This window comes from Chitinophagales bacterium (genome assembly GCA_041392475.1).
Lineage (GTDB): Bacteria > Bacteroidota > Bacteroidia > Chitinophagales > UBA2359 > JAUHXA01.
Genome location: JAWKLZ010000003.1, coordinates 265,172 through 322,842, shown reverse-complemented (window position 1 = coordinate 322,842; position 57,671 = coordinate 265,172). Strand labels below are relative to the sequence as shown.

The 57,671-nt window shown below is 38.1% G+C and carries 42 protein-coding genes, 2 tRNA genes and 1 pseudogene (2 of these 45 running past the window's edge); 25 read left to right on the top strand and 20 right to left on the bottom strand.

Translation table 11 applies throughout. From position 1 onward, the window contains the following. Positions 1–2,346: the 3' portion of a right-handed parallel beta-helix repeat-containing protein gene (locus R3E32_24295; GenBank protein ID MEZ4887870.1), read on the top strand. It extends 429 nt beyond the left edge of the window; only the last 2,346 of its 2,775 coding nucleotides appear in the window; its start codon lies off the left edge, out of view; its stop codon occupies positions 2,344–2,346. Between the two features lie 90 nt (positions 2,347–2,436). Here the strand turns inward: R3E32_24295 and R3E32_24290 are convergent, their stop codons facing one another. Continuing rightward, a complete protein-coding gene (locus R3E32_24290) occupies positions 2,437–3,846 on the bottom strand; it encodes a thioredoxin family protein (protein ID MEZ4887869.1) in 1,410 nt (469 codons plus the stop codon). A 71-nt stretch (positions 3,847–3,917) separates the two neighbouring features. Here R3E32_24290 and R3E32_24285 point away from each other — a divergent pair, with 71 nt between their 5' ends. The 6 genes from R3E32_24285 to R3E32_24260 all read left to right on the top strand — a co-directional run bounded on the left by R3E32_24285 (position 3,918) and on the right by R3E32_24260 (position 7,544). Then, positions 3,918–4,709 carry a TatD family hydrolase gene (locus R3E32_24285; protein ID MEZ4887868.1) on the top strand — a complete coding sequence of 264 codons (792 nt, stop codon included), beginning with the start codon at positions 3,918–3,920 and terminating at the stop codon, positions 4,707–4,709. A gap of 236 nt (positions 4,710–4,945) precedes the next feature. Then, positions 4,946–5,032: transfer RNA gene (locus R3E32_24280), tRNA-Ser, on the top strand. Positions 5,033–5,079: 47 nt separating this feature from the next. After that, positions 5,080–5,904, top strand: coding sequence for a MotA/TolQ/ExbB proton channel family protein (locus R3E32_24275; GenBank protein ID MEZ4887867.1), 825 nt, complete (start codon positions 5,080–5,082; stop codon positions 5,902–5,904). A 178-nt stretch (positions 5,905–6,082) separates the two neighbouring features. Then, positions 6,083–6,421 carry a hypothetical protein gene (locus R3E32_24270; protein MEZ4887866.1) on the top strand — a complete coding sequence of 113 codons (339 nt, stop codon included), beginning with the start codon at positions 6,083–6,085 and terminating at the stop codon, positions 6,419–6,421. A gap of 20 nt (positions 6,422–6,441) precedes the next feature. Continuing rightward, on the top strand, positions 6,442–6,993 hold the full coding sequence (locus R3E32_24265; protein MEZ4887865.1) for a biopolymer transporter ExbD: 552 nt from the start codon (positions 6,442–6,444) through the stop codon (positions 6,991–6,993). 65 nt (positions 6,994–7,058) lie between these two features. Next, entirely contained in the window at positions 7,059–7,544 is a 486-nt protein-coding gene (locus R3E32_24260) for a biopolymer transporter ExbD (GenBank protein MEZ4887864.1), read from the top strand. A 140-nt stretch (positions 7,545–7,684) separates the two neighbouring features. Here R3E32_24260 and R3E32_24255 read toward each other — a convergent pair whose 3' ends face one another. The 4 genes from R3E32_24255 to R3E32_24240 form a co-directional block, all read right to left on the bottom strand. Further along, positions 7,685–9,721: a S8 family serine peptidase gene (locus R3E32_24255; GenBank protein ID MEZ4887863.1), complete on the bottom strand. Its 2,037-nt coding sequence runs from the start codon at positions 9,719–9,721 to the stop codon at positions 7,685–7,687. Positions 9,722–9,754: 33 nt separating this feature from the next. Then, positions 9,755–12,193, bottom strand: a complete 2,439-nt coding sequence (locus R3E32_24250) for a transglycosylase domain-containing protein (GenBank protein MEZ4887862.1) — start codon at positions 12,191–12,193, stop codon at positions 9,755–9,757. A gap of 69 nt (positions 12,194–12,262) precedes the next feature. Further along, positions 12,263–13,375, bottom strand: coding sequence for an MlaD family protein (locus R3E32_24245; protein ID MEZ4887861.1), 1,113 nt, complete (start codon positions 13,373–13,375; stop codon positions 12,263–12,265). Between the two features lie 23 nt (positions 13,376–13,398). Continuing rightward, on the bottom strand, positions 13,399–14,496 hold the full coding sequence (locus R3E32_24240; GenBank protein ID MEZ4887860.1) for an N-acetylmuramoyl-L-alanine amidase: 1,098 nt from the start codon (positions 14,494–14,496) through the stop codon (positions 13,399–13,401). A gap of 159 nt (positions 14,497–14,655) precedes the next feature. Between R3E32_24240 and R3E32_24235 the strand changes: the two genes are divergently transcribed. Beyond that, entirely contained in the window at positions 14,656–17,301 is a 2,646-nt protein-coding gene (locus R3E32_24235; GenBank protein MEZ4887859.1) for a putative LPS assembly protein LptD, read from the top strand. On the opposite strand, the gene R3E32_24230 is transcribed toward R3E32_24235, so the two are convergent. Beyond that, positions 17,240–17,836: an acyl-CoA thioesterase gene (locus R3E32_24230; protein MEZ4887858.1), complete on the bottom strand. Its 597-nt coding sequence runs from the start codon at positions 17,834–17,836 to the stop codon at positions 17,240–17,242. The two genes, R3E32_24235 and R3E32_24230, sit on opposite strands and share 62 nt — an antisense overlap. Before the next feature lie 261 nt (positions 17,837–18,097). Here R3E32_24230 and R3E32_24225 point away from each other — a divergent pair, with 261 nt between their 5' ends. Then, positions 18,098–19,384 (top strand): parallel beta-helix domain-containing protein, encoded by a 1,287-nt coding sequence (locus tag R3E32_24225; GenBank protein MEZ4887857.1) that lies wholly within the window; start codon positions 18,098–18,100, stop codon positions 19,382–19,384. 88 nt (positions 19,385–19,472) lie between these two features. Beyond that, positions 19,473–20,558: an SO2930 family diheme c-type cytochrome gene (locus R3E32_24220; GenBank protein ID MEZ4887856.1), complete on the top strand. Its 1,086-nt coding sequence runs from the start codon at positions 19,473–19,475 to the stop codon at positions 20,556–20,558. Positions 20,559–20,762: 204 nt separating this feature from the next. Here R3E32_24220 and R3E32_24215 read toward each other — a convergent pair whose 3' ends face one another. Continuing rightward, positions 20,763–21,881 (bottom strand): alkene reductase, encoded by a 1,119-nt coding sequence (locus R3E32_24215; protein MEZ4887855.1) that lies wholly within the window; start codon positions 21,879–21,881, stop codon positions 20,763–20,765. 275 nt (positions 21,882–22,156) lie between these two features. Here R3E32_24215 and R3E32_24210 point away from each other — a divergent pair, with 275 nt between their 5' ends. From R3E32_24210 to R3E32_24195, 4 genes are all read left to right on the top strand, one after another. Continuing rightward, positions 22,157–23,890, top strand: a complete 1,734-nt coding sequence (locus R3E32_24210; protein MEZ4887854.1) for a T9SS type A sorting domain-containing protein — start codon at positions 22,157–22,159, stop codon at positions 23,888–23,890. 438 nt (positions 23,891–24,328) lie between these two features. Next, positions 24,329–26,584, top strand: a complete 2,256-nt coding sequence (locus R3E32_24205) for an MMPL family transporter (GenBank protein MEZ4887853.1) — start codon at positions 24,329–24,331, stop codon at positions 26,582–26,584. 473 nt (positions 26,585–27,057) lie between these two features. Next, positions 27,058–28,383 (top strand): hypothetical protein, encoded by a 1,326-nt coding sequence (locus tag R3E32_24200; GenBank protein ID MEZ4887852.1) that lies wholly within the window; start codon positions 27,058–27,060, stop codon positions 28,381–28,383. Positions 28,384–28,448: 65 nt separating this feature from the next. Continuing rightward, positions 28,449–28,580, top strand: coding sequence for a hypothetical protein (locus tag R3E32_24195; GenBank protein ID MEZ4887851.1), 132 nt, complete (start codon positions 28,449–28,451; stop codon positions 28,578–28,580). A gap of 129 nt (positions 28,581–28,709) precedes the next feature. Here R3E32_24195 and metX read toward each other — a convergent pair whose 3' ends face one another. The 6 genes from metX to R3E32_24165 form a co-directional block, all read right to left on the bottom strand. After that, complete coding sequence (gene metX, locus R3E32_24190) at positions 28,710–29,738, bottom strand: homoserine O-acetyltransferase (GenBank protein ID MEZ4887850.1); 1,029 nt, start codon at positions 29,736–29,738, stop codon at positions 28,710–28,712. 123 nt (positions 29,739–29,861) lie between these two features. Continuing rightward, a complete protein-coding gene (locus R3E32_24185; GenBank protein MEZ4887849.1) occupies positions 29,862–31,184 on the bottom strand; it encodes an O-acetylhomoserine aminocarboxypropyltransferase/cysteine synthase in 1,323 nt (440 codons plus the stop codon). Positions 31,185–31,713: 529 nt separating this feature from the next. Next, the gene (locus tag R3E32_24180) at positions 31,714–32,109 is read right to left on the bottom strand and encodes an RNA-binding protein (GenBank protein MEZ4887848.1); all 396 of its coding nucleotides are present in this window, start codon (positions 32,107–32,109) and stop codon (positions 31,714–31,716) included. A gap of 316 nt (positions 32,110–32,425) precedes the next feature. Beyond that, positions 32,426–34,810 carry a CotH kinase family protein gene (locus R3E32_24175; GenBank protein ID MEZ4887847.1) on the bottom strand — a complete coding sequence of 795 codons (2,385 nt, stop codon included), beginning with the start codon at positions 34,808–34,810 and terminating at the stop codon, positions 32,426–32,428. A gap of 83 nt (positions 34,811–34,893) precedes the next feature. Beyond that, entirely contained in the window at positions 34,894–35,412 is a 519-nt protein-coding gene (locus tag R3E32_24170) for a DUF4199 domain-containing protein (GenBank protein ID MEZ4887846.1), read from the bottom strand. A gap of 67 nt (positions 35,413–35,479) precedes the next feature. Continuing rightward, positions 35,480–37,174 (bottom strand): DUF389 domain-containing protein, encoded by a 1,695-nt coding sequence (locus R3E32_24165; GenBank protein MEZ4887845.1) that lies wholly within the window; start codon positions 37,172–37,174, stop codon positions 35,480–35,482. 201 nt (positions 37,175–37,375) lie between these two features. On the opposite strand from R3E32_24165, the gene R3E32_24160 reads away from it, so the two are divergent. The 6 genes from R3E32_24160 (at position 37,376) to R3E32_24135 (ending at position 43,576) form a co-directional block, all read left to right on the top strand. Beyond that, positions 37,376–38,164: a hypothetical protein gene (locus R3E32_24160; GenBank protein ID MEZ4887844.1), complete on the top strand. Its 789-nt coding sequence runs from the start codon at positions 37,376–37,378 to the stop codon at positions 38,162–38,164. A gap of 143 nt (positions 38,165–38,307) precedes the next feature. After that, on the top strand, positions 38,308–39,012 hold the full coding sequence (locus R3E32_24155; GenBank protein MEZ4887843.1) for a ComF family protein: 705 nt from the start codon (positions 38,308–38,310) through the stop codon (positions 39,010–39,012). 272 nt (positions 39,013–39,284) lie between these two features. Continuing rightward, on the top strand, positions 39,285–40,016 hold the full coding sequence (gene gldF / locus R3E32_24150) for a gliding motility-associated ABC transporter permease subunit GldF (GenBank protein MEZ4887842.1): 732 nt from the start codon (positions 39,285–39,287) through the stop codon (positions 40,014–40,016). Between the two features lie 112 nt (positions 40,017–40,128). Then, positions 40,129–41,844 (top strand): gliding motility-associated ABC transporter substrate-binding protein GldG, encoded by a 1,716-nt coding sequence (gldG, locus tag R3E32_24145; protein ID MEZ4887841.1) that lies wholly within the window; start codon positions 40,129–40,131, stop codon positions 41,842–41,844. A gap of 21 nt (positions 41,845–41,865) precedes the next feature. Next, positions 41,866–42,897, top strand: coding sequence for a DUF4340 domain-containing protein (locus R3E32_24140; protein MEZ4887840.1), 1,032 nt, complete (start codon positions 41,866–41,868; stop codon positions 42,895–42,897). A gap of 121 nt (positions 42,898–43,018) precedes the next feature. Next, a complete protein-coding gene (locus tag R3E32_24135; protein MEZ4887839.1) occupies positions 43,019–43,576 on the top strand; it encodes a hypothetical protein in 558 nt (185 codons plus the stop codon). 63 nt (positions 43,577–43,639) lie between these two features. On the opposite strand, the gene R3E32_24130 is transcribed toward R3E32_24135, so the two are convergent. Continuing rightward, positions 43,640–43,707, bottom strand: a tRNA-Ala gene (locus R3E32_24130). Positions 43,708–44,038: 331 nt separating this feature from the next. Between R3E32_24130 and R3E32_24125 the strand changes: the two genes are divergently transcribed. Continuing rightward, positions 44,039–45,475 carry a hypothetical protein gene (locus tag R3E32_24125; protein ID MEZ4887838.1) on the top strand — a complete coding sequence of 479 codons (1,437 nt, stop codon included), beginning with the start codon at positions 44,039–44,041 and terminating at the stop codon, positions 45,473–45,475. A 144-nt stretch (positions 45,476–45,619) separates the two neighbouring features. Continuing rightward, positions 45,620–47,560 carry a bifunctional DNA primase/polymerase gene (locus R3E32_24120; GenBank protein ID MEZ4887837.1) on the top strand — a complete coding sequence of 647 codons (1,941 nt, stop codon included), beginning with the start codon at positions 45,620–45,622 and terminating at the stop codon, positions 47,558–47,560. Positions 47,561–48,109: 549 nt separating this feature from the next. Here R3E32_24120 and R3E32_24115 read toward each other — a convergent pair. Then, on the bottom strand, positions 48,110–48,259 hold the full coding sequence (locus tag R3E32_24115) for a DUF3871 family protein (protein MEZ4887836.1): 150 nt from the start codon (positions 48,257–48,259) through the stop codon (positions 48,110–48,112). A gap of 155 nt (positions 48,260–48,414) precedes the next feature. On the opposite strand from R3E32_24115, the gene R3E32_24110 reads away from it, so the two are divergent. Next, a complete protein-coding gene (locus tag R3E32_24110; GenBank protein MEZ4887835.1) occupies positions 48,415–49,914 on the top strand; it encodes an ISNCY family transposase in 1,500 nt (499 codons plus the stop codon). Positions 49,915–50,109: 195 nt separating this feature from the next. Here the strand turns inward: R3E32_24110 and R3E32_24105 are convergent. Then, positions 50,110–50,718, bottom strand: a pseudogene (locus R3E32_24105) (DUF3871 family protein). Between the two features lie 497 nt (positions 50,719–51,215). Here R3E32_24105 and R3E32_24100 point away from each other — a divergent pair. Both R3E32_24100 and R3E32_24095 read left to right on the top strand, forming a co-directional pair. Continuing rightward, the gene (locus tag R3E32_24100) at positions 51,216–51,419 is read left to right on the top strand and encodes a hypothetical protein (GenBank protein ID MEZ4887834.1); all 204 of its coding nucleotides are present in this window, start codon (positions 51,216–51,218) and stop codon (positions 51,417–51,419) included. Positions 51,420–51,548: 129 nt separating this feature from the next. Beyond that, positions 51,549–51,848 carry a hypothetical protein gene (locus R3E32_24095; protein MEZ4887833.1) on the top strand — a complete coding sequence of 100 codons (300 nt, stop codon included), beginning with the start codon at positions 51,549–51,551 and terminating at the stop codon, positions 51,846–51,848. Positions 51,849–52,220: 372 nt separating this feature from the next. Here R3E32_24095 and R3E32_24090 read toward each other — a convergent pair whose 3' ends face one another. The 4 genes from R3E32_24090 to R3E32_24075 all read right to left on the bottom strand — a co-directional run. Then, positions 52,221–53,621: a hypothetical protein gene (locus tag R3E32_24090; GenBank protein ID MEZ4887832.1), complete on the bottom strand. Its 1,401-nt coding sequence runs from the start codon at positions 53,619–53,621 to the stop codon at positions 52,221–52,223. 7 nt (positions 53,622–53,628) lie between these two features. Beyond that, on the bottom strand, positions 53,629–55,710 hold the full coding sequence (locus R3E32_24085; protein ID MEZ4887831.1) for a DUF87 domain-containing protein: 2,082 nt from the start codon (positions 55,708–55,710) through the stop codon (positions 53,629–53,631). Further along, positions 55,703–56,731 carry a site-specific DNA-methyltransferase gene (locus tag R3E32_24080; protein ID MEZ4887830.1) on the bottom strand — a complete coding sequence of 343 codons (1,029 nt, stop codon included), beginning with the start codon at positions 56,729–56,731 and terminating at the stop codon, positions 55,703–55,705. Before R3E32_24080 ends, R3E32_24085 begins: the two co-directional genes overlap by 8 nt. Positions 56,732–56,988: 257 nt before the next feature. Then, positions 56,989–57,671, bottom strand: partial view of a site-specific integrase gene (locus R3E32_24075; protein MEZ4887829.1) — the 3' portion only. 535 nt of this gene lie beyond the right edge of the window; only the last 683 of its 1,218 coding nucleotides appear in the window; its start codon lies beyond the right edge, outside the window; it ends in the stop codon at positions 56,989–56,991.

The following is a 57,671-nucleotide window of genomic DNA, read 5'->3' as shown; positions in this document are numbered from 1 at the left end:
ATAAACAATATTACTTGTAATGCGGGAACCAATGGCGGAGGGATTTATTTCAATGGGCCTGTTAATGCGCTTACTTTCAATAATATATCTGTCACAGACATCAATACTGCGGCTGGTGGTTTCCCTAGAGGAATTGTCGTTTGGAATGGTTTGAAAGAAAACATTACCATTACCAACTGTACAGTTTCTGATAATGAAGGTTGTTGTGGAATTGAACTGCAAGATGGTACAGCTACTGGAGTTACGATAACAGGAAATAATGTGTCTGATGTTGTAGATAGTGGTATGGGGCTGACAGGCATACAAGGCCCTGGTGTGAATGTAATTAGCGGAAATACGATTACTGATTGTGGTCGTTTTGGTATGGAGATTAAAAACCCTGACGGTTCGGGCGAGACTTCTGGGGCAGGTAGTATTGTAGTGGAAAACAACAATGTCACATTTACAGCTACTGTGGGAATGAATATTCGGGATCATGCAGGTATTGCTGTATTTCGTAGAGGTGTTTTAGCAGGGAATGTAGATGTTCCTACTGGCGTTGTGGTACAGAACAATACAGTATCAGGCTATGAACAGCAGAATGCAGGTGCTACTACAAGTGAAGGTTTTGGTATTGTCATTGAAGGAACGAATCATACTGTCACTGGAAATACGGTATCCAACAACGATATTGGAATACAAGAACAAGGAGGAGGACACCCTACTCCTAATTATCCTGGCGATGGAGGTCAAAATGATGGCCAATCTGATGATTACTTCGGTAGAGGAAACGCCCAAATTGCTTGTGGTAATACCGTAAGTGGAAATACCTTTAATACAAATGGAACAGATTTTAGACAAGTAGGTGCAGGACTTTCTACGACTTCAGGCGTTGTTCAAAATACCGATACAGGCGCAACTTTTTGTACCATTCAATCTGCCATTGATGCTACTGCAACGGATGCTGGGGATGTCATTGAAGTAAGTGAAGGAACTTATGATGAACAAGTGTTGGTTAACAAAGAAGTAACTATCAATGGAATCGGCGCTTCACAACCCATTATCAATTTTACAGGAACTGTTAGTGGAAAAGCTACGCTTTTTGATGTAAGTGCAGACAATGTGACCATCAACAACCTTCAGTTTGAAGTAGATTTCGTGAAACTAAGTAGTGCTATTATTGTAAGTGGAGCAGCAATTGACAATATTGATGTGACCAACAATACAATCAACCCGTATGGTTCTTCTGGTGCGGGTTCATTTGGTTCTTATGGCAATAGAAATGCTGTAAGTATTAATTATGGTGGTAGTACAAATTATCGAGTGGCTACTGGAGGGATTGATAATGTAGTATTCAATAATAATACAGTAACAGGATTGCCAAGTTCCGACGGAAATTCTGGAGGTGTAGATCGCTTTTTTCGTTCAGGGTTGTCATTAGATGAAGGAGGTGGAACTTTTAATGGAAACACAGGCCAAACGATAAATCACGATATATTGATTCGTTTTGGTAGTAATGGAAATATTACGATTCAAAACAACAACTTCAATGGAGGAGGATTGCAGCTTTCTGACCACAATGCAGGTGCAGGAACGATAGATATATCCAACAATGTTTTTGATGGTACTTTTGGAAATACTTATACTTCCTCTCTACGCTTGCAAAACAACCAACAGAACAAAGCCACAAACATTGCAGGAAACACCTTTACAGGACATAGGTGGGCTATTAGTTTGGAAAACTATCCTACTGCAACTATTGACAACAATGTATTCACTCCACTGGCGGGATTAACGGATTTTCGTCACATCACGGTCAATACCAAATCTATTTCTTCTAATTCAAACACTATTGTCCAAACAACCATTGATGCCAACATCATCAACAATACCTTCAATGGCAACGCAGCAACAGGAGGTATAGGCATTGGTTTTTATGACCACGATTCAGATAATGCCGCTTTCGGCACTTTCACCATTGGTACAGCAGGAAATGAAAATACCTTCAATATCAATTTGGAAACTTTTATTCTATTGGATAATACAACGGGTTCTACCGATGGAGCAGACGCTTTCTTTGGGTACGGATCAGGCGGAGGTTGGACAACGACAATGGCTTGTTGGACGACTGACATCAATGTAGAAGAAAACAACTTCAACACGCAAAATCTATCCACATTAGAAGGTGCCTTATTTCACCAACCTGACGATGCATGTACGGGCTTGCTTACCTTTGCAAATGCAACCATTGTTCAGGAAGTGCCTACCCTCTCCGAATGGGGCTTAATCATCTTGGCATTGTCACTGATGACATTAGGTGTTCTCTACATTACAGAAGAGAAAAATAAGTTGCAGTGGAATAGCTAAAATTGTCAATTAGATAAGATTATTCTTTCATAATAAAAGTCCAACTATCCTTAAAATAAAAATTTGAGAGTAGTTGGACTTCTTTTTATTTCACTTCTGCCTAATCCTAATATCATCAATCAGTTTCTTGATTTCTTGTGAATTAACCTGTCTCATTTCAGCAAGTTTAAGCGTATATTCTGCTACTTTCATCGCCATATCATAATCCCCCTTTCTATAATAAACATAAGCCAGTGTATAATTGCAGGGGTACTCATTTTCAATCTTTACAGATGTCTCAGCCCACTTTAGGGCATTTTCTAAGTAGCGGCTATCATCCAGATGTAGCGCAACCTTAGCTGCCAATTCAATGAGGAGTATGGGGTCGGTGATGTTTTTGGAGTCAATATATTCAATAGCAGTTTCGGCAAAAGCTTTCCAGTCAGCAACACCTTCGTAATACTGTTTTTTCATATCAAATTCAAAGGCATCCTGAAAGGGTAGGTCGGTTTGGTGTATGATGTCAATTGCATTTTTGAAGATGATTTTGTCGTGTTCTTTTATGGCAGTTTGGATGCTATTGTAGATAGCGGTTTTGATTTTTTGGTTGATTTTTTCACTGCCTTGAGTCGCTTTGAAGTATTGAATATCATTTATCAGCAGCTTAATCGCCTCATTTTCTATTGTTTCAGAAAAATCATACAAAAACTGACGGTTGGTGTTATTTTGCAGTTTTCCCCTTTGTGTTTTTAAATACTCATTGACAATTGAATGGTAAGATTGGCGGTTTTTTCTTAGCCAATAAGCATATTGAAGTAGTTCTTGTTCTCCAATAGTTTTATTGTAGTAGGATTTTTGCCATTCTTTTACCTGCTCTTCCATGTTCAGCATTTTAGTAGGGATGGATTGATTAGGCTGAGATTTTTGGGGTGTATTGTCGGAGGAGGAAGCATTGTAATCGGGAGAAGGAACGATAAGTTTATCATCGAACTTGCTTGTACTGTTGGAAGAAATACCTTCTATTACTGGTAAACTGTTCGATGTATCATGGATATTTTCGAGCAACTTTAAATAATCCATTGCAGACAATTTTTGAGGGGTATTGTATAAAAGTTGTCCTTTTTCACTAAAGAATAAAAAGGATGGAAAGGCAGTTACTTGAAAATGGGCTACAAAACTTTGACTAATATCTATTTTTCCGTCAATTTTGTAGTTAATAAAATTGCGGTTGTGGTAGGCTGCAATTTGAGAATCTTTAAATAAGTAGTTTTCAATTTGAGCGCAGGTCGGAGAATTGGCTTCAAAAACATAAATGAAAATCAGTTTGTGTTCCTTTTTTGCTTGTAGAACCAACTGTTCCATAGTCATCGGCGTATTTAAAAAATAAACCTCTTGATTTTGAGTAGTTGCTTTTGTAGAAATGAAAAACAAGAGAATACCTATACATATTCCGAAACGTTTGGTATATCCCCAACTATTCTTTTTTGTCTTGTGCGGCAATTGATTTGCATGCTTATTCATGATGGTAGTAGATAGTGGTTAAATAGATTATTTTTTTACCTTTACAGACACAAGTATAAGTTATATTTTATATGATTCAACTAATTGATACCCATGCTCATCTTTATGTAGAGCAATTTGACGAAGACCGAGTAACCATGCTTCAACGGGCGTATGATGCTGGCGTTCAAAAAATTTTTTTACCAAATATAGACAGCCGCTATATTGATTCGCTAAATAAATTGGCCGAACAATATCCACAACAATGCTATCCGATGATGGGCGTACATCCCTGCTCTATCAAAGGTGACTATAAAGTCGAACTTGACGGTGCTTACCAAGCACTGAAGGCAAATCCTACCCGTTTTGCAGCTATTGGTGAAATAGGACTTGATTTTTATTGGGATCTCACTTATAAAAGTGAACAAATTGAAGCCCTAAAAACACAAATAAGCTGGGCAAAAGAATTTGGCTTGCCAATTGTGCTACATTCTCGCGATTCCTTCAATGAGACCTTCGAAATCGTTCAATCTATGAACGATGAAAATCTCACAGGTATTTTCCATTGTTTTTCTGGCTCAACTGCTGATGCAGAAAAAGTAATTAGTTTGAATGGATTTTATATGGGGCTTGGAGGAGTGGTTACTTACAAAAATAGCAAAGAATTGTCAGAAACTATCGAAAATATCCCCCTAAAATATTTTGTATTGGAAACAGATGCACCTTATTTAGTGCCACATACCTATCGAAAGAAAAAACATAAAAGAAATGAAAGTGCATTCATTGTAGCGGTTGCAGAAAAAGTGGCGGAGATAAAAAAAGTATCCTTGGAAGAAGTTGCAGCTATTACTACCCAAAATGCAATAGAAATTTTTTGTAATTGATGGGGCAAAGGTTTTGATAATTATTTTTTTTTTTGAATTTTTGTCTATCAATTGGGATTTTGCGTATATTGGTGGCAAGTATGTGGCAAAATTGCGAAAATGAAGTTTTTTTGCATCTTTTGTTTCAGACTTTGTTCTAAACAAAAAATAGATTTTTTTGATTGAAGTATTTTTTTTGGCCTAAAAATCAGATATTTACTTCAATGTACACAATTCTTTGATAAACTTTTAGCTTTAGAGAGGTGACCGAGTGGCTGAAGGTGCACGCCTGGAAAGCGTGTGTACTCGAGAGAGTACCGAGGGTTCGAATCCCTTCCTCTCTGCAAATTTTTGGTTCTAACTAACTATTTTAATCATAAAAGGAATGAATATGAAAAAATTGTTTACGCTATTACTGATGTGTACACTCGCTGTATTCGGTGGTAGTACTGTTTCCGCACAGAACAACGATGTAACTACAAATGTGCAAAATGTTGTTGTTGATCAAATGACTTCAACGACAGTGGTTCCTCTTTCGAGTACAGACGAAGGAGAAGAGACAATGCAAGAGCTTTTAAAGCGTTACTTCATTGATGGTGACTGGCGTTTTATGAGTGTTGTATTGATTTGTTTAATTTTGGGTTTGGCTCTTTGTATTGAGCGTATTTTGGCGTTGAACTTGGCGACAACTAACACAAACAAGTTGTTGCAGAATGTAGAAGGTGCATTGCAAGAAGGTGATATTGAGAAGGCTAAAGAAATAGCTCGCTCTACAAGAGGCCCTGTTGCTAGTATTTTCTATCAAGGTCTGGATCGAGTAGATGATGGTATTGACATCGTTGAAAAATCAATCGTATCGTACGGTTCTGTTCAAATGGGACTGTTGGAAAGAGGTCTGGTTTGGATTTCTCTTTTCATTGCACTGGCTCCGATGTTGGGATTCATGGGTACAGTAATTGGTATGATTTCGGCGTTTGACTCTATCCAACAGGCGGGTGATATCTCTCCAAGTTTGGTAGCGGGTGGTATCAAAGTAGCACTTTTGACTACGGTATTTGGTCTTGTTGTAGCGATTATCCTACAAATCTTTTACAATTACATCATCTCTAAATTGGATGGTATTGTAAACAGCATGGAAGACGCTTCTATTTCATTGGTTGATTTATTGGTGAAATACAATGTTGCAAAAAGAAATCCATCTTTAGCTGATGGATAATTAGAATAGTTAGTTAAGAAGTTCAAACAGAAGGGGTTTTATTCCAAGAGTTTTATTTTGGTTGATAAATAATAAATTTCGGAAATTTTCTCCTTCTGTTGACCCTCTATCTAATCTATTGATAATTAATTATTTTTGAACATTATTTTCATTAAAACAACCTAAAAATTTAATAGATATGCAAGATTTTATGGTAAATTATGGCATACCTTTATCGCAACTTTTAGTGTTGGTTGCTTTGGTATTAGCCGTTGTGTTTCCAGTAGTTTACACATTGCGTAACCCCAAAGAGTCTGGGAAAACAATTGCAGGCATTGGTATTTTTGCAGTGATTTTGTTGCTTATTTGGGTAACAGCTTCAAGCGAAATTGCAGGAAGGTTTGCATCTGCTACTTACAGCTATGTTACTCCAGGAATTATGAAACTGGTTAGTTTCTCTATTACTGCGGGTATTCTGTTTACGGTAGGAGCATTCATATTGACAGTTGTTCTCGAAATTGTAAACGCCGTTAAATAACCCAATAACTATCATTCAGTATGGCAAAACGAAAAAAGAGGAAGTTAGAAGAAATTAATGCGAGTTCGATGGCAGATATTGCCTTCTTGCTACTCATTTTTTTCCTTGTAACGACCACAATGGATGTTGATAAGGGGCTTTTAGTGCTTTTGCCACCTTATTCTGAGGAACCACCACCCGAAACAAAAGAGAACCAACGAAATGTGTTGGATATCTTGGTGAACTCTAGAGACCAACTGTTGGTCAAAGGAGAACTAACAGAGGTGCGTGAACTCAAAGACCTCGCTGTAAAGCATGTTAATAACCGAGGAGCGAATCCGAAATATTCTGATAGTCCACAAGAGGCAGTTGTATCGTTGAAAAGCGATAGAGGTACTTCTTATGATATTTACATCACTGTTCAAAATGAATTGAAAGCAGCTTACAATAAGATGCGGAATGATTATGCCAAACAAAAGTTTGGACTTTTGTACGATGATTTGAGTAAAGATGATCAAAAGACTGTTCGAGAAGAATATCCTTTGAAGATTTCGGAGGCAGAGCCAGAAGATTTTACAGGAGAAGGAGGATAAACCTTGTTTTTTAGATTCAGGTTTTTATGTGTTTTTTATTCTCTAACTCTTAAACAAATTTTATTATGGCAGCGATTAGAAAAAAAGAAGGGAAGTCACTTCCCGCTATTTCCACAGCTTCTTTGCCCGATATTATCTTTATTCTTTTGTTCTTCTTCATGGTTGCTACTGTGATGAGAGAAACAGAACTAAAGGTACAAGTAAGGTATCCGCAAGCTACAGAGCTTCAAAAATTGGAGAAAAAATCTTTGGTAAGTTATATCTACATTGGTGCACCTACTGGCAACTATAGAGAGCAGTATGGTACAGCCCCTATTATTCAGTTGAACGATGAGTTTGTGAATAGAGAGGAGTACAAAAGTGCTATTGCCGTTTTTATTCAGAACGAACGTGCTAAGGTAGAGGAAACGTTGATTCCTCAAATGACTACTTCTCTTCGTGTAGATAAAGAAGTGAAAATGGGTATCATTACAGATGTGAAGCAGGAACTTCGCAAAGTAAGTGCCTTGAAAATTAACTATTCTGCTACACAGAGAACGAGTGATTTGTAAAAATCACCCAGTATCATTTCAACAAATGAAGCTAATATAAAAAGGTTACCTCGTATGAGAGGTAGCCTTTTTTGCTTTCATATATCGCACCACCGACTATAGCAATTAATTAATTCGAGGCTGGTTTTAACAATTGATATTTACTCCAAATTCACCTCCAAATCATACTCTCCCTCCCCTCTAAACGAATTTACCAACAAAAAATATTCTCCTGCTTCCAAGTTTTCCAACTCTAATTTTTCATTAGACGTTTCGGTAATCGAACGTTTGTCATAGTCATTTTTGCTGGGAATTGTTCCTTTTTTGAGGTAGAGGTCAAAATCGGTTTCCTCCGATTTGCTTTTCATTTGAATGGTCAATTTCTTTCCCACTTTGATTTTGTAGATTTTGCTATCGTTGTTGCCCTCCATTTTTCCTTTCACAAGGGTACGCAGTTTGAGCATCAATACACCATCCTCCAAAACAGCAGGTTCATCTACGAGAGGTATTTCTTCAATTGGAGTAGTATCCGCATCTTCGTTGTTTTCATCTACAGGTAGAAGCGCAGCTGCTTGTTGGACAGCCTTAAAGGCATTTATCTTGCCATGGCCAAACCATTCAGAATGACCACTGCCGTCGTAATTCCCTTTGCTCTGATTGAGCAATATGTCAGGGGTATTGTCTTCAATTTTATCCGCAGTTTCACTGAGTATTTGCTTCACCTCCTTAGCCGTTAGATTGGGATTAGCAGACAAAATCAAACCTGCTACACCTGCTACCAAAGGCGTAGCACTGGAAGTACCTCCAAAAAGATTGGTATAGCGACTATTGGGTGAAAAATATGCCCCCAATCGAAAATTATCAGTTGTGGTGATACCTCTACCTTTCAGTTTTTTGCTAAAATCTAAGGGATGGTAATTGTTGCTCGGAGCGCAAACTGTCACCTCTTTGCCCCAATTGCTGTAAGCGGCTTTTTCATTGAGGCTAGTAGAAGCAGAAACGGTAATCACATCGGGATGCGTAGCATTACCATTCCAAATAGGATCTCGATGTTCATATATTCGATTCCCTGCCAAGTATTTAACCCCGCTCACATTTTTTAAGTCCTTCAAAGGCGCATTGAAGTTGTGGGCTGCAAATAGAATCACACAGCCTTTCCCTCTCGGCCCACCTGTTGCAGCAAGTTGGGTGAGTTTGTCATACACCAACTGGTGCAAAGGTGCATAGACAGGAGGAGGCCCCCAACTGCAAGAAATAACATCGGCGTATTTGCCTACATAATCAAATATTTCATACAACAAATTGGCATCTGCCCCAAAAGGAATCCGAACGGGCATAAACGCACATCCTGGTGCTGCACCAACTACTCCTTCCCCATTGTCTTCTGCAATGGCTACTCCCGCACAAGGGGTGCCATGAAAATCGGAGGGTCCTGGATTCGGCAACATATCTCCCTCCACAAAGTCTTTGGGATAGACTATCTTCCCAACTCCCTGAAAATCGGGGTGCGACATATCAAAACCATCATCCAATACCGCCACTACAATGTTTCGATTTCCTTTGGTAATGTCCCAAGCTTGAGTGACCGAAATATCGGCATCTGCAACAAGTTCAGGCCCCGCTTTACTTAGCAAGTGCCATTGTTGTTGAAACTGTTCGTCAGTTGGAATGTATGCGGCAGAAAATCGGCTAATTAAATTGGGTTCACAATATGCTGTTTCGTTTTTTTCGTGCAGATAGTTGGCTACTTTTACGGGGTTGGTTCCTGTTGAAGTAGTGATTTGCAGTAGAAAAGTTCGATCATTGTAGCTTTTGACATAACGTAGATGGTATTCTTCCATGTAGTCGTTGATAACTCCAACATCTACTCCTTCCTTGAACTTGACCGTTATTTTGTCTGTAATGTAATAGCGGGTTTGATTTGTACCTACAGGCTTATAAGCATGATGGCACACCAGATCAAAGGCTTGTGAACGCAAAGATGCCATAATCTGTTCGAGGCGGGTATTGTCCACCATCAAACGATAGACTTCATTGAAAACATTTTTGATGTCCAATACTCCATCCAACTTCTGAATCAACTCTAGTTTGCGAGGATCATAAATATAGACTGTGATGCAATCTGGCTCTTTCTCAAGATTTATTTTTTTACCATTTTGCCAGAGATACGTGCCAATCATTGGAGATTCAGAACTCATATTGGATAGCGTTTTTGAAGTATGAAGGGTAAATTAATTGTCAAATTGATCGTTGTAGTCATAGTTGTCCTCCGTTTTGGTAGAACTCGTATCTTCTGGTGAGCCAGGATCTGCTACGCTGGGTAGTGCTTCTGCGTATTTGCTGCAATCTGTTTCGATGCTCATACGATAGGGCTTCTCAAAACGTGCTGTTTGAAGAATGTTGAGAGAACTATCTGCATATACTCGGGTCATGAATTCTGCAAAAATGGGCAATGCCATATTGGAACCTGCCCCCAATCGGGTGCTACGGAAGCGAATTTGTTTCTCATCTCCTCCACTCCAAGTACCTCCAACGATATTGGGCGTGAAACCCATAAACCAACCGTCTGAGTTGTCATTGGTTGTACCCGTTTTTCCTGCTATTTCTCCTTCAAATTTGTATTTCCAGCGCAAACGACGAGCCGTACCAATATCTACTACTCCTTTTAGAAGAGAAATCATGGCATAAGCCGTTTGCTCACTCATCACCTCTTCAACGTGAGGAACCCATAATTTGAGTGGCGTACCACTTTTGTCTTCAATGCGAATAATTGGGTAAGGTTGGGTATAAAAACCCTTGTTGGCGTAGGTACTATAAGCCCCCGTCATTTCAAAAACAGAAATATCGGGCGTACCCAAGCAGAGGGAAGGGTAGGGATCCATGTGGCTTTCGATGCCCATTTTTCGAGCCAATTGAATCACCGCATCAGGACTTGTCATGTATTTCATCAAATAAGCACTAATTCGATTGATGGAATGTGCCAGTCCTGTTTTGAGGGTAATCATGCGCCCATTGTAGAGCGTTCCTGCATTTTTGGGTGTCCAGTTATTGAAGTTCTCAAAGGTGACAGGAACATTGGGTACTTTACGACAGGGGGACCAACCGCTCTGAACTGCAAGGGTATAGACAAACGGTTTGAAAGTTGAACCTACTTGACGCTTTGAAGTGATTCGCACATTGTCGTATTTGAAATGTTTATGGTTGATACCGCCCACCCAAGCCAAAATATGCCCACTTTGCGGGTCTGTCACCATCATACCCGAATGTAAAAACATTTTATAGTATTTGATGGAGTCAATGGGTGTGAGTGTGGTATCAATATCGTAGTAATAGTAGGTGCTATCTACTCCTGGTAATGGATAAGTAATGTGGTGATTGGGGCGATCTTTTTTGCCTGTCCACGAAAATATCTCCATTTCAGTAGGTGTATTGAAGGTAATTTCTATTTCTTTTTCCGATAATTCCGTATCGTTTTTCAATCTTTTGTAGCGGTCACAGTTTTTGATAGCTCTGTAAATCAATTCATTTGTTCCATGCCAAGGTTCACCTTCTTTCACCTTGATAGCTTGCATTTTTGCACCATCTAAGGTGTAATCCCATGGACGGCTATCGCCCCAGTGATCGTAAAATTCTTGTTGAAGTTGACGCATGTGAACACCCATCGCTACCTCCGCATAACCCTGCATTTTGGAGTTAATGGTCGTATAAATTTTCAAACCATCTCTGAACACATCGTAGCTTGTACCATCTACTTTCACTTGGTTTTTAGACCAATCTTTCATAGTTGCTTTGATGTATTCCCTGAAATAAGTCGCCAATCCTTCATTGTGATCTTGTTGTCGGTACTCTGTAACCAACGGAAGAAGTGAAATAGAATCGGCATCTTCTGTAGAAATCTTGTTGTACTTGGCCATCTGTCCAATGACTACGTTTCGACGGCGTTTAGAAAGTTCAGGATTTCGTATTGGATTGAACTTCGTACTTGCTTTGAGCATTCCAACCAAAACAGCCGCTTCTTGCACATCAAGTTCAGAAGGTTGTTTGTTGAAGTACACCTTTGAAGCAGATTTGATACCATGAGCATTGTTGCTAAAAGGTACAGTATTGAGGTACATCGTAATGATTTCTTCTTTGGTATAACCTTTTTCCAAACGCACCGCAATCACCCATTCCTTCAATTTTTGTTGGATTCGCTCTATCTTACTAGAGGTTTGTACACCGTGAAATAAATTTTTGGCAAGCTGTTGGGTAATCGTACTTGCCCCTCCGTCCTTTCCCATCCTAACAATGGCCCGTACCAATGAGCGAAAGTCAATACCTGAATGTTCTTCAAAACGTACATCTTCTGTGGCAATAAGGGCTTTGGTGAGGTTGGACGAAATTTCATCGTAAGATACATTGGAGCGATTTTCTATATAGAATTTGCCCAACAATACCGAGTCGGCAGAATAAACTTCTGACGCTAAAGAGTTTTTGGGACTTTCCAAATCAACGAAGCTAGGCAGTTTTCCGAACATACCATTTGAAATTCCCCAAAACAACAAGAAAAAAGAGAGAATACCTACAAAAAAAGCTGCCCAAAACAAATAAATAAATGTTCGGATAAAACTTCTTTTTTTCTTGCTATTTGCTTTAGGCTCAGAGGATGTTGGCTGTTTATTGGAATTCATTGGTGGTTTTTATTATTGAAGTCGTTGTTTTTCTCTTAACAGACAAAAATAAAGATTTTTTGTTATTTTTTAGTAGTTTTCTTTTTCCACTGTTTCTCCCACTTCCTTAGCCTCAGCCTTCTTCTTTGCTTCCTCCTCAGCTTTTTTCTTCGCCTCCTTCTCAGCCTTTTTCTTACCGCCGCCAATAGAAATCAAAGAAAAACTGACATAATCCTTTGGGTTTTGCTGAAAATCAACCAACAAGCGATTCAAACTTTCGGCAGTATCTTCCAAGTTGTTGTACAGATTTTCATCCTTCAATACTTTCCCAACAGTGCCTTCTCCCGCTTCAATACTTGCCATCATAGAATTCACCTGTGCCAAAGCAGTTTGAGTTTGTGCCACCATTTTCTCTAATTCTATATCCGCAAATTTTTGGGTAATGGTATTTGTATTGTCCAACACCTTGTCAAACTTCACTTTAGTTCCATTCAAGCCAGCAGTCAATTGCTTCAAATCACCACTTGCAGATTGAAAATTACTCAAACTCACACTGATTTTGTCAAGGTCTGAAGCTGCAAAATCGTTGAGGCTACCAGTCAATTCATTCATGTTGTCCAAAGTTCCCTTCAAATCGTTCACCACTTCACCTAAATTGTTGAAAGCAGCCTTAAATTCATTGGAACGCATCAATAATTTGACTTCAATCAGCGTAGAATCCAAAGAAGTTAGCATGTTTTCTACCTTGTCTTTGATAGGCATTAGCTCTTCTAAGGCAAGTTCGGTGATACCCAATTCAATAATACCCTGTAGTGTATCTCCAGATTCGGCATATTGCAGCCCCTTCAAAGTGCGGGCTTTTCCCAAATCTACTTCAACAGCTTTGTCGCCCAACAAACCAGAACTCACAATTTTCACTTTGGCATCTTTCGGAAGATTCACTTCCTTGTCAATCGTAAATTTGACCACAAGTTTGCCCGAACGGTCAGGCTTCAGATAAATATCTTCTACCATACCTATCTGAAAACCATTTATTTGAACAGGATTAGAAGTAGCTAAACCATCTATTCTGTCGTAAATAGCAAAAAAGGTAGCATCCGTGGAAAAAAGATCTTTGCCTTTCAAGTAATTATAACCAAAAATGAGAATGATGATAGCGACAATGGCTAAAATACCTACTTTGGTTTCGTTGGAAATCTTCAAAATGTGTTGGGTTTTATAGTTATTTAATTGACAATGCGCTTACCATTGTTGTACAATACAATTTGAGCATGTTTAAAACCTGCTTTTTTCATGTCGTTGAGTGCGGTCAAAGCATGATCATAGTCATAAAACTTAGTTGCCAAGACGTATTGTTTAATGCCTCTTTGGTTTTCTTCAATGTCGATTTTGCCCACCCGCTCGAAATCAGGATTTCCCAAATCTAAAGATTGATAGGCATTGTATAGTTGTACTTTATAAATCAAAGTCGAAGCATCACCATTTGACATAGCCGTATGTCCCATCTCTACTCTTTTGATTTTACTTGCTTGTGGCAACGCTACTCCTTCTAATTTTGTTTTGTATGCCTTGAAAGCTCGGTAAATAGCCGATGCAATATATGTTTGACCTTCGGCTGATTTTAGGTAGGTTTCTTCGGCAGAATTGGTTAAAAAACCCGCTTCAACCAAAACACTCGGCATCGTTGTTTTGTAAAGTACCAAAAAACTTTCTTGCTTTACGCCTCGACTGTACCTTTTAGTTTGATTTTTAAATTCATTTTCAATTGATGAAGCAAAGTCAATACTTTGATTGAGAAAAGCATTTTGATAGAGTGAAAAAATGATGTTGCTCTCGTAATCATTCAAATCAAAACCATCGTAATTGTGTTCATAATTATTTTCGAGCAAAATCACCGAGTTTTCACGCCTCGAAACATCCAAATTTTCTGCTGATTTATCCAACCCCATTATGTAAGTTTCAGTTCCATGCACATTTGGATGATTTTTTGCTGCATTGCAGTGAATCGAAATAAATAAGTCTGCTTGATTGTGATTGGCTATGGCAGCTCTTTCGTGTAATTCAATGAATACGTCCGTTTTACGAGTATATATCACCTTCACACCAGGAACATTTTGCTCAATATAACTACCCAATTTTAAGGCAATGTTCAAGGCTATATCTTTTTCTCGACTGTGTGCGCCCGAACAACCAGTGTCTTTTCCTCCATGCCCTGCATCAATCACTACAGTTTTGATGGAATAAAGAGGAGCATTCAAAAAAGCTGAATTTATCATTAAACACACTAACAAAACAATTGAAGTAAGTAACAGTTTATTTTTCATGGCAGTTAATTTTTTGCTTTTCAAATTAGGGCATCTTTATCATAGAAAATAACGTTCTGTATTAGAAGAAATGAGGATTAAAGATAAGTTTCCAATGAAAACTCTACTTTTGCAGTTTGCAAATATAAAATAATTCGGGCTTAAAATTCATAAACATCATTGGTCATACGAACTCAAATATATCTACTGCTTTTCATTTTTGTAAACACCATTGCTTTTGCTCAGACTGATACTACTGCCACAAGTTTAAATATCCTTGCAGATAGCATCTTACAGCAAAAAGCAGACACGTTGTTTGTAGATACGCTTACACAAACGAAAGATAGTCTGAAGGTACAGACTGCTGTAAGCTATGATTTGAAAATGGCAAAAGATACGCTGGAAGCTCCTGTCAAATACAGTGCTTCTGATTCAATGGTATATGACATTGCGAATGAAAAAATATACCTCTACGGCTCTGCACATATTGAACAAGACAAACTTAACTTAGACGCAGAAAGAATTACCTTCAACTATACAGCTAAAACTGTCAATGCTATTGGAGTAGAAGACTCTCTGGGTAACTGGAAAGGTAAACCTTTGTTCAAAGATTCGGGACAAGAATTTGAGTCGGACGAGATTACCTACAATTTTGATACAAAGAAAGGGAAGATACGACAATTGGTGACGCAGCAAGGTGACGGAATTTTGATAGGTGAACAGGTGAAAAAAAATGAAAACGACGAAATGTTTGTCCAAGATGCCTACTATACAACCTGTAATTTGGAGCATCCACACTACAAAATCAAGGTCAACAAATTGAAGGTCATCCCCAAAAAACTTATCGTTTCGGGGCCCGCCCAATTGGAGATTGCAGATATTCCAACTCCCTTGATTCTCCCTTTTGGCATTTTCCCATTGATGGAAGAACAAACATCTGGTGTAATTTTTCCTTCTTACGGCTATGCACCTGCCAACGGGTATTATTTGCAGCGTGGTGGATGGTACTTTGCTATGGGAGAGTACATTGACCTCGCACTCACTGGCGATATTTATTCGCAGGGTAGATGGAGGCTCAACGCAGCAAGCCGTTATAAAAAACGTTACCACTACACAGGTAATTTCAATTTGGAATATGGAGTCGTACCGTCAGGGCGTTCCTTTACGAGTTCTTTTCAAAAAAGCCGCCAATTTTCGGTCAGATGGTCACACAATCAAGACCCTAAATCCATCCCAAACAGCACTTTTTCGAGCAGTGTCAACTTTGGGACGAGCAGCTACAACCGAGAATTTGAAACCTCCAATGAGCAAGTTTTGACAAATACCTTGTCTTCGAGTATCAACTATACCAAATCTTTTGTGGGTTCACCTTTTAGAATGACCCTCAATGCTACCCACAGCCAAAACACGAATACCAACCTTGTGGACATTACGCTCCCCAATTTCAGTCTCGACATGAGCCGAATCAATCCATTGAAACGCAAAAAACAAATTGGCAAACAAAAATGGTACGAACAGATTTACCTCACCTACAATATGGATGCAAAAGCCCGTGTGAATGCACCAGATTCGGTGATATTTACCAACAAAATTTGGGATGAAGTGCGATCTGGTATGCAGCAAAGTGCTTCTACAGGACTGAATTTCAAAGTGTTCAAATATGTCAATGTTTCTCCGAATGTCAACTACCGAGAAATTTGGTCTTTGAGAACTACCCGAAAGGAATGGGTAGGGGAAGAAACGTATGTACTAAATCCTGAAACAGATGAGATTGATACACTTCCGCCATATTTAAATGAGTTTTTGGTAGATGGTTTCACCGCAGGGCGACAATTAAACGGAGGGGTAAGTCTAACTACTAAGATATTCGGCATGAAAGAGTTTCGCAAGGGAAGCATCAAAGCGATTCGACACGAAATGACTCCAAATGTGGGATTTACCTTCACACCCGATTTGAGTGGGGATGCTTATAGAATGGTGCAACGAAACGAGGCGGGAGATTCTACGACTTATTCTATTTTTGAAGGGGGAATTTACAGCGGTCCCAATCGTGCTCGCTCGGCTTCACTAAGTTTTGGAGTTAACAACAACTTTCAAATGAAAGTGGTTTCAAGGAAAGATACGACTGAGGACTTCAAAAAAATCAGGATCTTAGACAGGCTGAATTTCAGTAGTAGCTACAATTTTTTGGCAGACAGTCTTCATTTGGCCCCTATTAACTTCAATGGTGGAACAAATCTTTTCAACAAATTGCGCTTGGATTTTGGAGGCAGTTGGTCGGCTTACGATTGGGATGCGGACGGGGGCAGCCTCAAAGATTTCATTTGGACGACTTCGAATCACAAACAATTCCTCCGCCTCAATAGCTTTCGTCTGAGTCTCAATACATCACTTAGTTCCAAAGAAATACAAAAACTGACCAGCAAGAGGGGATCGAGTGGAGAACGAGAGGAAATTCAAAACAATCCAAATGAATTTGAAAACTTCAATATTCCGTGGAATTTTACAGTCAATTATACCGTCAACCTCCGAAAAACCCGACAAGATAGCATAGAAACCAATCAAGTCACTCAAACTCTCAACTTCAATGGCAACCTCAATTTGACTGAAAAATGGCGTTTGGGCTTCAATTCGGGCTATGACTTCACCAACAAAGCTCTTTCTCGAACGACCCTCAATGTGAGTCGTGATTTGCACTGTTGGTCTATGAGTTTCTTCATCTCCCCCATCGGCACATACAAAAACTACAACTTTACGCTGGCGGTCAATTCGGCGGTTTTGCAGGATTTGAAGTTGACGAGAAGGAGGAATTGGAGGGATTTTTGAGGGCAAACATAGCATTTTGTTGTCCAATCAACTCAAGATATTCTTCTAATTTAAACTCCTCGGGAGTAAAACTTTTAACACGTATTTTAGCTTGTTCCTGCCGCTTGATACTCCTCACAAAACGCCTAATGCTGTCTTCTGTATCCAACACAAGCCCAGGAACAGGCACGCTTTTACCTTCCTTGTCTTTGGCAACCATCGTAAAGTAGGAAGAATTGCAATGTTTGACCACGCCTGTTTGGATGTTTTCAGATTCTACCCGTAGGCCCACGACCATAGAGGTGCGTCCAGTATAATTGACCGATGCTTTGAATATCACCAATTCTCCTACTTCAATGGGGTTCAGAAAATCTACTTTATTCACCGATGCTGTTACACAATAATATCCTGAATGTTTGGAAGCACAGGCAAAAGCCACTTGATCCATGATGTTTAGAATATACCCACCGTGAATTTTTCCGCTAAAATTGGAGTGAGAGGGCAACATCAATTGCGTCATCGTTATTTGAGATTCTTGTATATGTTTGTACTCCATGTTTCTATTTGGTTATGGGTTCTAAAGATAATTAAAAAATAATCGATAGAAATACATACATACGAGATAACTTCATCCCTATTTTTGCAGAAATAATATTACACTTGCGCTCGTTTGTAACGAGTGCTTACCCTACCAACCGCCTAACTCCATTCTTTTGATAATAATATCCCCCCTACTCATACGCCTCTTTTCGACTAAAAAAATTATCTTTGAGCCAACAAACAAAACTTATCTAAACCAATAAATTATTAAACAGCTATGTACAACTACAAACAATTATTGTTATTATTCACCATTTTAGGTTTACTCATTGTTTCTTCTTGTGACAAAGATGACGACAATCCAGAGGACGACAAAACATTGAAGATTGAAGCAGGTGCAACAGCAGATGTAGATGCCGTTGCAGCTTTTATCAACGTAGAAGACGGCGGAACGATTGAGTTTGGTGAAGGTACTTTTACCATCGATCAAGCACTCATTATGTCTGACAAAAACAATGTATTGATCAAAGGTCAAGGCAGAGCTAAAACCATTTTGGATTTTTCAGGACAAAATTCGGGTGGAGAAAGTATAAAAATTTCGGATGGTACAAACATTACTCTATGTGGCTTTACCCTTCAAAATGGCGTTTCAGATGCCATCAAAACCCAAAGCATTGACGGAATTCGTTTCTCTGATATTTCGACTACATGGGTAGGTGATGTCCTTCAAAACAATGGAAACTACGGTATTTACCCCGTTCTTTGTAACAACGTAGAAATTGAAGGATGTTATGCTCGTGGCGCATCAGATGCAGGTATTTATGTCGGTCAATCTACCAACATTGTGGTGAAAAACAACACGATGGAAGAAAATGTGGCGGGAGTAGAAATTGAAAACTGCATCAATGCCGATGTACACGACAACAACATTCAGAACAACAGTGCAGGGATATTGGTATATGATTTGGGCAACATCACTTCTATCCGCAATGGTAGCAAATGCCGAGTTTTTGACAACAACATCTTGAACAACAACCACCAAAACTATGCTCCCAATCCAAACGGTCTGATTGGAAGATTGCCAGTTGGTTCAGGCATTGTATTGTTGGCCACGGATTCTGTTGAAGTATTTGGCAACAACTTGGTAAGCAATAATTTGGCATCTATTTCTATGGCAAGTTATGAGTTTACAGGTGAAGAATTTGACCCTTCAACAGGTTACAACCCACGCCTTCGTTATATAAACATTCACGACAACATCATAATGAGAGACAATACCTTCCCTACAACACTCAATCAAGCAGCCCAAGAGATTCAGTTTATCTTGTCCTTTTTTGCTGCCGACATTCCAGAAATCGTCTATGATGGAATCTCAGGTGCAGGTAGTACCGCCGACCAAAACTTTAGAATCGTAAACAATGGGAATATCAACATGGTCAACTTCAATCTGCAGACAGACCCCAATGGAACAAGTCCAACACCTGTGGACATGACTCAATTTGAAGGAACTGCTGCACTTACCTTAGATGGAGTGACCTTGCCTGCTCTTTTGGAGTGTAACTAAGTTTTTTAATGGCGTAAAAACTTCGGAAGTTTTATTTTACGAAATAAACTTCCGAAGTTTCATTTTTATACTTTTTAAAATTCCTGCAATGTTTCGTACAAGTTCTATTTTCGTTGGCATCATTTTGAGCATTTGCCTATTGATGGTCAATTGCAGCAAAGAAGACGATACTTCGCCTGATAGTGTAAAGGCAGACCTCAATGTAATTCCTTATACAAACCTTTCTGAGTACAATTTCTTCAAAGGAAACATGGCCGATTTGGTAGGAAACGAAGGCGTTCTTCCTTACGATTTGATTACCCCATTGTTCACTGACTATGCCATCAAAGACCGATTTATATGGATACCCGAAGGTGTAAGCGGCAAATATATGAACGATGAAAGTGTGGTGGATTTCCCTGTCGGAACCGTCATCATCAAAAACTTCAAATACGAAAATGTGCAGCCCGACAATACCACCCGAATACTAGAAACAAGGCTTTTGGTCAGAAAAACAAGCAAATGGGAAGCCTACACCTACGAATGGAATCAAACACAAACTGAAGCTACTTTCCTTCAAATTGGGAAAAAAATCCCCATAACATGGAATCAAAACGGCACCCAATTTTCGACAACTTACAAAATTCCAACGCAAGAAGAATGTAAAACGTGCCACCGATTCAAGGGCGACATCTCCCCTATCGGTCCAAAGCCTCAAAATTTGTTTAAAAACTTCAATTATTCGACAGGCAGTATGAATCAATTGATGAAATGGAAAGAAGAAGGTTATCTCGATGCTGTTCCCTCCAATACCACCACCATTACAGATTGGTCAGACGTTTCTGCGCCTTTGGCAAACAGAGCAAGGGCGTACTTAGATGTCAATTGTGCCCACTGCCACAACCAATTTGGCTCAGCAACAAACACTTCTTTATTCTACAATATTGCCATTGAAGACATTGACCTTTTGGGTTACTGCAAAACACCTATTTCGGCAGGCGGTGATGCCACAGGCGGCAACAAATACGACATTGTTCCTGGAGATGCCGATGCCTCTATTCTCGTCTATCGTTTGTCTTCCACAGTCGACGAAATCGCCATGCCAGAACTGGGCCGCACTACCAACCATCTCGAAGGAATCCAACTAATTAGGGACTGGATCAATAGTTTGCCAGAAGACGATCGGTGTCATTGATGTCCATTCTTAATTCTTACAAATTTTCTAAACTTGCGCTCGTTTGTAATGAGTGCTTCCACTACCCACTACTGCTATTTACCTTCAATGACAGCACTCTTTCCACATTTGCAGTGGCGTTACAAACGCTGGTGGTAGTCTGCTCTCGTTACAAACGAGCGCAAGGTGGATTATTTTATTGCCGACAAAACTTCAAAAAAGCTATTATTTCAAGAAAGGATAATCCGTATACCCTTCTTTGCCTTGCGTATAAAAAGTTTTGCTATCCCAACGATTTAATTCTGCGTGGGCTTCAAAACGTTTCGGCAAATCGGGATTGGCAATGAACAATTTTCCGTAAGCAACCATATCCGCATGATTTTCTGCAATGATGGCATTGCCACTCGCTTGATTGAAGCCGTTGTTGGTCATCAATATACCTTTGAATAATGGGCGAAAATGTTGGGTAACATTGGTGATAGCGTGTGAAACTTCACTCACATCTCCAAAAGGTTGCATGATGTGTAAATAAGCTAAAGATGCTCCATTGATGGTCAGTTCTCCTAATTTTTTTACGATGTATTCAAAAATCGGCAGCGTTTCTTCGTCAATGCTCATACCCGAAAACCCATGCGCCATTGGATTCAAGCGAATACCGACTCGGTTCAAGGGAATTTCGGTGGCTACTGCCTCCAACAATTCAAACAAAAAACGGCTGCGGTTTTCGATGCTGCCACCATATTCATCGGTGCGGTGATTCGCACATTTGGCAATAAATTGATGAACCAAATAACCATTTGCTGCATGGATTTCAACGCCATCAAAACCCGCTTCTATGGCATTTGCAGCTCCTTGCCGAAATTCATCAATAGCAGTTTTGATTTCTTCTGTACTCATGGCTTTGGGCGTGACAGTATCAGTAAAACCATTTTGGGTGTAAGCCTGTGCTTTGGGGTTGATGGCAGAAGGTGCTAAGGGCAGTTCTCCGTTGTGAAAATCGGGATGTGAAATGCGTCCAACGTGCCACAATTGACAAAAAATGTGTCCTTCCTTGTTATGCACCGCCTTGGTCACTTTTTTCCAACCTTCAATTTGGGCTGCGTTGTGAATACCCGCCGTATAGATGTAGCCTACACCTCGCTCCGAAACCTGCGAACCTTCCGAAATAATCAAACCTGCGCCTGCTCTTTGACTGTAATATTCGACATGCAAATCGGTTGGCGCACTATCGGGGTTGTCTGCACGATTGCGGGTAAGTGGTGCCATCGCCATTCGATTGGACAGTAGTAAATCGCCCATCTGAATTGGGGCAAGTAAGGGTTGTGTTGTTGTATTGGTACTCATTGTATTTTTAGATAAAAAAAAATTGAAATAAAGCGTATTGATGTTGCTTAAAAGACAAATATCAAAAGTCTTAGTGTTTGGTTGCGTTTTTTTGTATATTTTAGCAGCTAATATTTTTTTAGATTTTGGAGGAGAGAGTAGAGAAACGAGAAAATACATTTCAATCAATTGATAATAAATAATTTGTTCTTATAAATTACAAAGAGGCGAATCATTTTTTATACATAGTATTATTACCTCCACTTCTTTTATTCAAAGTTCAAAACCTTCGACAGATGAAAAAAACAACACTCCTACTGCTTACTTGTTTACTTTTTGGTAATTCTTTCTGCTTCAATGTGGAGGCGCAAAGTACTGGTGAACAGGTTTACACTATTTTTCAAACCCATTGCAGCGATGCTGGATGTCACAACAATTCGGATGCCATATCTGGTCTGGACTTGCAAGGCGCAGGTGTCAATGCGATGTTGGATGTTTACAACGAAATTTACCGACAACAACCCAACAATACGGCGGCAAAGGAAGCAGATTTCCAACTTATTTATCCAGGTGACCCTTATCGTAGTAGCATTTTTCGGTACATCAATAATGGTATGGCAGGAGATGTAGCGTTGTTGGATTTGGAGGATATCTTAGATATTCATGCAAATATTGAAATGTCGGATGTAGAAAAAGAAACGATTCGGCAATGGATTGTTTTTGGCGCACCGAGCAGTGGAGAGGTGATTGACCCAAATCTCATTGAAGAATTTTATGCAGGAGGAGGCATTTGGGCAAGTGACCCCCAAAATCCTCCTGCTAAACCTGACCCAAGTGAAGGTTTTCAAATTCATTTAGGCCCTATATTTTTGAAGCCATCAGACTTGTCTTCTGGTTTGCTGGAAGACGTTGAATACTTGTCTAAATACTATCTACCTGATTATCTTGGTAATGTAGAAGTCAAAGAGATAGAAACACACATTGGCAGTTCACATCACTTCATCATTTACGAATTTACCGATCAAAACGCCGCCAATAATATGCCTTATGGTTTGCGAGATGTTAACCACGACAATGTAGTGCTGGTAGATGCTTACCAAGAAAGCCGCTCGACTGTATTGCCGAAAGGGACGGCTTTTCGTTGGCCAAAAGGATCCGCTTTGGATCTCAATGCCCATGTGATCAATTATACCAATACTGCAATCACTGCTACTGATGTTTTTATCAATGTTTATACGCAAGAATACGGCACTGCTGCTCAAGAAATGAATGTGCAATTGTTGCCCAATTTTGGGATTTCGATTCCCAATGATGGACAATTGGATGAAGAAGAAGCACCCTATTTTTTGAGTTTTTTGCCCCAACAAATTCATATCTGGCAAATAACCTCGCATACCCACAAATACGGCAAAAGTTTTGATGTGTGGCTTCGCAATTCCAACGGTACGAAGGGTGAACACATTTTTAGTGCCAACAAATACAATGGAATTCCTGAATGTGAAACCATTGAATACGACTACCTTCATCCACCTACTCGAACATTTAGTCCCTTCTTACCCATACGTTTGTCGGAAGGTTTGATTCACCGAGCTACTTATATGAACGATGGGCCAAGCGGTGTTTTTTGGGGAGCAACTGCAGATGACGAAATGATGATTACGGTTATTTCTTATGTCACAAGCCTTGATGGGGTAGAAATACCCGATCCTTCTGTTTGTTTTATAGATGAAATAACCGATGTTGAAGAAATCCCTGTAAGCACTTCACCTTATATTCAGTTGTCATTACAGCCCAATCCTGCAAGCCAATTCACGACATTGCACATTAGCAGTCCCATGGCTTCAAAGGGAAATTTAGCAATTTATGATATGGTTGGCAGAAAAGTACAGTTGCATGAAAATATTTCTTTTGAAAGAGGCATGAACAATGAGTTACAATTGGATGTCAGCAGCTTGGACAGTGGTGTTTATTTGCTGCAATTGGAGGATGCAAACGGGAAAAAATCTGGGTTGAAGATGATAGTACAATAAAAATTAAATAAATGGTAGCTGTTTAGTGATTTACACCATAATCACTAAACAGCTACCATTTATAATCTATCAGGGTGTATCCCAAATTGTCGCAAGTTAGTGTCGGTACGCTGTACCTTTTATTTACTCCTACAATAATATCCTACAAACAGGGTCGGAACTACGCTCCGTAATACACAATTTTTTAGAAGCATAAATTCAAGAAACAAGAATTAAATTGTCTGATAATCAATTACTTGTATCCAATCACATCAATAGGTTAAGATTTTGATAATCAATCCTTTATATCTCACATCTTACTTGCTACTTCTTTGTCCAAGATTCAAATTACATGACGTATGGGTTTTGTAATCAAATGGCAATAATTCATGAACTTCTTTTGCCTTTGCTTGTAGTTACCTTTGTTTCCTCAAATTTCTTTCACCTACCAACCTACAAATGACCAAACACCGCCTACTGTCTTTCAGTCTATTTGCCCTCACCATCCTTGCTTTGTTCGGTATTTCCAAACTGCGAATATTCCACGATTTAGATGGATTTTTCCCTGAAGAAGATGCTGATTTGGATTTTTACAACGAACATAGAGCCTATTTTCCTGCCGACGACAACTTTGTGTATATCGCCCTTGTCAATGAATCGGGAATTTTTGATTCTGTATTTCTGCAAAAATCCAATGCGTTTACCAAGGCCTGTGATTCAATTCCTCACATTGAAGGAGTTACCTCGCTTACTACTCTTCAAAGCATCATCAAAACGCCTTTTGGAACAGTGCCTGTATCGGTTTTGCACTTCAATGAACCCGAAAAATATGCGGTTGATAGCACACATATTTTGCAGGACGAACGTGTGGTAGGGCGGTATATATCAGAGGATGCAACTGTTTTTTCGATTGTAATTGTCCATAAGGAACATACAAATGCGGATGAAATTGAAGCAATTAGCGGGGCAACGAATGCTATTGTAGAGCGGTTTGAAGGTGAGTTTGACGACATTCGGGTAGCAGGGCGAGCAGTCACACTTTCTGCAATTGTGGGAAAGATTGGCCAAGAGTTTGTTTTTTATGCCTTTGTTGCCACTATCTTGGCTGTTTTGGTTATGTCGCTTTTGTTGCGGCGATTCTGGGGTGTTGTGATCGCTTGTGTGAGTGTAGCAATTGGATTGGTCTGGTTTATGGGTTTTTTGGGTTTGACAGGCAAGACTTTAGATATTATGAGTACACTGTTTCCGACTTTGGCGGTAATGGTGGGTTTGTCGGATGTAATCCACATTTTGACAAAGTATATGGACGAAATCCATAAAGGATTGAGGCAAAAAGATGCGCTTAAAATTGCCATTAAAGAAATCGGCTGGGCTACTTTATTGACTTCACTTACGACTGCGGTGGGATTTTTGTCGCTTTATACGGCCAATATCAGTGCCTTGAAAATCTTTGGTTTGTATGCGGCTGCGGGGGTAATACTGACCTATATTGCAGTGTTGGGGGTGATGGTAGTTTTGCTACCTTTGATCCCTCCCGAAAAATTGGTGAATCAACAAACGGGGGATTTTTGGTATCGGAGTATGGACTGGATTTTTCGCACGGTGAAGACTCGTAGGAAGTTGATTGCAGGGATTAGCATAGGGGTGTTTGCAGTGTGTTTGGTGGGTATTTCCAAGATTTCGACCAATGCGTTTTTGTTGGACGATTTGCCGAGAAGCAACACGATTCGAAAAGATTTTTTGTTTTTTGAAGAAAAGCTATCAGGGGCAAGACCTTTTGAAATGGCGGTGATACCGCAAAAAGATTACAAAATCAATGATTTGAAGGTTTTGCAGCAAATAGATACGTTGGTTTCCTATCTTCAAAATTTGAATGAAATTGGCGTATTGACCTCCCCTGCAATGATTTACAAAAGCCTTCATCAGTCCAACAATGGCAACAACCTGCAATACTACCGACTGCCTCCCGATGAACTTACGCTGCAGAAATACGAGCTTCAATTGAAGCAACTTGACCGCAAAAATGCAACTGCATCGGTGATGACCAAAGACCGCAAATATGCACGCATTAACGGGAATATGCTGGATTTGGGTTCTGAACCGATTGCAGAATTGAATCAACAAATCAAAGAGTGGATTACCGAAAATACGGATGCGGGTGTAGTGCAGTTTCGCTTGACGGGTAGCGGAGTGGTGTTAGACAAGAATCATCAATATTTGCGGCAGAGTTTGTTTACGGGTTTGGGAGTGGCATTTTTGGTAGTGAGTTTGTTGATGGCTTTGCTGTTTCGTGATTTACAAATGTCCTTGATTGCGCTGATTCCCAATATTTTCCCTTTGTTGATTACAGGGGCTGTAATGGGATATTTTGGGATAAGTTTGAAAGCTTCTACGTCTATTATTTTCACCCTTGCCTTTGGCATTGCAGTGGATGATACGATTCATTTTTTGAGTAAATTGAAACTGCAATTTCAGAAAGGACTAGATTTGGATACGGCAATTCGCAATACTTTTTTGGAAACAGGTAAGGCTTTGTGTATTACCACGTTTATTCTGTTTTGTGGTTTTGGATCTTTGGCGTTTTCCGATTTTGCAGCCACGTTTTACATTGGTTTATTGCTGAGTATTACGCTGTTGAGCGCCTTGGTTGCAGATTTATTTTTGTTGCCTGTTGTGATCTATTGGTGGAAGAAGAGGAGTACGAAGACAAAGTGATACAACGTATTTTGATGTAGAAACTTGAATTGTTTAAGGCGGTTTTTGGGCTTTGGACGAAAGAAGTAGAAAGCAAGATGTGAGATATAAAAGATTGATAATCAAACCCTTAACTCATCAATACGATTGCACACAAACAATTGTTTATCAATTAATTAAATCCCTCCTCCTTGCATCTTTGCTCCTTCGTCCAAATTGTAAAATACTAACCCAAAATAATTCTTAAGAGTGTTTCTGAAAAAAAGACAATAGAGTGCATACCTTTTGTTTTAGGTGGGTATTAAGAATCAAATAAGTTGCGGTTTTATAGGTTTGCACATTGAGAAGTAACATTATGGATTCTGCATAATTCACTCAAAATAAGTAACTGGTGATATGGATATATTCCTATATGAAACATCAAATTCAACTTGCAAATTCAAAAACCTTTATTCTTATGCCTTTAATCCTGTTTCTAAAAACACCCTTTTATCATGAAAACACTTTTGCAGATGACCTTCGTTTTTTTGACCTTCTTCACTTCAATGAACAGTTCGGCACAGTCGCTTGTAGGTTTGTGGACGGAGCCAACGTATCAAATGCAGTTGCAACTCAATGCAGATGGCACGTACCAACTGCAATATGCACAGGGAAATAGCTATGGGCAGTATGCGCTGCAAGGAAACCAATTTTGGCTTCAAGATGCGTATGGCAATGCGCTGGCTTATACGACACATCAATTGACGACTACCAATTTTCAAATCAGTGATGCGAATGGGATAGTGATGAATTTTGTGAACCAAAATACCGCAACTACCTACCAATCCACTCCAACTAATTCTCATTCAACGGTTGCTGCACCGTGGGAACAGGCAAAGTATGACCAACAATTGGCGCAAAATGGCTCGCAGGTACTGAAGGAAAGAGAGGTGCGAATCTACGCAGCTTTGTTGGAGTTTTTGATCGAAGCAAATTTGAAGCCCTATCAAATCGCTCAATTGCAGCAAGAAGCAGTCGCTGATTTTGAAGCGAATCCGAGTGCCTTATTGCAGGATGCAGCGCAAGTAGGGGAGGCAATGAAAACGATTTATGCCTTAAAGGATGTGGCTAAAATTGGGGCTGCTCGCCAAGAATTGTTCACGACTTTACACGCTTTTGCCCAACAAAATGCGGCTTCGCAACAAAGTGCTTTTTTCAAAATTTTGTATGAACATTTAAAGGTCTTGGCTTTTGATGCGGCTAATAAATTGGTGTTGACGGACAAGGACGTGGCGGCTTATATTCGTTATGTGGAGTTTACGAATCAATTGGCGGGAACGAATCAGGTGTTTTCGGCACAGGAAAAACGGGATTTTGAGCAGCAGTTGATAGGAGGTTTTCCTCAATTGTCTTTGGAGCAGAAACAGGTTTTTTGTTCGGCTCGTTTGTTGTGGCAATTGGTAGATGCGAATTGGCGGCAACTGAGTGCTGCTCAACAGCAACAGGTGAAGGCGCAAGTGATGGCGAATGTGGCGAATCCGAATGCTGCGGTAGGAAATAATGGGAGCTATAATGAAGGGGTGAAGGATTACAGTACGATGTCGGGAGAGGAGGTAATGGCGGATATCAATGCAGATTTGAAGCGTTGGGCGGATGAAAAAGGCATGACCGTGGAGGAGTATTTGGAGTACCGTCAGGGCTTTAATGCGACTTTTCAGACTTTGCAGCGAATGTCTATGGAATCACATGCTTCGATGATGAATGTGATCAATCACATGGGGGGAAGTGATGACTATTGGACGGTTCGGGATGTGGATTCGGCTGGGAATATTATTTGGTAGGGGTATCGAAAATTAGAAAACGAATCTACCTATTCACACGTTCTACAAACAAAAAAGAGGAAATGATGAAATCATTCAAATTTTGGAAACGCTACCAAGTACAAGAAGCATTTGGTTTGAAAAAAGTAGAAAAATTAGATAGACTAATCGATTGGCTGAATGTCGATGTTTCTGTTATCACCTCTATTGAAATATAGCGCATCGAAGAACTGCAAAAACTGTTGATAAAGAATATCTTGAATTGGAATAAAGCAGAATTAAAATTCAATTTTTTAGGCCCATTGATGCTTATTTCAATACAAACACCGATGAAAAGCGGGATGTCGCTATTGCTCAACTATCACGCTCTTTAAAAAACCGATAACAATCGTATTGATTTTCTCAAACTCGACCAAAAAACCATCGTGACCATAAAAAGATTCAATCTCATAATAGTCACTGTTCGGAATGTGTTGATGCAAAAAACGCTGTTCGGAAGGTGGAAACAACCAATCCGAACTGATACTTACCACTAAAGTACGGGCTTTCACTTTTTGAAGGACTTCTTCAGCAGGCCCTCTATTCCGAGCAATGTTGTGACTATCCATTGTTTTAGAAAGTGACCAATAAGAGTAAGCGTCAAAACGTTTGACCAATTTATCGCCTTGATAAATCTGGTAACTAGATGCTTTGAAATCATCTATTTTATTGTCTTCATCCTGTTGGCTTTGCAAAAAAGCATCGTAATGCCGGTAAGATAAAATGCCAATACTTCGGGCTGCCTTCAATCCCTTTGCACCCGCATCGAGGTGAGGCTCACCAAAAGTGCTGTCAGCTTCAATGGCCAATCGTTGACTCTCATTGAAGGCAATACCCCACGGTGAGTGACGGTGATTACCTGCTACCAAAAAAATACTTTCAAATAAATTCGGTTCTATAATCGCCCATTCCAACAACTGCTGACACCCCATCGAACCGCCGCCTCCAAAGTAGATTTTTTCGATGCCCAGATGTTTTCGCAACAAAATATGTGCATTGACCATATCTCGCACCGTAATCATAGGAAAATCACGGAAATAAGGCTCGTCAGTTTGCGGATTAATACTTGTCGGACCAGTGCTGCCATAACACGACCCAAGCATATTGGCACATACAATAAAATATTTATTGGGATCCAAAACTTTTCCTTCACCAAACAAACCATACCACCAATCTTCCACTTCGGAATTGGCAGTTAGTGCATGACAAATCCATACAACATTGCTGCCATCTTCATTCATCCTCCCATACGTATGATAACCAATTTGGAGTTCGGGTAAGGATTTACCAGATTCTAAGGGGAACTCGTAAGAATAGCGAAAGGTTTTTAAAGACATTTAATTAAAAATATTGGAAGTTAGATATTTGATATTATCACTCAGAGATAAAATTGATTGAACAGATTTCGACCGATAAGCTAAATACGAATTCCAATCTGTTCAATCAGTTTTCTATTAATCCTAAGCCTCTACAAGCAAAATTGATTCTACCGCTGCAAAAGCTCCTTCAAAGTCTTCAATAATATCGTCAATGTGTTCTGTGCCTACTGCAATGCGGACTTGACCAGGAGCAACACCTGAAGCCAATTGTGCTTCAGGTGACATTTGTTCGTGTGTCGTAGAAGCGGGGTGAATCGCCAAAGTTTTAGCATCCCCGACATTGGCCAAGTGACTCACCAATTTGAGGTTGTTGATAAATGCTTTTGCTCCTTCAATATCCCCTTTTACTTCAAAATTCAAGACTGCGCCGAAACCATTTTGAAGGTATTTTTTTGCTAAATGGTGGTATGGACTGCTCTCCAAACCCGTATAAGTCACCTTTGTCACCAATTCATGGCCTTCCAACCATTTTGCCAAAGTCATGGCATTTGATACGTGTCTTTCCATTCGTAGCGACAATGTTTCCAGACCCTGCAAAAACAAAAATGCATTGAAAGGACTCATTGCATTTCCATAATCACGCAAACCTTCTACCCTTGCTCGAATAATGAAAGCAATGTTGCCAAAAGGGCCATTTGCGCCAAAAATATCCCAAAATACCATACCATGATAGCCTTCTGATGGTTCGGTAAATTGTGGGTATTTTCCATTTCCCCAATTATAATTCCCGCCGTCGATGATGACTCCGCCAATGCTCGTGCCATGTCCGCCAATCCATTTGGTAGCCGAATGAACCACGATATTGGCACCATGTTTCAATGGATTGAAGAGGTATCCGCCTGCACCAAAAGTATTGTCGACAATCAAAGGAATGTCATGTTTTTTGGCAACTGCTGCAATCTTGTCCCAATCTGGAATATTGCCTTCTGGGTTGCCGATTGCCTCTAGGTAAATGGCTTTGGTTTTGTCATCAATTAAGGACTCCATGCTATCGGCGTTGTCGCCTTCTGCAAATCGTGCTTCAATACCCAAACGCTTGAAAGATACTTTGAATTGATTGTACGTACCACCATACAAAAAGGAAGTCGACACAAAATTGTCACCTGCTTCTAAGATATTGGTCAATGCCAAGAACTGTGCAGACTGCCCCGAAGAAGTTGCCAAAGCTGCAACACCTCCTTCTAAAGCTGCCATGCGCTGCTCAAATACATCCGTTGTTGGGTTCATAATACGGGTGTAAATATTTCCGAATTCCTGCAAGCCAAATAACTTTGCAGCATGATCGGTGTCTTTGAAATTGAAGGAGGTTGTTTGGTAAATCGGTACTGCTCTTGCACCAGTAGTGGGGTCAGGCGTTTGCCCTGCATGAAGCTGAAGTGTTTCAAAACGATAATTCTCGCTCATTTTTTCTGAATTTTTAAGAGTTATAATTAATGAATAAAGATTGTGTTGTTAACATAATCCACCTCTCTTGATGATTTCTGAGTAGAGTTTTGGAAAATAATGCCAAAAAAAAGCCTTTCTTCGTTTTTATATGGAAGAAAGGCTTTTTGGGGGTTAGTTGTTGTCTTGTTTTTTATGACACTAAAATTCATATTGAAGACCAAAGACCTTTCACATAGGTACAGCAACAACAACAGCAGTTTGTGCTTGTAGTAGTTAGCGAAAATGTATATGTGAATTTATTGGACATTGAATTTTAAATATTGTTAGTGTTAGTTTGTCAAAATTAGCATATTTTCAATAATACTACAATTTTTTAATGCCTTATTCAAAAAATCAAACCAAAATCGCAGAATGTGTTAAAAATACGACAGTTTGGAAAACGCTTCCTTTCTTGATAAGCATCTATAAAATACAAACCCCCTATCTTACTAAAAAGATAGGGGGTTTATTTTGTTTAGTGCATTAAGCACATCGGATAACTATTTGATTAGTATCTTCTTCTGTTTTCGCCGCCGCCGCTATTTCTATCGCCGCCACCGCTTCTGTCACCCCAGCCGCCTCGGCTTCCGCCACCGCCGCCACGGTTGTTGTTTCTTCCGCCGCCGCCACGGTTAAATCCGCCGCCTCTGCTGTCTCTGTTTTCTCTTGGTTCTGCTTTTTTAACCACGATAGTACGGTGATCAAATTCACATTCGTTCAATTCTTCAATAGCTGCACCTGCTTCTTCGTCGTTAGGCATTTCAACAAATCCAAATCCTTTAGATTTGCCTGTGTCGCGATTCATTACAATTTTCACAGAATCAACTGCGCCAAATTCTTCAAAAAGATCGCGTAAATCTTCTTCGGTAGTGTCAAAGTTCAACTTTGCTACAAAAATGTTCATCTTATAAAAAATTTAAAAAGAAAAAAAATAAAAATATAACGATTTTCTGAGTAGCAAAGAATTCTAAAAGACCTTGAAGCTATCCAAAAAAATACAATCATTCCATAATGAAACAAAGATACAACTAATACTTGGTGTTATAGTGTTTTTCTCAAAAAATAAACTTCGTTTTGTGAAATTATTTTAACACCTAATATCTTTGGAATAAATCGAGTGTGATATACTAATTGAAAGGAGAGTAATAATCTGATTGTCAATTAAATAAATTCTTGAAGATTCCGCTTGTGCCTGTGTTTTTCTATTCTATAAAGGACGATTAGTCCGATTTTACTATACGCTGCAAAGGTAAATAAATCATTGCAGTATTTTCAGTTTTTATTTGTAGCTGTATTAGATACAAACTTTTTGCAAGGTGTTTGTTGAGCCTATATTGAAGCTCAATATGTCCTGCGCTGAAATATTGAAGTGGTGAAACTTCTTCTTTTTGACCTACCAAATTCAATAAAGTCACGCCTACTTTTGCATTTTGTTTTAAATAAAATGAAACGGTAAATGTTTCTTCAAAAGGATTGGGATAGACCGATTTTATTTCAATAAATTGGTGAAAGACATTTTGTTCGTCAATATTCACCAATATATTTGAAGCATTTGGAGAAGGAATAGACAATATGGTGAAATCTCCTTCGCCATCTATTGTCAAGCCATACGCCACATCTCTTTCTAAGTTTTGATAAGAAAGCATATCTATTGCCGTAAATCCATTTGCCTCTGAATCAAATAGACCAATGGACTCGTCCTCTTTATTTAACTTAAAAGAGGCGTGAAAAGTTCCCTGTTCGGGTTGATTATCTGCCCATATTAATACGAAATCTTGTGGAGATAGCGTCATATCAGGCAGTTGCCACTTATCGGGATTGCTCAAATTATCTGTCAAAAATTTATCTCCCAAATAAATAGGCGTGTTTCCTGCGTTGTAGAGTTCTATCCAATCATCGTATTCTTCAAATTCATCTGCAATGGTTTGACTGTTGCTGACCATAAATTCATTGATTCGCAAATTGGCACGTTCGCCACCTAACTGCAAGGTGAAATCACCTGCGAGTGGCTCTCGATTGTTGGCAACCAAGTTATCCGAAGCCGTAATGTAATAGTGAATCAATGTATGAGGAGGAATATTGAAGGATTGAAGTACATAACCATAAATGCCATCATTGGAAGATTTGTCATTTTGACTGCCATCATCGAGCATAGTTACATGTGTCCATTCTCCATCTGCTATTTTATAGTTCAAAACTACATAGGGGCTATCGTCATTATCGTCTTCAATCGTTGCCGAAAAGTTTATAGGCGAATTGGTTAGCGGTATTTTGGGTGTGTGATGTATCCTACGAATGATTGGAGGAATATTTTTGATTTGCAATTGATTTAGGATGCTGTTGCGGCGAGTTGTGATGTAATCTTTGATGCCATATTTGACATGACCCGACAAAGCCTGTTCGTAAGAATCGTGAAAGTCTTGAATCGTGTAACCATAATCAAACGTTCGGTAATTGTCTGCTTCTGCAAAAGGAGTGATTTGGTCGTGTAAACAATCAATGATCGGAAAAAAATGATTGGGATGTGCGTAACCATTCACCAATTGCTGCAAATAATAGGTGTAGCGATTCTTAAACTCAGGCACTTCCAAAATACGGTTTGTCAATACATTGTTGTGTGATTCCGAAGTCCAGTTGTAAATATTGCGTGTTGCCCAGTCGATGTTGAACCAATCAATGCCAAAGGTATTGTCGAGATCATAGGCGATGTATTCAAATTTGTCGGTTGAAGGATTGTGGTAAAGGTAAAAGTTATTGATATTGAAGGAATAACCATCCCAATTGCCCATAAATACATCTGCCGCCAAGGTTCGCAAAAATACATCTACATCCATGACTTCACTAATTGCCACCTTAAAGTCAGCCGTTGGAGTTTCGTTCAAAACGGTGATAAAATTCACAAAATCAGTGTAATCATCAGTAATTGTATTGGTCTTCAAATCGTATTTTCGCCGCCCATTTTGTTCTTCCTTGTAGTTTTCTGGAGAATTGCCTTCAAAATTCAAATCGGCAGGGTAAAGGCATCTATACAAATTGCCTCCATCGTTGCCTGTATATCTATCCTTCAAAAATTCTTCGTCAATGTGTTCTACGTTGATATATAGTCCATAATAATCCCCATTGATGTACAACGCCACGTGATTTGCCCTTGATGCTATGACATCCATCTGCCCCAAAATATCCCAACACAATTTGGAGCGGATAATCGAGGGGTCATTGTGTTCTCCATTGAGGTTCATTTTCTCCAAACCGTGAAATTTTCGCCCCGATTCAAAAGTATTGAAGGATACTTTGAAGGATTTTTTAGCTGCATTTCGAGAAGTATTGCCTCGCAATCGAAAACCAATATTTTCGATTACTGTTTCTTCCATTTTATTGGTGTAAGTGAAAGTAGCGGAGAACTCATCATCGCTTTGTGGAAACTCCAGTATCGTTTGCAAATCAATAGGCTCAATACCAATATCAATTCTTGGAATGGTAGAATCGTCAAAAAGTGGGTGATAGGCTTGTATGGGTGCAAGTTCGGTGCAGTCTTCTTGAGCTGCAATGGATAATGGCAAAAAAAATAATTGAAGTAAAAAGAAAGTAGTTAAAAATCGCTGCATTTAGAAAAGGGTTTCCATTGTAAAACTATCTGAATCAAAGGTATGATTGAATTTTGAGTTTGAAGCCTGTATTTGAATTTTCTTTAGTCTTTTTTGACAAAAAAACCTGCAATAGCAGAAACTGCTAAACCCACAAAAGCATACCAAAGAACAGTGAAAGGAATGGAAAACATGGGATGGGAAAATTTTCGCATCATACTGATGGCCTTTTCAATTTGGTCATCACTCATACCTTGTTCGATGAATTTTTCTTCTTGAATAAGGATGACTTGTTCCATCATTTCGGGATTGATGTATTGCATATAGATAATCGAAAAAAGACCGAGGATAAAAGCCGCTATTACTGCAATCAATACACCGACACTGATGACTTGACCATGATTGATAAATCCTTGATTGGCTTGGTCTCTATACTCCAAAATACCTGCAAGCATACCGCCAATTAGCACCAAATATCCCAGCACTTGAGCCAATGAGGAAGTATCCATTTCTAAAAGAAACAAAATGATGGTAAACAGGATGCCAATGCCAGCTACAATCACTCCATATCGAAGGGCAATTGGAAAAATTGGAGCTTTGGGAATGTTGAATGGTTCACTCATAGTTGCTATTTTTTGAATTTGAGTAAAAGGAATGGCAAGATAACAAAAAGAGCACAAGAATAATTCCCTACTCAATATAAAACTTCCCTGCCATTTTTCCTTCATCTGATCGCAAATTCCAGTAATACAGCCCTTTAGGAAACTTACTGCGAGGAGTAAAATTCACCGTAAAGCGATTCGTGCCAGCTTTCATTGTACCAATATAGACATCCCCCAAATCGTTCACCTGCGTTTCAATCACAATCTCCGCATCCTCTTTGAGGTTGTCTTTTAGTACCAAAGTCAGCATATTTCCCACAATCGCATTTTTGGCGGGAGACAGTATTTCCGTAAAACCATTGCCATTGTAGGTTTTTTTCACACGCAGTTCCCGCTTCAAAATCACCTGTCCAGACGATTCCTCCTTGATTTTGTCCAAGCGGCTTTCATTGATATTGGCAACCTCTTTATCTTCCTTGTCTTTATCCTTGTTTTTTCCAAACAAACCTCCTCCTTTATCCTCCTTTTCATCTTCTTCTTCTTCCTCATCCGCATATCGACTGCTACCAGTCCCATTGTAATTCGCAAATTCAACCGAACTTGTTTGTTCTTTCAATTCTTCACGAAGCTGCTTCACCTCTTCTCCCAGTTGCTTCAAATCTTCCAATTCCTCCTTATGAGCTGCAATCTGCTTGCTCACCTCCCAAAAAACATCCTTCTGCAAATCATTGCGTGCATCCGACCGAATACTTGCCCTATCCCGTTCCGAAAGATTCACCTGCACCAACTTCAACATAGACTCCTCCAACTTAGGCATTTTGTGCATCGCCTCCTGCAAATTCATCACCGTATCCTCCGTGATATTTGCGCCCACCACATAGACCTTCAATTCGTGAACATCTGCTTCTTCCACTTCTTCCCAATCAATCACCTCTCTATCCTCATCTACCACCCTGCTTTCCACAAACTTATTGATAGACACATTTCGTCGGATGTGGTCAATTGTATCCAAGAGAATGAAAATACTTGGAATCGTAATCAAAACCACAAAAACACCAATCATCCAATTCGTTTTGCGACCTTCCTCTGCGCTAATCGGCTGCAATACAGGAAACTTCATAATCCGCACAAATACAAAAGTCGTGGTCGAAATAATCACCGCATTGATAAAAAACAAATAAAATGCTCCTCCTGCAATGATAGGGTCTGCAATCGCCAAGCCAAAACCCACCGTACAAAGCGGCGGCATCAAAGCCGTAGCAATAGCCACGCCTGGCAGTGCATTCGTTTTGTCCTTGTGCGAACCCGCCACAATACCTGCAATACCTCCAAAAAGAGCTACCCCAACATCCAACAAAGTCGGTTTGGTTCGAGCCATCAACTGATCAGTTGGCACACCCAAAGGGGTAATCAAAAAATACAAATAGCTCACCAAAATACTGGCAACCATTGCAATAAGCAAACTCCGAGTTGATAACACAAAAGTTTCTCTGTCATTAATGCCAATCGACAAGCCAATACCCAATATAGGCGACATCAAGGGTGAGATTAACATCGCTCCAATAATGACAGCAGGAGAATTTTGGTCGAGACCAATAGATGCAAGCATTGCAGCCGCAATTAAAATCCAAACATTGTAGCCCTTCAATTGAGTATATTGCCGAATCGAGTCAATCGTGCCTTGTTTATCGGTTTCTTGGCGAATGTCGAAGAGTTCAATGAGTCTTTGTCGCAAAAAGACAAAAGGGGAATCCTTGAAGTTTGAATTGGTAGAGTTGCCCATAGTAGTAGTAATTTTGGGAGTTTAGTGAATCACCTTCCAATTTAGTCATTAATAACAAAAGAAACAAAAGTGTAAGCAGCGAAAACAGTCAAAAATAGTTTTTTAATTTCACTTATTTTACCGTAGTTTGTTTACATTCTATTCCTGATAGTCATTAATAGAAATAAACCATTTTTATGTTATCTCAAAACCTATTGAACCATGAAAAATTTCCAATCCTTTTTATTTTGTTTGACCATTTTCACATTTGCTTTGTTATCGTCTCATTCTTTGTTTGCCCATCAAAATTTTGAAAAGGGTGATAAAGTCGAAATCAAGTTGAAGGTCAATAACCAAGAGGTCTGGATTGCAGGCACTTACTTCAAATTCAAGAAAGGAAAACACTTGGTCGACTACACCTACGATATTGACGGTTGGAGAGGCGGTGGAGAATTGCAGCCCTTCAATGACGATGCTATCCGACCTTTTACAGGCAACATTACCACTACTTTCAAAACCGAAACCGAAACTGCAAAAAAAGAAACGGAGTCAGAAGAGAAAAAAACACCTTATGAAAAAGGGGAAAAGGTGGAAATCAATATCCCTGTGAATGGTCAAGATGTTTGGATTGAAGGCACTTATATGATTTTCAATAAGGGAGAACATCGAGTTTCGTATCAATACGATATTGACGGTTGGAATGGATATGGACAATTGAAGCCCTTTGATGATGAACACATCCGACCTTTTACAGGCGATATCACCACTACTTTTTATGCAGATGCGCTCCAAAAATCTTTTGCAGTAGGGGAAAAAGTTGAAGTTCTTTTGACGGTCAATGAAAAACCTGTTTGGGTAAAAGGCATTTACAGTCAAGTGTATGAAGGCAAACACCGAGTGTCGTATCAATACAATATTGAAGGAAAAAAAGGAAATGGCAACAATATGCCTTTTGACGATGACCACATCAGAGCTATTCCAGAGGATGATGGGTTGAAAACGAATGAATAGTACTCAATAAAGCCTTAGCTTTCATAGCTAAAGCCCATTTTACAGGATTTGTGAAATGGGCTTTTTCTGTGCATTTCCTTCAATAAATCCAAATTTCACCGTATTTTTAAAAATCGCTTCCATTCTATCAAAATTACACAACCATGAACCTATCCAAAACCTGGCTCGGCGATTTTATCAACCTACTTTACCCCGAAGTTTGTGCCGCTTGCAACCGCAGTCTGCAAACACACGAAGATGTGATTTGTATGCACTGCCGTCACAGTTTGCCGCAAACCAACTTTCACCACGAACCCGACAACCATGTAGCCAAGCATTTTTGGGGTAAACTGCCGATACAAAATGCAGCCGCTTTCTACTATTTCAGCAAAGGCTCAAGAGTCCAACAACTGATTCACCATTTGAAGTACCATGGACGGTCTGAGATTGGAGTGAAAATAGGTAAAATGTATGGAACAAAACTATTGGAAGCCGCTGCTTTTCAGGACATAGATTTGATTGTACCCGTTCCGTTACATCCCAAAAAGCAGCAAAGAAGGGGCTACAACCAAAGTGATGTTTTTGCAGAAGGTTTATCTGTGTCTATGAATGTTCCCTGGAGTGCAGATGCCTTAAAAAGGGCAGTTTTCAGCAATACCCAAACCCGTAAAGACCATTTGGAGCGTTGGGAAAATGTCGAAAATATCTTTGAAGTAGCGCATCCCGAGCAGCTTCAAAATAAACACATTTTATTGGTCGATGATGTGGTGACAACTGGCTCAACTTTGGAAGCTTGCGCTCGGCTTATTTTGGAGGCTGAAAATACCCGATTGAGTATAGTGACTTTGGCTTGTGCAAGTCATTTGTAGTACAATGTCTTACCAACAATTTTCAATTTTGGCAGCGGTTGAGAAGTATTTGAATTTTGTCCCGATAAGCCTTCAAAAAAGTATTTGCGGAAAATCGCAACATATCGCTATTTTTGCAGTTCAAATTTGGAACACAGGTTTTGCATTGCAGATAAGCTTGATTTCATAGATAACTTGGATTCTTTGCAGAAAGGAGCGGAATTATTTTTGACAAAAAAAGCATCTGCGCCATTTCTGTGTGTTCAGAGTCATCTGAGGTTAATTTTCACTCTATGTTTACAATATTTCTCAAAGAAATCAACATTTTTTTCAGTTCGCTCACAGGTTACATTGCCTTAGCGGTCTTTTTCGTCATCACAGGACTGTTCTTGTGGATATTTCCCGACACCAGTTTATTAGATTACGGGTATGCCACTTTAGACTACTTGTTTATCCTTGCACCGTGGATATTCATGTTTTTGATCCCAGCCATTACGATGCGTTCCTTTGCCGAAGAAATCAAAAGTGGAACGATAGAACTCTTGGCTACTCGACCAATTACCGACCTACAAATCATTCTGGGTAAATACTTTTCCTCTTTTGTGCTGGTCATTTTTGCATTGTTGCCTACACTCTTGTACTTCTACACGATTTACAGTTTGGGTTCACCCGTTGGCAATATTGACACAGGGGCAGTATGGGGTTCTTACATCGGTTTGTTCTTATTAGCAGCCTGTTTTGTGGCCATTGGCATCTTTGCATCTGCGATTACCTCCAATCAAATTGTCGCCTTTATTCTGGCGGTATTTCTCTGCTTCTTTTTCTTTCAAGCCTTCGAATACCTCAGTCGACTCAACATATTTTACGCTACCTTCGACAATCTTGTAGAACTCATTGGCATCAATGCGCACTATACTTCCATCAGTCGAGGAGTGGTAGACACGAGAGATGTGGTGTATTTTTTCTCGTTTATTTCTATTTTTATTCTGCTGACCAAAACGGTTTTGGAGAGTAGGAAGTGGTGAATGGTTACATGGCTGTATGGCTAAATGGTTACATGGCTGTATGGCTAAATGGTTGAAAAGTAAAATGAAACAATTCAACAATGAAACAATGAAGCAATGAAACAATTCAACAATGAAGCAATTAAACAATAAATACCAAGCCATACTCCAAGTCGTCCTTTTACTCGCAATACTCATTGCAGTAAATGTATTGGCTTCAACGGTTTACCAACGAATAGACCTCACCAAAGAGGGGCGTTTCACTTTGACAGAAGCGACCCAAAATTTGCTGTTGGATTTAGACGATGTGGTGTATGTGCGGATATATTTGGAGGGTGAACTCAATCCTGGATTTCGGCGATTGCGGAATGGAACTTTGGATATGCTCAACGAATTTCGGGCGTATGCAGGGAATGATTTGGAATATGAATTTATTGACCCCATTGGAGGAACATCCGTTGAGGAGCGAAAAGCTATCATAGATCAATTGTCTGAAAAAGGGCTGCAACCCACAAGAGTTTTTGAGCCAGATGGTTCAGAAAGTATTTTGTTTCCAGGCCTAATCGTTGCCTACAAAGGGCGAGAATTGGCCGTACCCTTGTTGTTGGAGCAACTCAACCGTCCGCCACAAGAAACACTCAACAATTCCATTGCACTGATAGAGTACAACATAGCCAATGCCATTCAAAAATTGCGGCGCCCCACCAAGCCTGCCATTGCTTTCCTTGAAGGACATGGTGAACTCCCTGCCCCCGAAGTAGGTGACATGACCGCAACACTTGAAAACTACTATGTTGTCAATCGTTTCGACATTACCAAAGAACTCTATATTCCGCCTCGCTACAATGCCGTTATCATTGCCCGACCGACCAAAACATTTGAGGAGGTCAACAAATTCAAGATTGACCAATACATCATGAATGGTGGAAGGGTGCTTTGGCTACTCGAAAACATGGCAACAAGTTTGGACAGTATGCAGCGAGATGGAGGCAAATTTATTGCATTGGACTATGGATTAGACATTGAAGATCAACTGTTTCGTTATGGAGTACGGATCAATTTCGATTTGATTCAAGACCTTCAATGTACCCAAATACCGCTGACCGTTGGCACAGATCAGTTCGGCAATGCCCGACAAATGCGTTTGTTTCCGTGGCCCTATTTTCCTGTCATTAACTTGGCCAACAACGAACATCCTGTCACCAAAAACCTCAATGCAGTTCTTGGTCAATTTGTAGCTACTGTGGACACGATTCAAACCAAAGCTGCTATTGAAAAAACGATTTTGCTGACTACCAGCTCTCGAACCCGTGTGATGCCTGCGCCAATTATGGTGGATGTGAACGATGTACGACAAAATCGACAGGTGGACGACGCTCGCTTCAATGCTGGCCCGCAACCCATTGCAGTAGCGTTGGAAGGTGTGTTTCCTTCTCCCTTCAAAAACCGCTTGGCTCCCGAAACCATTGCCATGATTGACACCATTGAAGGTGTAGATTTCAGAGAGGAAAGTAAACCGACTCGAATGGTGGTCATTTCGGATGGCGACATGATTCGCAACGATTATGACCCTATCAACAACCGCATTAGTCCTTTGGGATATTACAAATTCACCAAAGAAAACTTTGCCAACAAAGCTTTGATCCAAAATGCGGTAGAATGGCTAACCGATGAAAATGGTATCATTGCAGCTCGATCCAAAGACATCAAATTGCGGCTATTGGATGCCCCAAAAGTGAAAGCCGAAAAAACGACTTGGCAATTGGTGAATCTTGGGATTCCCTTGTTGGCACTATTGGTATTTGGGATTGGGTACAATTATGTGCGGAAGCGGAAATATGCTTCGTAATACTTCAAAACAAAAAAAAACATGAATAAGACTGCAATATATTTACTTCTTTTCTTTGCCATAGCTCTTGCTGCATGGTTCGGAATCAACAGTATAGACACGAATACGCTCAATAAAACGACCGCAGCTTTTGCGCTCACTGACACCGCAGCCGTCACCAAAATTATCATTGAAGACAACGAAGGCAGAAAGCTGCAATTGGATAGAAAAAATGGCTGGTGGCAGGTCAATCGTGGCTACAAAGCCCGTCCCGATGCAGTGGAGCGTGTTTTGATGACCTTGATCAAATTGCAGGTGAAATACCCTATTGGAAAAGATGCGTATGAAAGTACAATGAAGAATTTTGAAGATCCCATTAGACGGGTTTCTATCTTCAAAGAGGACAGTACACAAGCTTCAAAAGTGTATTTACTCGGTGGCGCACCACACACCCGCAAAGGCACTTACATGATGCTCGAAGGTACGGAGGATCCGTATGTGGTACATTTGTTGGGGCATGATGGACACTTGATGACCCGATTTTTTACGATTCCCGAAACTTGGCGGGACCGAATGTTGATGAACTACAAGGCATCAGACATTGCAGGTGTAAAAGTGGAATATCCTCATTTTGAAGAATCTTCTTTTGAGTTGAAAGCCATTGCAGATTCTTTTGAAGTAGAGTCTTTGGGCGGCAAAGTGGCGATTGCAGCCAGTGAAAAACTGAACAAACCTGTTACCATACAATTTCTCAAAAGTTTTGAAAATGTATATTTGGAAGGCTTTGAAAATAGCTATCCGCATATTGACTCTGTTCGGGCATCCAAACCTTTTGCCATTCTGACCATCACTCCCAAAAAAGGCAAAGAACAAAAATTGACCGTTCACTACATGCCTATCAACCGTCGCAGCAAATTGCAGGTAGATGAAAATGGGCGAGATGTGCCTTTTGATGTAGATCGCTTTTTTGCATTTATCAATGACGGTAAAGACTTTGTGTTGATTCAACGAAGGAGTTTTGAAGGGATTTTCAAACGGTTGGAACATTTTTACTACACGCCTGTCGTGGAATAAATTGAAGCCAAAACTTCCGAAATATATCTCCAAAAAATGATTGGGTTTTATCGTTATTTCTCTTTTCTTCAAAGCGAAAATTTCGGAAGTCTATTTCACAAAATCTCAAAATAGTTTTTCAATGAAAAAAAGATTTACCCTTTCTTTATTGATTCTCAGCAGTATTTTTTGGTTCCTTGCCTGCAATGAACCTTCTGCTACTACTTCAACGACTGAGCAGACAGTAGAAAAAACGATTCAAAAAGTAATGGTTGATACCAGCACTTTTGCCATTGAAGGTATTGACTACCTGCCTTACAAATATGTGGCACGAACTGCCATCCCTCCTAAACCTCGCACCCGAAACATCACAGGCGGCGAAGCGATTGCAATAGCTGAACAATGGGCTGCCAATCAAGGCTATATGACCAAGCGTGTGACCAAAAAAGGAATTGTATTGGAACAAGGTGAATTTGCCACCGACACAAACGATATCATCCGAAACCGCTACAATACCTTGCAACCCTACGCCTTTGGAGTGCGGCAATATGGTGGTGACCAACCTAAATGGGCAGTTGGATTCCAATATGTGCATCCTGAGAACAATATCGGTCGTGCTGTTTCGCTTGATATGCGTGGAGATACTGCCATCATGCAGCCAACGGAGGTGAGGCAGGATTGGATATTTGGGGAGGATTGATAGGTAAGTTCAAATGCAAAAAGCCAAGTAATTTACGATAAATTACTTGGCTTCAATTATTTGTGGAGAATAGCGGAGTCGAACCGCTGACCTTTTGACTGCCAGTCAAACGCCATCCTTGTATAATCTCCTCAAAGTCAAGATGTATTCTTTTAATTTGCTGTTTGGTACAAACTATTTACAAACATTTAGCTTGATTAGGAAATTGAGTTGTATCATTCTCTTCGTCAAATATAGGAATAATTCAATGAATAGGATTGTATTCTTGTAAGATAAATGAGGTATAAATGTTCTCTAAGCTCTTTTAGGTAGTTTACTAATCAGTATTAGACTTTGGACGAAAAGTTGTTCAAAAAAAATAGGCAAAACTATTGCATAGTATATTGTGTGAAAAACATACCTATAGCAGAACAGTTTTGCCATGATATTTTAAATTCAAACATAAAGCGTGCCAAGGCTTTAGTGAATATATTCATGGCATTGGGTAGTGAGAGAACTGCCCCCAAACCGACACATCTGAGTTTGAGTCCATTTTTTCAATATCATTACTCGATACTGGGAAAAGTAATGGCATCATTTGGCGAAGAACTCAATGCAGAGGACAATTTACAGCTAAAATCAGAATTGCAGCAAATATTTTTCAAAAAAAAGTCTCTGCAATCAGAGTATAAACTCTCTACTGATTTTACAACGATACGAAAACCTGAGTCTGCAACATTAGAAAATCGTGGGTTCGTCAATATACCTAATAGCCGTATTTACGGAAACAAACCCATAGACATTGGGTACTATATTTCGTGTCTCAATCTGCATCTGTATGATGCTAACCACCCTTCTGCTTGGAGTATTCCACTTGATAATCTTCGGGTAGATGTTCAGGAAGATAAAATATCAGTTGTGGTTCAACAACTATGCAATTTATTGGAAGATGAAAATCTACCCTTTGCTGAAAGTGAAAAAGTTGTCAATACTTCCGATACAGGTTACAGCGTTCCTGAATTTATCAGTCCACTTATTGAAAAATTCGATAACCTACTTTTAATCAGTAGATTGCGATACGGAATAAAAGTTTACAAGCCTTACATTGGCGAACAAAAAAACGGAGGACGAGACAAAGCGTACGAAGATGACCCTTATTATTTGCAAACCGAGCGGGAGCGTATGTTTAAGCACCCTAAGACAAAGAAATATTTTTGTAAAGCCCAACGTCCCATTTTTGATTTGCCCATGGATGATGAAGTAGAATACGAAACCACTTTGGCAAAAGGACGCAAAATCATTGTTCATATTTATCGTTGGAATGATGTGCTTTTACGTGGTAAAAATGACTATAAAATGGAGGATAAACCATTTGATTTAGTCTGCATTCGTTTCATAGACAAACAAACAGGGGCTTGTTTGTTCAATAGGGATATGTTTGTTGGTGTATGGGGCAAAAATCGTAGCACACATACCACACGTGAAATTCAAACCGATTATAGACATCGCTATGACATTGAGGCACATAATCGATTTAGCAAACAGCAGTTATTAGCCGATAAATACCAAACATCCAACGTTGAGTCTTTGGATGCTTGGATATGGACAGTACAACTTACTTATTGGCTTTTGTACTTTGCCTCCACAAACACTGAAGTTTGTGTTAATCCATGGGAAAAGTATCTGCCAAAAGTAAAAAGGGCACAGCAGACGTGTGAAAGAAAGTCTGTTGCGATGACCCGAAAAGGGGCAAAAAGACTTTTTTCTACTTTTGATACTCGCCCCTTCAAGCCTCAAGAGTCTAAAAATGGACAAGGGCGTAAAAAAAATACTGTTTTACCAAAGAAAACAAAGCACAAGCCAAGACGAAAACTCAAAAATGAGCAAAATTGCAAGCAAAACATTGAACAAATCAGATAAAATATAAGAAAATATCACTATGTCACTCTCTCAGCCAACGGTTGAATGGAATTCTTTTGTCCAAAGTCTAATAATCAGTATAAGTATTGAGATTTATAGTTATCTTTGTTTGTAACGTAAATAACAGCAAAAAATATTTATTTGATGGAACATACCTACCCATTAGTGATATTTCCAGAAGGCTTGAAATATATAGCAGACGCTAAGCCTCCTTTACCTTCTCGCCCGCAAGAACCAAAAGAACCTACTTTACATAAACCTCAAGAACCAAAAGAACCTACTAAACCAGATGAACCAATGAACTCGCTTGGCTGTGGGCTCTCAATTATTGGATTCTATGTATTGGTATATTATTTTTTAAAGTCCCTATCTGAGTTTAATAGAAACCATACCATAGATACTATTGCAGAATTCTTTCCCTTTAATATATTGTTTTTTGCTGGACCTTTTTTAGGTGTATTTTTAATTTATGGTCATTTTAAATATAGAGATACAGAAAAAGAAACGCACTATAGAAAGTTAAAAAAATATGAAGAAAACAAAAGGATTTATAAAAACAAGTTAAAAAAATATGAATATGACTTAGCTAACTATAAATTAGATTACCAAAATAGAATGGAGTCCTATCAAAAAAATGAATACAATGACTTCTTGAGTAAAGTATCAAAGTTTGAAGAACATAAAAAATATTTATACTCTCATGAGTATTTATATAAGTATAGGAAAAAACTACTAAATGATTTTTTTGAAGAGGCTACGAAGCCATCTAATGCAGAAAATAAATACTTAGAGGGGGCATCTGAAAGAAAAATTTTTCAATTCCTTAAAGGTAAATCAAAAAAGTTTTACCAAAATTTAGCAATAATTGAGTACGAAGAGATAGAGGATTTTTATATGCCTGATATTGTTTATTATGATAAAAAAAATGAGCTTCTAATTGATATAGAGATTGATGAACCCTACTTAACTTCTGACGGCTCGCCAATTCACTGTATTGGTTCCGATGATTCTCGCAATGATTTTTTTATTAATCATTCATGGATAGTTATTCGGTTTGCAGAAGAACAAGTGGTTAAGTACCCCAATCAGTCTTATCGCTTCATTAAAAAGGTAATAAAAAAAGTTAAAGAAGTAGATTTTTCAGAAACAGAGTTTAGGTATAGGGTAGATATGTGGACAAAAAATGAAGCTTATAAGATGGCTTATAATCGATTTCGACAAAGCTACCTTAGGAGTAATTTATCTAACAGATTTAATGAAGAAACTTCTATCAATAAAAGACTTGATGAAGGTTTTGATGATACGAGGGATTTAGCAATCGAAATGTATGAAAAAAATATAACATATAATGATATTTTATTTGACGCAAGTATTGTAAAAGAAGATTCCTCTATTGTTCATGAAGAGCATGATAGTTTAAGCTTCTTGCAACCTAAAACAGGAGGTGGCTTTAAATTGTATACATACGCAAAAAAATATTATGATTTAGGCTTAAATGTTACTTGTATCCATGAAGAAGAAAATGAGTATAACAAACATACACAAAGTAAACTGAAGCATCCTGCACATAAATACATACATTTACATAACCAAAAACAAACAATATTAGAATTAATTTCTTACAATTGGACTAAAAGTGTTGGAGTGGGAACTGTATCTGGGTTTAATAGTTTAACAATTATAGACATTGATGGCTGCACAAATAGAGGATTTATTAAATTCCTACTAAAAAAACTATCATTACCTAAAAATTATGAATGGGTAACTTTAACTGGCAGTAAAAAGGGTTTCCATATAATTATTGAATCACCTAAGCCAACTAATTTAGATGAAAATCAAGCTGTGATGACATATGAGCCTGCAGGTTCAGTTAATCACCTATTTGAAAAAATTGAGTTACTTTGGAGAACCCATGTCGTCTTACCCCCATCAAAACATAAATCTAATGGTGAGTACTCTTTTGTTAACTCTTTTCCTAAATCAAAACCAAGAAAAGTTGATACAGCCAAACTAATGTCCGTTATATCGACTGTGGTAGAAGATGAAACTAAGATAATTGGGCTAACTTATCGTTATAATTTATAGGTTGTACAAATCAAAACCCTACCTCCTCCACAATCATCCCAAACTTTTGAGACAACTATAAGGAGGTACAGGCTCTTAAAATTTTGCTACGTCTTTTCAGTGGTTTTATATTTCTTCCCCGAAAAATAGCCGACTGTTGAGGAAAAGGAAAAACCGTCTCAAAAAACAATGCCTAAAAATACAGCATAAAACCTTTTTGTGTTCAATTATGTGTTGATTTGTGCATAAAATGACCTTTGAAGGTCGAAATAGACCTTGTAAGAGAGAATAATTGAGTTTTAATGCACTAAAAATGAGGCTTTTATTCAGTAAAATAAAGACCTCCAAGGACAAAAAGCGTTATATTTATATAAGGAGCGGCAAACAATTGAAGGTCAAAAACAGGCTAAAAGGGGGTTTTAGAGTAAGAGCAGGTGAATAAATCCATTTATCAATCCTTTTTCCCTAATGGGAATCAGATAAACTTCCTCACTCAACCTGCCTTTCACATACAATAAACAGTAATCAAGGTGTACACCTCATTTGTAACTTACTGTTGTTCTTTGTGCTTCAACTCAAAAACCAAAAGTCAGATTCTTCTTTGAGATTGGTAGCCAAATTCCTAATGAAACTCATAGCATTCACTCCTCTATCCAAAAAGGTATCAATGTAGCTGCTCTTATTCGCTCCTGTAAATAGTGCTTGAACGATAAGGCACAAATATTTGATATTGATTAAAATAAAGAGCTTTTTTTGCTTGAATTTTATAGTAGAAATTATTATCTTAGCAATTGCAATATTTGTATAATGTTAATTACGAATCAAATGATGATTTGTCTGTCTATGAGATTCGTGTAAAAAAGTATTACTATCTGATGCGTAAAGAATTTGAAGCACAATTACAATTGGATTCGATTCCTATTGGAGAGGTAGAAATAGATATGCGAAGCCGTCATGAGCTACCTCAACTATTAGCAGGATTACAGCATATTTTCACGAATGAAGCACTTCGAACAGCCGTTCTGAAAGTTTTATCTGAGGCTATTTTGTCAGAAAAAAAAGCGACGGGTCGTTTGGGAATGAGTTTATGGGAATTATTTGTTTTGGGTTGTTGCCGTCTAAATTTAAATATAGATTATGATAATCTACATGATTTATCGAATAATCACCATTCACTTCGAGGGATATTAGGTGTAGCAACGAGAGGTTATCTACCGAATGTAAAACATTATTGTTTGCAAACAATTAAAGATAATGTTGGTTTACTTACTGAAGATAACCTTAATGAAATCAATAAAATAATAGTTAATGAAGGTCATCAATTAAAAAAAAAGGAAGGTAAAATTTTAGAGTTGAATCTCAAAGCAGATTCGTTTGTAGTAGAACGTCATATTCATTTTCCAACCGATATCCGTTTATTGTGGGATTGTGTACATAAATGTATTGGTTTTATAAAGCTGTTAAAAAGCGTAGTAGACATATCAGGATTACGTAATTATAAATCAATACGTAAAAAAATAAAAAGATTATATACGCTTACAGCAAGAATACATAAACGAAAAGGTAATAATTATATAAAACGCCTTCAAGATTCGACAGAGGAGTATTTGGCAGCAACCTATCCTTTATTAAAGAAAGTGAATGATTTAGTAGAAGCTTTGAGTGAAATAATTGATTCAAAACCTCACTTAGCAACAAAGTTAGAAAGCTTGAAATATTATCGAGATATGTTAAAAAAACATATCGATTTGGTGGATAGACGTATTCTACAAGGCGAACAAATTCCTCATTCGGAAAAGGTATTTTCCATTTTTGAACCTGAAACGGAGTGGTTGAAGAAGGGCAAGGTGCACCCAAATGTAGAATTGGGGCATAATGTGTTGATTGTAACTGACCAATTTCACTTTATTGTTTATCACAAAGTAGCTGTAAAAGAACAAGATAAGGATTTAGTGATTCCATTAGGGAAGGAATTACAGGAACGCTTCAAAGAAAAGTGCAAATTGTATAGTATTAGTTTTGATAAAGGTTTCTGGCTGAAATCAAATAAGGAAGCGATGGAAAAAATATTCGATATAGTTGTGATGCCTAAAAAAGGAAAACCAACTATTGCTGAGAAAGAGGCGTACCAGGCAGATAACTACAAAACTTATAAGCGTAAACATAGTGCAGTAGAATCAAATATTAATGAATTGGAACAGGGTGGTTTGGATAAAGTAGCGGATAAGGGCTTGGATGGCTTCAAGAAATATGTGGCATGGGGAGTATTGGCTTACAATTTAAAGCGATTGGGCAGATTGTGCATGGAGCAGCAAAAAGCGAAAGCCAAGAAACTGCAAAAAGCGAAAAAACGAAAGCTCAAAAAAGCCTCTTGAGTTTCAAAATAGGCTTTTCTTTATAAATTGTTGATAAATAAGATTTTAACGTATTTCATAGGGGATTGTCTGCTCCGAAATGAGCGCAATGCAATGTATATCAGTAATTTAGAAAGAAATTGCCTCAAAACTCAAAAAAACATTCTCATAGATGTTTTTTTTTAATCTGTTTTTAATAAAAAAGCCTGTTTTCGTTCAGGCACTAAATAGATTGTAGAGATTCCACAAATGAATACTGCCATTCTCTCGTCTGCTGAAATTATCATCGTTGTAATACTGCCTCGCTATCGTAGTCACTTGGGAGTCATTCATCAGTAGTACAGGCAGATTGCTTTTCTCCTTGTGGGGTAATAGGTTGTATAACCTTGCTCGTCCTACCAATTGTGCAAACTGCTTTTCGGTGATAGAGAGGTCACACCAATCAAAGAAATGAACCAATTGCTGCATGGCATTAAAGCTTTTGAATAAGTCCAATATCTGTTGATACAGTTGTTCGATGCTGCGTACTTTCAAATCTCCTTTGAAGCCATCTGTGGAAATGGACAAGTTGGTACATACCGTATTCTTGTAGCCAATGAAAATCTTGAAGTGTTCGTAACTGCCTTTGGTGCTATATAGATTGTCTTGATTGTAGGCTTTTACACCTCCAATAGTCAATGTTAGATTTTGACCATTTACGACTTCTCGCATCTGTGGAAATTCCACCATAAACGCCATACGCTCGTAATACAGCGTCTTTTCCCATTCTTCCAACTCTTTGGCAGGTTTTCCTTTAGCGTCTGGTATTTGCCCTTTAATTGGGTGAGAAACGCTGACAGGATTCCTTACCTAAATCTAATCAAAAGAACCGATAATATAAATATCTTTGCTGCTGGGCATTGAAAGGGAAGCCTGATAAGGGAGCAATTGCTTTGAGAGATTTTGGGTCTAAATGTAGGTAGTCGCACTATCAAACATTTCCTTGCCAAGCTTTATATCGGAAGTCAAAACCTATTATAGCTCAAAATACAGAGGAGAATGGGCGGTTATCAGCCAGAATAATTATTTTTTCATCAATTAAATATTAATAATAATGAGTGAAGTAACTATGACTATCGTTATGAAAAAATATTTGTAATGACCTTTTACTTATTAGTATTTGCTATATAGTCCAAGATTAGAGTAGGTTCAGATTACAGGAGTGATGCAGACGTACAAAAAAATCCTAAAAATCAATTAATTTCTGTAAAAGTTGAACTTATAGGGTAATCAGTAAATCACTATCACAAACTCATTTTAACTAAACTTAAACTTCTTGTATCATGAATAGAATTCTCAAAGATTCAGATGTAACGATTAGTAAAATTAATGGTAATCCAAATTACCTATATCGAATAGTACATAATGATGGTAGTGCCTTCTTAGCTAAACGTTATCAGCCTGTAAACAAAGCTGTTTCAAGTAGTAATGATTTAACCACTAAAAATGAAGTATTGTTAGAGTTTATTGATGTGAAGCTAGAATAATCTCTAAATCAATATACTAAACTCACATTTTATCACCAATAAATAAACATTCGTCATGAAAAAAGTTCTTTATGACATTGACAACAAGGGTGAATCACCTTATTATTTAACTCTTAAATTAATTGAACGATGGTAACTAAATGGCTAATTGAATTTACAACTGATGAACAGTACAATGAATATCTTGATGATACATTGAAGAGAACATGGTACACATTGAATGATAAAGGTTCATCTGTTACATTGCACAGAGGTCATGCAACTAAAAGACACTGTGGAGGTATGAGTAAATACCCTAATGGTGAAGCAAGTCACATGACTCACAAGAAGATTGCAGCTGTAAGTGAAAAAATCCTTAAACAACACTGGGTAGATGTCTTAGGTCGTGATTGGAAAGAAGTTGAACGCTGTGAACTATGTTGCATGTAATGTAAATCTTATAATCACTACACTCACTTATTCCCTAAGTGGCTTAGTCTGGTCAAAATACTGCTTTGATTCGTGACAATAATTGAACCAAAAGCTTACAAAACCACCCACCAAAACCAAAACAGCCACAAACTTCTTTCTAAAACTTCCACATCATTCTTGTAGGGCTTTCCAAAGGAAGCCTAACAACTAACGCCATCTCTACCCCTCAAACACCTCCTTCAAAACCGCCTGCATCAACTGTTCTGCATGAACCCGACTTCCTTCAATTTCCTCCGCCAAAGCATCACATTTTCCTAAAAGAGCCTCTACTTTTTCAACGATGATTTTTTGTTCTTCGAGTGGAGGTAAAAAACTATACCGATTAAAAAATTACTTCAAATTAGCCTGTGCAAATTTTTCAAGTAGAACTTTACTGGGTTTATTGGCAAGAGAAACCATCCTATTTACTAACGCTACTGGAATAAGTGAATTATCATACATATCACACTTAATACTATCCAACGTATCAAGTATAGTGTCAAGTTTTAAATAATGGTTTTTATGAGGATTTACTATATCCTCCTTATTGAGAATAGGCAAGCTCGCTACATATACATTTCCACTTTTTGACTTATGGATTATCTTTCCACTATAATAAGAAGTTCCTCCATATAACGTTTTTGATGAATCCCCAGGTATAATATACTTGTAAATATAACTATTAGAAGCTAAAAGTGTATGCCCAGATTTAAGTTTACTTCCTGTTATTGGTTTCTCAAGAGCTAAACCTGTCTTACCAGAAGGAATTAGAATATTACTTGTTATTTCATGAGCATGGTCAACAAAATTTCCACTCTTTTCCAATCCTACTAAAAAAATATCATAGTTTGCATTTAGAAAATTAATTAATTTCCTCATAGGACGATGTAAACGAGCAGTTTGCCCAAAAAATGCTAAACTTCCATCTCTAATAAAAAGTATTTTACTTAGGAGTGTAGGTTGTATTTTAAGTATATATCGTATATAGTGTATAATGATTAATTGTTCCACAATTGAAGTAATATATCCTAACGCTCCACCAGCTCCCAACTCTTCATCAATTATTTCATGAATTCTGAATATATCAGTGAGATAAACTTTACCATCCTTAAAATCAAAGGTAAAATCAATATTCATATCTGTTTTATTAAGATTTAAAGATTTAATCTCTCCTTCATAAGGATTTTTTAATTCATAAATTTCAGCAGAAGATTTTGTATCATACTCTTCAAAAATTAACCATGAAAGTGTTTCTATCAACATAGCTCCTGCATCGTCCTTTTGCATAAAAAAGTCATATAAGGTTTTTCTAACAGAATCAACAAAGTTCTTCGATTTACTATAAGTAATATGCTTAGAGGGAAGCACCAGTTTTATTCTTTCTAAATCATTATATTTCGCAATGTCTTCAGGTGCAATAAACGGTTTTTCCGCTCCCAATTTTTTCCAATCATCTAAATCTAACCAAAATGCTCCAAATTGATAAAATGCAATACGTGATGAGGGAAAAGATTTTTTAACTTCAACATCGGTATAACCTCCATCTACTGTTATTATTATACTAATAGGGTTATTTTCCAATTCTTCTTGTTTTATGATAACTCCGTCATTTACTAAATCTATATTTTCATTTTCTTTTGGTAATTCACATGACTTTAAAAAAGCCTTAACATCCTTGTCATTAATTACTTGAGAATGATTTGACTTATGAGCATATTCATTTGGACGATTGCTTCTACTTGTATAAGACATTATTTAATTATTTACTTTCCTTATTTGCTAAAAATCTATCTATCTGTACAGGCACGACAAACGGATTCGTATAGGTTTTCATTTTTACAAAACCCTTATCATTGGTAGCACTAAAACGCACCAGAGAATCAGTGAAATCGCTGAAATCATAGTATTTTCTAATCTCTTTTAATTCATCTTCATTATTTAAATGTGCAATAAACCAGTTTTGAGTGTTTTTAAGAATATTACTACTAATTGAACTTGGTTCTTGAGTAGCATAAGTCATTCCTAAGTTCAGTTTTGCTCCCTCTTTTGCAATTCTATTGTAAATTTGACTTAAATCTTTATCATCTTTTTTAGGAAATAAGTTATGTGCTTCTTCAAAATAAAATTGAATGAAATTATTTGGTTGTGTCTTTATAAATCTCTTCATAGAGTCTTCAAAAATTTTCTGACTTATTTTTTCTGAATAGACACTCTGAGTATTAGAAGGTCCTTGAGATAAATCTATAATTATTATTTTCCCATCTCTTAAATTATCTACTATATTTTCTTCAAAAGATTTATCTTCTAAAGTATCTGTATGATAATCTACAAGAGGTCTAAATCGAAGATAACCGTTGTTATCTCTTGCTCCACCTGATTTTCTTTTTTGACTTAATAAAACTAATAATGCTTTTAAGTCATTGTCAGCCCATTCTTTAAGTTTTTTACTTTTATAATCACTAAAGAATTTGTGAGTAGAATAATTTTCCCAAATAGCTAAAAACCAGCTAATTGCCTCGTCTAAACTAATTCCTTTGGAGGGGTCAATAGCTTTTTCCTTATTCACCAATAGATTGAGCTCTTTATGTCCAGTAAACTTGACTTTAAATTTAGAAGGGACTTTAAAATTTGCTTTTTTTAAACAACATAGATATGCAGCTATTTTTCGTTCATGTCTTATTTTTTCAGATTGACTTGAATAAGTTGATAAAGATGTAAAATCCACACTTAAAAAGTCCTTTACAAATCCTGCACCATCATTTTGTAACTCTGTTTTTATAAATTCAACGCCTGCTAAAATATCGTTATAAAAATTCGTTTTCATAACTTTGAAACCCGTTTTTTGTATTACACTATATCGTATTACATCATCTTTATAGAGTTCAAAGATGGCTGTTCCATCGTCTTGCATATTTGCATTTGCATATTCACCATTAACATCAAAAATAATTTGCCCTACGGGATATTTTGGAGTACCTTCATCATCAAACATCGCCAAATTATTCTCTACTTTAAATAACCCTTCATTTGGAGTTGTTTCATCTGGTAAGTTCTTTGTTGCGGAAGTAGATATTTCAACGGTTGCTTCAATTATTTTTTTTATAGTATTTGACTTTCCAGTTCTTGTCATTCCAAAAAGTGCTGTGCGTTTACCAAGAAAATCATTGGGGCTAACATATACTGCAACATCGGAGGTCAAGTTCTGAAATCTTCTACTTGAACTATACCTAACTTTGCCTATTTTAAACTCACTATTACTACCTATAATAGCATTTTCTTTATCCCTTTGGTTCACAATTGCCTTCAATACCTCATCAGTCCCTTTATAAACCTTATAATTATTCGCAGAATAAAAATTCTCTACATCTGCCCCAAATTCTGTTTTATAACCTATGATTTTGTCATCTTCATCTTTTATAGGAACTTTATAGAAAACTCCAAGTATTCTACATTCTAACCCTGAAAAACTAAACTCATATCTTGTAAAATCATCTAAATTCCCTTTGCTTCCATTAACACCTGCTCTACCAGCTATGTTCATATTATCTTTATAATACGCAACCATAGAACGTATATTATCATTGTCCGTTGGTAGTATGCTTGGATTCAATGCTCTCAATAGAAGGGCTTCCTCAACATTTGATTCACCATCATAAAAAGCTAATAAAAAAGCTCCTTGAGGAATACCTTTCACTGAATATTTCCACGCATCACATGTCATTAGTTTAACTTGCTTATAGTCAATATAAAATGGTCTTCCCACAAAATTTTCCTGTATTCTTCCTTGTGCTAATATATCTATTGATACTTTATCTTTAATCTTACTCTTGATGCTACTCATTAGGCTTTAATTTTATGTTAGAATTTAGTTCTGGTTCTTCAAATCGTATCACTGATTGTTTTGCATAACTCTCCATAATCTCAATAGCTTTCCATCGCCTATTCAATTTTTCTGCAACGTAACCTGTTGTATTACTTCCTGCAAAAGGGTCTAGTATTAAGTCTTTTTCATCTGTTAAAAAATTTATGAAAAAAGCAATTAAGCCAGGATGCATTGTTGCAGGGTGACGTTTTATTCCTCTTTCTCTACAAACTTTAGTAAAATAGTCATTTGAACTTGTATTTGAAAGGCTTATAGCATTATGTGGTAAATTCTTTTTCTCTTGATTACTAACAAAATCAGTAATGTTATAAGGTAGTCGATTTTCTCTATTTTCTTCAATAGGTTCAAATTCAATTAGATTATGAGTTATACTTCCTCCATTATCTTTTAGAAATCCTGTTTTACTAATGTTATGTCCAGATGGTCTTGCTCCTTTATTATAATTTTGCCTTTCAAGTAATTTTTGCATGCCTTTACTATAAGGTCGAAGAATTTTTCTGTTATCAGCTTTAGGATTATCATTTTTAGCTATCCACCAAATATGTGTATAGCTATCAACAGTTCTTATTCTTTTTCTTGTTACCCATATTGCAGGAGAAGGCAAACGTGATGGGTTATAACATACAAATTCTTGTATTAAACGTAAGTTGGACTTCTTGACAAATGCTAATAATGATTCCAAATGTAAAAGCGATTGAACAGGGCGGTTTGCTTCCCAAGAATTCCCTATTTCTATTATTATTGAACCATCATCAGTAAGTAATGATTCAAACAACGGAGCTAAACTGGCAAACCAGTCTCTATACTCATCTCCTTGTAAGTTTCCATATTTCTTTTTGGCATTCAACGGGAATGGAGGAGAAGTAATAATCAGTTGAAATTTTTCTTTATAATAACGATTAAGCTTACCACCTAAAAGCTCAATAGAATCACCTAAAAGGAGTTCTCCTTTATCTGTTTTGTAATAGGTTTCTTGCATTTATTTATATGAGTAAAATATTAAGCCTAATTATTTTTAAATTCAACACTTTCAGTTAACTATATTATAATTAAATGGAGAAGCAAAGGTATAAAATACGTAACACTTAACGTAAACATAGTTGCATAAAAGTTAAATTAATTTATAAAAATCAACAATTTTAACGTGCTTATCTTGAACGAGTAAAATCCCATACCTCCACAACTCCTATTAAGTACTCGCAAAAATTTGGGATTCAAATATGATTCTACAATATTCTAATCTACTGTCACTTTTTCATTCGCTTCATCAATCAACTCCTTATCGTAATTGTCCAAATAAATACCTGTCACCTTATTGCCGTATTCATGCCCTAAAGCTTCTGCTATCAAATCTTTGGAGTAGCCCAATTTCTTGGCAATGTTTGCCCATGAGTATCGTGCGTAATAGGTGGTTAGTTGTTCTTTGAAATCAAGCATTACTGCAATTTTTCTCAGGTGTCTGCTATTGACATTCTTCACCGCTTCTTTGGCTACCTTCACTTGCTTTTCCAAATCTCCACTGTATTTACTCGATATGATAGGTAGTAGAAAGGAGGAATTGACTTCATGGTATTTGTCGAATAATAGTTTTGCTTGGGGGAGGAGCTTTACACTGTATATCTTGCCTGTTTTAGCTCGTTTGTAGATAATTCTATCCTTGTGGAGGTTCTCTATGGTTAGGAAAGCCAAGTCTCTAAAATTGATGCCTATGAGGTAGAAGGACAACATAAAGTAATCTCTGGCTCTACTGATAGCCGTATCGGGAGCTAAGTCCAACCCTTCAATTAACTGAATTTGCTCTTTGCTCAAAGCCCTATTAACAGTTTTCTCCGTTCTGATTCTATACTCGTCAAATGGATACAAATTTCTATCTACTATCCCTGCTTTGATGGCTCGATTGTAGATGGCTCTAATGGCTT

Excerpts from the sequence above, each read along its gene's own strand:
- R3E32_24160 (MEZ4887844.1), top strand. The coding sequence starts at position 37,376 with ATGAAAAATTTCCAATCCTTTTTATTTTGTTTGACCATTTTCACATTT.
- R3E32_24285 (MEZ4887868.1), top strand. The coding sequence starts at position 3,918 with ATGATTCAACTAATTGATACCCATGCTCATCTTTATGTAGAGCAATTT.
- metX (MEZ4887850.1), bottom strand. The coding sequence starts at position 29,738 with ATGTCTTTAAAAACCTTTCGCTATTCTTACGAGTTCCCCTTAGAATCT.
- gldG (MEZ4887841.1), top strand. The coding sequence starts at position 40,129 with ATGAAGCAATTAAACAATAAATACCAAGCCATACTCCAAGTCGTCCTT.
- R3E32_24215 (MEZ4887855.1), bottom strand. The coding sequence starts at position 21,881 with ATGAGTACCAATACAACAACACAACCCTTACTTGCCCCAATTCAGATG.
- R3E32_24210 (MEZ4887854.1), top strand. The coding sequence starts at position 22,157 with ATGAAAAAAACAACACTCCTACTGCTTACTTGTTTACTTTTTGGTAAT.
- R3E32_24250 (MEZ4887862.1), bottom strand. The coding sequence starts at position 12,193 with ATGAATTCCAATAAACAGCCAACATCCTCTGAGCCTAAAGCAAATAGC.
- R3E32_24205 (MEZ4887853.1), top strand. The coding sequence starts at position 24,329 with ATGACCAAACACCGCCTACTGTCTTTCAGTCTATTTGCCCTCACCATC.
- R3E32_24290 (MEZ4887869.1), bottom strand. The coding sequence starts at position 3,846 with ATGAATAAGCATGCAAATCAATTGCCGCACAAGACAAAAAAGAATAGT.
- R3E32_24100 (MEZ4887834.1), top strand. The coding sequence starts at position 51,216 with ATGAATAGAATTCTCAAAGATTCAGATGTAACGATTAGTAAAATTAAT.
- R3E32_24265 (MEZ4887865.1), top strand. The coding sequence starts at position 6,442 with ATGGCAAAACGAAAAAAGAGGAAGTTAGAAGAAATTAATGCGAGTTCG.
- R3E32_24180 (MEZ4887848.1), bottom strand. The coding sequence starts at position 32,109 with ATGAACATTTTTGTAGCAAAGTTGAACTTTGACACTACCGAAGAAGAT.
- R3E32_24095 (MEZ4887833.1), top strand. The coding sequence starts at position 51,549 with ATGGTAACTAAATGGCTAATTGAATTTACAACTGATGAACAGTACAAT.
- R3E32_24085 (MEZ4887831.1), bottom strand. The coding sequence starts at position 55,710 with ATGAGTAGCATCAAGAGTAAGATTAAAGATAAAGTATCAATAGATATA.
- R3E32_24220 (MEZ4887856.1), top strand. The coding sequence starts at position 19,473 with ATGTTTCGTACAAGTTCTATTTTCGTTGGCATCATTTTGAGCATTTGC.
- R3E32_24240 (MEZ4887860.1), bottom strand. The coding sequence starts at position 14,496 with ATGAAAAATAAACTGTTACTTACTTCAATTGTTTTGTTAGTGTGTTTA.
- R3E32_24080 (MEZ4887830.1), bottom strand. The coding sequence starts at position 56,731 with ATGCAAGAAACCTATTACAAAACAGATAAAGGAGAACTCCTTTTAGGT.
- R3E32_24275 (MEZ4887867.1), top strand. The coding sequence starts at position 5,080 with ATGAAAAAATTGTTTACGCTATTACTGATGTGTACACTCGCTGTATTC.
- R3E32_24165 (MEZ4887845.1), bottom strand. The coding sequence starts at position 37,174 with ATGGGCAACTCTACCAATTCAAACTTCAAGGATTCCCCTTTTGTCTTT.
- R3E32_24185 (MEZ4887849.1), bottom strand. The coding sequence starts at position 31,184 with ATGAGCGAGAATTATCGTTTTGAAACACTTCAGCTTCATGCAGGGCAA.
- gldF (MEZ4887842.1), top strand. The coding sequence starts at position 39,285 with ATGTTTACAATATTTCTCAAAGAAATCAACATTTTTTTCAGTTCGCTC.
- R3E32_24140 (MEZ4887840.1), top strand. The coding sequence starts at position 41,866 with ATGAATAAGACTGCAATATATTTACTTCTTTTCTTTGCCATAGCTCTT.
- R3E32_24175 (MEZ4887847.1), bottom strand. The coding sequence starts at position 34,810 with ATGCAGCGATTTTTAACTACTTTCTTTTTACTTCAATTATTTTTTTTG.
- R3E32_24200 (MEZ4887852.1), top strand. The coding sequence starts at position 27,058 with ATGAAAACACTTTTGCAGATGACCTTCGTTTTTTTGACCTTCTTCACT.
- R3E32_24155 (MEZ4887843.1), top strand. The coding sequence starts at position 38,308 with ATGAACCTATCCAAAACCTGGCTCGGCGATTTTATCAACCTACTTTAC.
- R3E32_24260 (MEZ4887864.1), top strand. The coding sequence starts at position 7,059 with ATGGCAGCGATTAGAAAAAAAGAAGGGAAGTCACTTCCCGCTATTTCC.
- R3E32_24225 (MEZ4887857.1), top strand. The coding sequence starts at position 18,098 with ATGTACAACTACAAACAATTATTGTTATTATTCACCATTTTAGGTTTA.
- R3E32_24230 (MEZ4887858.1), bottom strand. The coding sequence starts at position 17,836 with ATGGAGTACAAACATATACAAGAATCTCAAATAACGATGACGCAATTG.
- R3E32_24110 (MEZ4887835.1), top strand. The coding sequence starts at position 48,415 with ATGCGTAAAGAATTTGAAGCACAATTACAATTGGATTCGATTCCTATT.
- R3E32_24195 (MEZ4887851.1), top strand. The coding sequence starts at position 28,449 with ATGAAATCATTCAAATTTTGGAAACGCTACCAAGTACAAGAAGCATTT.
- R3E32_24255 (MEZ4887863.1), bottom strand. The coding sequence starts at position 9,721 with ATGAGTTCTGAATCTCCAATGATTGGCACGTATCTCTGGCAAAATGGT.
- R3E32_24270 (MEZ4887866.1), top strand. The coding sequence starts at position 6,083 with ATGCAAGATTTTATGGTAAATTATGGCATACCTTTATCGCAACTTTTA.
- R3E32_24090 (MEZ4887832.1), bottom strand. The coding sequence starts at position 53,621 with ATGTCTTATACAAGTAGAAGCAATCGTCCAAATGAATATGCTCATAAG.
- R3E32_24170 (MEZ4887846.1), bottom strand. The coding sequence starts at position 35,412 with ATGAGTGAACCATTCAACATTCCCAAAGCTCCAATTTTTCCAATTGCC.
- R3E32_24135 (MEZ4887839.1), top strand. The coding sequence starts at position 43,019 with ATGAAAAAAAGATTTACCCTTTCTTTATTGATTCTCAGCAGTATTTTT.
- R3E32_24120 (MEZ4887837.1), top strand. The coding sequence starts at position 45,620 with ATGGAACATACCTACCCATTAGTGATATTTCCAGAAGGCTTGAAATAT.